The 49,420-nt window shown below is 61.0% G+C and carries 52 protein-coding genes, 1 tRNA gene and 1 pseudogene (1 of these 54 running past the window's edge); 41 read left to right on the top strand and 13 right to left on the bottom strand.

Going from position 1 to position 49,420, the window contains the following annotated elements; genetic code table 11:
- From HMPREF2808_RS13465 to HMPREF2808_RS02640, 4 genes and pseudogenes are all read left to right on the top strand, one after another.
- On the top strand, positions 1-1,289 hold a 1,289-nt coding region (locus HMPREF2808_RS13465; RefSeq protein ID WP_070623560.1), incomplete at its 5' end, for a hypothetical protein.
- A 101-nt stretch (positions 1,290-1,390) separates the two neighbouring features.
- Positions 1,391-1,558, top strand: coding sequence for a type IV pilin protein (locus HMPREF2808_RS12895; RefSeq protein ID WP_083309023.1), 168 nt, complete (start codon positions 1,391-1,393; stop codon positions 1,556-1,558).
- A pseudogene (locus HMPREF2808_RS02645) lies at positions 1,539-1,727 on the top strand (integrase core domain-containing protein); the annotation flags it as partial. The gene HMPREF2808_RS12895 and the pseudogene HMPREF2808_RS02645, both read left to right, overlap by 20 nt.
- A 244-nt stretch (positions 1,728-1,971) precedes the next feature.
- A complete protein-coding gene (locus HMPREF2808_RS02640) occupies positions 1,972-2,535 on the top strand; it encodes an RBBP9/YdeN family alpha/beta hydrolase (RefSeq protein ID WP_070623557.1) in 564 nt (187 codons plus the stop codon).
- On the opposite strand, the gene HMPREF2808_RS02635 is transcribed toward HMPREF2808_RS02640, so the two are convergent.
- From HMPREF2808_RS02635 to HMPREF2808_RS13460, 3 genes are all read right to left on the bottom strand, one after another.
- Positions 2,530-2,859 (bottom strand): transcriptional regulator, encoded by a 330-nt coding sequence (locus tag HMPREF2808_RS02635; protein WP_070623554.1) that lies wholly within the window; start codon positions 2,857-2,859, stop codon positions 2,530-2,532. The two genes, HMPREF2808_RS02640 and HMPREF2808_RS02635, sit on opposite strands and share 6 nt — an antisense overlap.
- Positions 2,852-3,256, bottom strand: a complete 405-nt coding sequence (locus tag HMPREF2808_RS02630; RefSeq protein ID WP_070623551.1) for a hypothetical protein — start codon at positions 3,254-3,256, stop codon at positions 2,852-2,854. Before HMPREF2808_RS02630 ends, HMPREF2808_RS02635 begins: the two co-directional genes overlap by 8 nt.
- Before the next feature lie 405 nt (positions 3,257-3,661).
- On the bottom strand, positions 3,662-3,817 hold the full coding sequence (locus HMPREF2808_RS13460) for a hypothetical protein (RefSeq protein ID WP_154761985.1): 156 nt from the start codon (positions 3,815-3,817) through the stop codon (positions 3,662-3,664).
- Between the two features lie 73 nt (positions 3,818-3,890).
- Between HMPREF2808_RS13460 and HMPREF2808_RS02625 the strand changes: the two genes are divergently transcribed.
- Positions 3,891-3,963 (top strand) — tRNA-Glu (locus HMPREF2808_RS02625).
- 56 nt (positions 3,964-4,019) lie between these two features.
- Here the strand turns inward: HMPREF2808_RS02625 and HMPREF2808_RS02620 are convergent.
- Both HMPREF2808_RS02620 and HMPREF2808_RS12890 read right to left on the bottom strand, forming a co-directional pair.
- Entirely contained in the window at positions 4,020-4,736 is a 717-nt protein-coding gene (locus HMPREF2808_RS02620) for a hypothetical protein (RefSeq protein WP_246818423.1), read from the bottom strand.
- Positions 4,737-4,851: 115 nt separating this feature from the next.
- Positions 4,852-5,142 carry a hypothetical protein gene (locus tag HMPREF2808_RS12890; protein ID WP_070708426.1) on the bottom strand — a complete coding sequence of 97 codons (291 nt, stop codon included), beginning with the start codon at positions 5,140-5,142 and terminating at the stop codon, positions 4,852-4,854.
- Positions 5,143-5,369: 227 nt separating this feature from the next.
- On the opposite strand from HMPREF2808_RS12890, the gene HMPREF2808_RS02610 reads away from it, so the two are divergent.
- Positions 5,370-6,116, top strand: a complete 747-nt coding sequence (locus tag HMPREF2808_RS02610; RefSeq protein WP_246818496.1) for a S1 family peptidase — start codon at positions 5,370-5,372, stop codon at positions 6,114-6,116.
- Positions 6,117-6,192: 76 nt separating this feature from the next.
- Here the strand turns inward: HMPREF2808_RS02610 and HMPREF2808_RS02605 are convergent, their stop codons facing one another.
- The gene (locus tag HMPREF2808_RS02605) at positions 6,193-6,906 is read right to left on the bottom strand and encodes an IclR family transcriptional regulator (RefSeq protein WP_070524385.1); all 714 of its coding nucleotides are present in this window, start codon (positions 6,904-6,906) and stop codon (positions 6,193-6,195) included.
- A 48-nt stretch (positions 6,907-6,954) separates the two neighbouring features.
- Here HMPREF2808_RS02605 and leuC point away from each other — a divergent pair, with 48 nt between their 5' ends.
- From leuC to HMPREF2808_RS02590, 3 genes are all read left to right on the top strand, one after another.
- Positions 6,955-8,397 (top strand): 3-isopropylmalate dehydratase large subunit, encoded by a 1,443-nt coding sequence (gene leuC / locus HMPREF2808_RS02600; protein WP_070533006.1) that lies wholly within the window; start codon positions 6,955-6,957, stop codon positions 8,395-8,397.
- Positions 8,398-8,413: 16 nt separating this feature from the next.
- Positions 8,414-9,004 (top strand): 3-isopropylmalate dehydratase small subunit, encoded by a 591-nt coding sequence (gene leuD, locus HMPREF2808_RS02595; protein WP_070623546.1) that lies wholly within the window; start codon positions 8,414-8,416, stop codon positions 9,002-9,004.
- A 75-nt stretch (positions 9,005-9,079) separates the two neighbouring features.
- Positions 9,080-9,940 (top strand): hypothetical protein, encoded by an 861-nt coding sequence (locus tag HMPREF2808_RS02590; protein ID WP_070623543.1) that lies wholly within the window; start codon positions 9,080-9,082, stop codon positions 9,938-9,940.
- 46 nt (positions 9,941-9,986) lie between these two features.
- Here the strand turns inward: HMPREF2808_RS02590 and HMPREF2808_RS02585 are convergent, their stop codons facing one another.
- Complete coding sequence (locus tag HMPREF2808_RS02585) at positions 9,987-10,985, bottom strand: NUDIX hydrolase (protein ID WP_070623540.1); 999 nt, start codon at positions 10,983-10,985, stop codon at positions 9,987-9,989.
- 147 nt (positions 10,986-11,132) lie between these two features.
- Between HMPREF2808_RS02585 and HMPREF2808_RS02580 the strand changes: the two genes are divergently transcribed.
- A complete protein-coding gene (locus HMPREF2808_RS02580; RefSeq protein ID WP_070623537.1) occupies positions 11,133-12,131 on the top strand; it encodes an NAD(P)H-dependent glycerol-3-phosphate dehydrogenase in 999 nt (332 codons plus the stop codon).
- Positions 12,132-12,152: 21 nt separating this feature from the next.
- Positions 12,153-13,223, top strand: a complete 1,071-nt coding sequence (locus HMPREF2808_RS02575) for a D-alanine--D-alanine ligase family protein (RefSeq protein WP_070524372.1) — start codon at positions 12,153-12,155, stop codon at positions 13,221-13,223.
- Between the two features lie 50 nt (positions 13,224-13,273).
- Here HMPREF2808_RS02575 and HMPREF2808_RS02570 read toward each other — a convergent pair whose 3' ends face one another.
- On the bottom strand, positions 13,274-14,188 hold the full coding sequence (locus HMPREF2808_RS02570) for a DUF3515 domain-containing protein (RefSeq protein ID WP_070623535.1): 915 nt from the start codon (positions 14,186-14,188) through the stop codon (positions 13,274-13,276).
- A 57-nt stretch (positions 14,189-14,245) separates the two neighbouring features.
- Here HMPREF2808_RS02570 and HMPREF2808_RS02565 point away from each other — a divergent pair, with 57 nt between their 5' ends.
- From HMPREF2808_RS02565 to HMPREF2808_RS02530, 8 genes are read left to right on the top strand one after another with little or no spacing between them, the layout of a single operon-like run.
- Positions 14,246-15,244 carry a thiamine-phosphate kinase gene (locus tag HMPREF2808_RS02565; protein WP_070623533.1) on the top strand — a complete coding sequence of 333 codons (999 nt, stop codon included), beginning with the start codon at positions 14,246-14,248 and terminating at the stop codon, positions 15,242-15,244.
- A 35-nt stretch (positions 15,245-15,279) separates the two neighbouring features.
- Positions 15,280-15,888 (top strand): uracil-DNA glycosylase, encoded by a 609-nt coding sequence (locus HMPREF2808_RS02560; RefSeq protein WP_185963192.1) that lies wholly within the window; start codon positions 15,280-15,282, stop codon positions 15,886-15,888.
- 10 nt (positions 15,889-15,898) lie between these two features.
- Positions 15,899-17,284 (top strand): DAK2 domain-containing protein, encoded by a 1,386-nt coding sequence (locus HMPREF2808_RS02555; protein WP_070623527.1) that lies wholly within the window; start codon positions 15,899-15,901, stop codon positions 17,282-17,284.
- Positions 17,285-17,287: 3 nt separating this feature from the next.
- On the top strand, positions 17,288-19,384 hold the full coding sequence (locus HMPREF2808_RS02550) for an ATP-dependent DNA helicase RecG (protein ID WP_070623524.1): 2,097 nt from the start codon (positions 17,288-17,290) through the stop codon (positions 19,382-19,384).
- 42 nt (positions 19,385-19,426) lie between these two features.
- Positions 19,427-20,029 carry a 16S rRNA (guanine(966)-N(2))-methyltransferase RsmD gene (rsmD, locus tag HMPREF2808_RS02545; protein WP_070532990.1) on the top strand — a complete coding sequence of 201 codons (603 nt, stop codon included), beginning with the start codon at positions 19,427-19,429 and terminating at the stop codon, positions 20,027-20,029.
- Positions 20,030-20,031: 2 nt separating this feature from the next.
- Positions 20,032-20,508, top strand: a complete 477-nt coding sequence (gene coaD, locus HMPREF2808_RS02540; RefSeq protein WP_070524357.1) for a pantetheine-phosphate adenylyltransferase — start codon at positions 20,032-20,034, stop codon at positions 20,506-20,508.
- A gap of 6 nt (positions 20,509-20,514) precedes the next feature.
- On the top strand, positions 20,515-21,270 hold the full coding sequence (locus HMPREF2808_RS02535) for a sulfite exporter TauE/SafE family protein (protein ID WP_070623521.1): 756 nt from the start codon (positions 20,515-20,517) through the stop codon (positions 21,268-21,270).
- A 25-nt stretch (positions 21,271-21,295) separates the two neighbouring features.
- Positions 21,296-22,150: a PPK2 family polyphosphate kinase gene (locus tag HMPREF2808_RS02530; protein ID WP_070623518.1), complete on the top strand. Its 855-nt coding sequence runs from the start codon at positions 21,296-21,298 to the stop codon at positions 22,148-22,150.
- A gap of 3 nt (positions 22,151-22,153) precedes the next feature.
- On the opposite strand, the gene HMPREF2808_RS02525 is transcribed toward HMPREF2808_RS02530, so the two are convergent.
- Genes HMPREF2808_RS02525 through HMPREF2808_RS02505 form a run of 5 tightly spaced genes read right to left on the bottom strand, consistent with a single transcriptional unit; the run spans position 22,154 to position 25,658 of the window.
- Positions 22,154-22,684 carry a hypothetical protein gene (locus HMPREF2808_RS02525; protein ID WP_070532986.1) on the bottom strand — a complete coding sequence of 177 codons (531 nt, stop codon included), beginning with the start codon at positions 22,682-22,684 and terminating at the stop codon, positions 22,154-22,156.
- Positions 22,681-23,199: a hypothetical protein gene (locus tag HMPREF2808_RS02520; RefSeq protein ID WP_070532984.1), complete on the bottom strand. Its 519-nt coding sequence runs from the start codon at positions 23,197-23,199 to the stop codon at positions 22,681-22,683. The genes HMPREF2808_RS02525 and HMPREF2808_RS02520 overlap by 4 nt, the downstream gene beginning before the upstream one ends.
- Positions 23,196-23,717, bottom strand: a complete 522-nt coding sequence (locus tag HMPREF2808_RS02515; RefSeq protein WP_070532982.1) for a YbjN domain-containing protein — start codon at positions 23,715-23,717, stop codon at positions 23,196-23,198. Before HMPREF2808_RS02515 ends, HMPREF2808_RS02520 begins: the two co-directional genes overlap by 4 nt.
- Positions 23,710-24,225: a YbjN domain-containing protein gene (locus HMPREF2808_RS02510; RefSeq protein ID WP_070532981.1), complete on the bottom strand. Its 516-nt coding sequence runs from the start codon at positions 24,223-24,225 to the stop codon at positions 23,710-23,712. The genes HMPREF2808_RS02515 and HMPREF2808_RS02510 overlap by 8 nt, the downstream gene beginning before the upstream one ends.
- A gap of 35 nt (positions 24,226-24,260) precedes the next feature.
- Positions 24,261-25,658: a TIGR01777 family oxidoreductase gene (locus HMPREF2808_RS02505; protein WP_070623515.1), complete on the bottom strand. Its 1,398-nt coding sequence runs from the start codon at positions 25,656-25,658 to the stop codon at positions 24,261-24,263.
- Positions 25,659-25,819: 161 nt separating this feature from the next.
- Here HMPREF2808_RS02505 and pyrR point away from each other — a divergent pair, with 161 nt between their 5' ends.
- From pyrR to uvrC, 22 genes are all read left to right on the top strand, one after another.
- Complete coding sequence (gene pyrR / locus HMPREF2808_RS02500; protein ID WP_070532978.1) at positions 25,820-26,410, top strand: bifunctional pyr operon transcriptional regulator/uracil phosphoribosyltransferase PyrR; 591 nt, start codon at positions 25,820-25,822, stop codon at positions 26,408-26,410.
- Positions 26,411-27,382: an aspartate carbamoyltransferase catalytic subunit gene (locus HMPREF2808_RS02495; protein WP_070623512.1), complete on the top strand. Its 972-nt coding sequence runs from the start codon at positions 26,411-26,413 to the stop codon at positions 27,380-27,382.
- 44 nt (positions 27,383-27,426) lie between these two features.
- On the top strand, positions 27,427-28,785 hold the full coding sequence (locus tag HMPREF2808_RS02490) for a dihydroorotase (protein ID WP_070623510.1): 1,359 nt from the start codon (positions 27,427-27,429) through the stop codon (positions 28,783-28,785).
- Positions 28,786-28,888: 103 nt separating this feature from the next.
- Positions 28,889-30,052: a glutamine-hydrolyzing carbamoyl-phosphate synthase small subunit gene (carA, locus tag HMPREF2808_RS02485; protein WP_070623509.1), complete on the top strand. Its 1,164-nt coding sequence runs from the start codon at positions 28,889-28,891 to the stop codon at positions 30,050-30,052.
- 30 nt (positions 30,053-30,082) lie between these two features.
- On the top strand, positions 30,083-33,424 hold the full coding sequence (carB, locus tag HMPREF2808_RS02480) for a carbamoyl-phosphate synthase large subunit (RefSeq protein WP_070623506.1): 3,342 nt from the start codon (positions 30,083-30,085) through the stop codon (positions 33,422-33,424).
- Complete coding sequence (pyrF, locus tag HMPREF2808_RS02475; RefSeq protein WP_070623503.1) at positions 33,408-34,256, top strand: orotidine-5'-phosphate decarboxylase; 849 nt, start codon at positions 33,408-33,410, stop codon at positions 34,254-34,256. The genes carB and pyrF overlap by 17 nt, the downstream gene beginning before the upstream one ends.
- A gap of 270 nt (positions 34,257-34,526) precedes the next feature.
- Positions 34,527-34,847: an integration host factor, actinobacterial type gene (gene mihF, locus HMPREF2808_RS02470; RefSeq protein WP_010186801.1), complete on the top strand. Its 321-nt coding sequence runs from the start codon at positions 34,527-34,529 to the stop codon at positions 34,845-34,847.
- A gap of 8 nt (positions 34,848-34,855) precedes the next feature.
- A complete protein-coding gene (gene gmk / locus HMPREF2808_RS02465; protein ID WP_070623500.1) occupies positions 34,856-35,425 on the top strand; it encodes a guanylate kinase in 570 nt (189 codons plus the stop codon).
- 38 nt (positions 35,426-35,463) lie between these two features.
- Positions 35,464-35,766 (top strand): DNA-directed RNA polymerase subunit omega, encoded by a 303-nt coding sequence (gene rpoZ, locus HMPREF2808_RS02460; protein WP_070524322.1) that lies wholly within the window; start codon positions 35,464-35,466, stop codon positions 35,764-35,766.
- Positions 35,767-35,980: 214 nt separating this feature from the next.
- Positions 35,981-37,201 carry a bifunctional phosphopantothenoylcysteine decarboxylase/phosphopantothenate--cysteine ligase CoaBC gene (gene coaBC / locus HMPREF2808_RS02455; RefSeq protein ID WP_070623569.1) on the top strand — a complete coding sequence of 407 codons (1,221 nt, stop codon included), beginning with the start codon at positions 35,981-35,983 and terminating at the stop codon, positions 37,199-37,201.
- A gap of 115 nt (positions 37,202-37,316) precedes the next feature.
- Positions 37,317-38,540 carry a methionine adenosyltransferase gene (gene metK, locus HMPREF2808_RS02450; protein WP_070564415.1) on the top strand — a complete coding sequence of 408 codons (1,224 nt, stop codon included), beginning with the start codon at positions 37,317-37,319 and terminating at the stop codon, positions 38,538-38,540.
- Positions 38,541-38,551: 11 nt separating this feature from the next.
- Positions 38,552-40,594 (top strand): primosomal protein N', encoded by a 2,043-nt coding sequence (locus HMPREF2808_RS02445; RefSeq protein ID WP_070623497.1) that lies wholly within the window; start codon positions 38,552-38,554, stop codon positions 40,592-40,594.
- Positions 40,595-40,746: 152 nt separating this feature from the next.
- Positions 40,747-41,256, top strand: coding sequence for a peptide deformylase (gene def, locus HMPREF2808_RS02440; protein WP_070623494.1), 510 nt, complete (start codon positions 40,747-40,749; stop codon positions 41,254-41,256).
- An 88-nt stretch (positions 41,257-41,344) separates the two neighbouring features.
- Complete coding sequence (fmt, locus tag HMPREF2808_RS02435; RefSeq protein ID WP_070623491.1) at positions 41,345-42,343, top strand: methionyl-tRNA formyltransferase; 999 nt, start codon at positions 41,345-41,347, stop codon at positions 42,341-42,343.
- Positions 42,340-43,914, top strand: coding sequence for an RsmB/NOP family class I SAM-dependent RNA methyltransferase (locus HMPREF2808_RS02430; protein WP_070623488.1), 1,575 nt, complete (start codon positions 42,340-42,342; stop codon positions 43,912-43,914). Before fmt ends, HMPREF2808_RS02430 begins: the two co-directional genes overlap by 4 nt.
- A gap of 28 nt (positions 43,915-43,942) precedes the next feature.
- Positions 43,943-44,620 (top strand): ribulose-phosphate 3-epimerase, encoded by a 678-nt coding sequence (gene rpe / locus HMPREF2808_RS02425; RefSeq protein WP_070564430.1) that lies wholly within the window; start codon positions 43,943-43,945, stop codon positions 44,618-44,620.
- Entirely contained in the window at positions 44,617-45,642 is a 1,026-nt protein-coding gene (gene ribD / locus HMPREF2808_RS02420; protein WP_083303831.1) for a bifunctional diaminohydroxyphosphoribosylaminopyrimidine deaminase/5-amino-6-(5-phosphoribosylamino)uracil reductase RibD, read from the top strand. The genes rpe and ribD overlap by 4 nt, the downstream gene beginning before the upstream one ends.
- A gap of 18 nt (positions 45,643-45,660) precedes the next feature.
- Positions 45,661-46,299 carry a riboflavin synthase gene (locus HMPREF2808_RS02415; RefSeq protein ID WP_070564433.1) on the top strand — a complete coding sequence of 213 codons (639 nt, stop codon included), beginning with the start codon at positions 45,661-45,663 and terminating at the stop codon, positions 46,297-46,299.
- Positions 46,300-46,310: 11 nt separating this feature from the next.
- Positions 46,311-47,573 (top strand): bifunctional 3,4-dihydroxy-2-butanone-4-phosphate synthase/GTP cyclohydrolase II, encoded by a 1,263-nt coding sequence (locus tag HMPREF2808_RS02410; protein WP_070524307.1) that lies wholly within the window; start codon positions 46,311-46,313, stop codon positions 47,571-47,573.
- Positions 47,574-47,615: 42 nt separating this feature from the next.
- On the top strand, positions 47,616-48,098 hold the full coding sequence (gene ribH, locus HMPREF2808_RS02405) for a 6,7-dimethyl-8-ribityllumazine synthase (protein WP_070524305.1): 483 nt from the start codon (positions 47,616-47,618) through the stop codon (positions 48,096-48,098).
- 83 nt (positions 48,099-48,181) lie between these two features.
- Entirely contained in the window at positions 48,182-48,805 is a 624-nt protein-coding gene (locus HMPREF2808_RS02400) for a PH domain-containing protein (protein ID WP_070564436.1), read from the top strand.
- On the top strand, positions 48,805-49,420 hold the start of the coding sequence (uvrC, locus tag HMPREF2808_RS02395; protein ID WP_070564439.1) for an excinuclease ABC subunit UvrC. 1,439 nt of this gene lie beyond the right edge of the window; 616 of the gene's 2,055 nt are visible here — the first part of the coding sequence; its start codon is at positions 48,805-48,807; its stop codon lies beyond the right edge, outside the window. The genes HMPREF2808_RS02400 and uvrC overlap by 1 nt, the downstream gene beginning before the upstream one ends.

Below are 49,420 nucleotides of genomic sequence, written 5' to 3'. Positions count from 1 at the left end.
CACACCGCTACCATTTCAGTCTTCTGAACAATCTCGGCTCTAGTGACGAGGGTGATGAGGCTTCCGGAGGGGCCCTGGAGTCTCTGGAAGTAGAGGTGGTTGTGCGCGGCAGCGAGGTGATGGTCTTTGGTGATGAGGTGGCTATCCAGGTGTTCATAGACTCGCTTGCTATCCCAGAGTTGAAGACAGCGGCGATCGGCGGGAACCTTGCTCGTATCCTCGACCAACAGCTGAAGAACAGTGGGGCTCTGGTTCAGGGGATGGCTGAGATCTCTGAAAATTCAGGTCGCTTCGTGAGGCTCACGAAAGAGACGCTCGAGGGCATTAAGGAGTTCGGACTGGTTGACACTGACGTACCTGGGATCAAGCACGTGATGCTGGGCACACGCGGGAACATCAAGAAATGGGCGCAAATGGAGGTAGGCATTCGGTCTAAGCTCCTTAACCCAGCGATGCTCTCTGGCGTCGGCGGCATAATGATGCAGCTTGCGACTCAGCAGTCCATGGCTGAGATCACTGCTTATGTCAAGAAGATTGATCAGAAGTTAGATGTCGTCATCAGGAAGATTGATCAGACTAAGAAGTCCGATCTTGAGGGTTTACTGAAGACTCTCCGAGAAGCCACGCTCCGGTATGAGCGCGAAGGGGTCGTCGACCCTCGGTTTATGAACGAGATTATCTCCTTCCAAAACACCGTGAATGTGGTTGAGAGCTATGCATGGGATCAGATTTTCGGGATTGTTAACGACCTTCCAAAACAAGGCGGCATCAAAAAGGTACAGGCCGCTACTGATTCGGCCCACCATGAGATTTCGCAGTGGCTTGGTGTTCTTGCCAAAGTCTATCTAGCCGAATGCCGACTGGACGATTTCAAGCTTAAGGAAAAGCTGGAGGAGTCCATCGAGGCCTACAGTGAGGAGCTAGAGACGCTGTGTGCGCTGAGGGCTGATCGAGTTCGGAAGCGGGTGAAGAGGATTGCGAACCTCGGAAAAGTTGCGTTCGATGTGGCTCGGTACGCAGAGCGTAAGCGTGTAACCAACCAGGCTCGGGCACTGGAGTTGCATCAGCAGGCTAATGACATATTGGAGCTCACCTACGATTTCGGTGAGGCAACGCAGCTATCGGTCAATCGGAAAGCTATTCCGCTAGCCGAGCAGAGTAAACTTCAGGAGTCTACCTCCAACTTTATTCAGACGCAGCGTGATGAGCTGCCTGAGAAGGCTTTAAGGTTTGTCATCGTCAAGGGGATTAGGTATATGATATCAGCCCGCAGACGAGGTCGACTGTAAATACATTTAGATAATTAGCTCCGCATGCTGCGCTTTAAGTTTCCTGCCGCTTATGTTTAAATTGATGCAGATAACTAAATAGAGGAACGATAAATAGACATATGAAGAAGCAATCTCTGCACATCGGAAGCTACTTTACTGGAAGAGCCCAATCCAAGAGCCGTAGGCTACCAGGCTTTACGATTGTGGAGTTGCTGATTGTAATTGTAGTGATAGGTATTTTAGCTGCTATCTCCATTGTGGCGTATAACGGGATACTGCTTCGATAACGCGATGGCCGAGTCGTTCTGGTCGACGCTTAAAATCGAGTTCTACGACCGTAAGCGCTGGCCTACCCGTGATGCCGCACGCAAGGCTGTTGCCTACTGGATTGAAGTCGTCTACAACCGTCGGCGCCGGCACTCCGCACTGGGGATGGTCAGCCCCGTCGACTTCGAGAACCACACCGGTTCAACCATCAGCAGAAAAGAAATAGCTGCCTAACCACTAGGTAGCTCCACTACGTGTCCACGATTTGCGGGCAACCCCAGATATTTATCTCATTAACCCTGGTAGATTGACCTCTTTGAAGGGCTCAGTGGCGCTTGACAAAACCTCGTATGTGTTGCGGGATGATTGGCGTACCACCACAGAGTGGCGAGTACGATGAGCTTGCCACTCTTTTTTCGTATGATCGGCGACCATGCGCTTCTACATTATTCATGGATACCAAGCCAGCCCTGACAGTCACTGGTTCCCGTGGCTAGAGCGCCTGTTGACCGCCGATGGCCACACCGTTCACACCATCGCGCTGCCGGAACCGAACGCTCCGAAGCTCGATGAGTGGGTAGAGTCGATACGCAACGATATTGAGCGTCCAAACGCTAATACCTGCATCATCACGCATAGCCTGGGCGGCACCGCGTTGCTGCACTATCTCACTGCATTGGAGGGTGAGTGGGAGCTTCCTGGGCTCTTCATTGTCTCTGGGTTTGTGGAGAAGCTTCGTGTGATCCCAGAGCTTGACGAGTTTATTGGCCAGGCTCGCGTCGACGTGCCGGCTGTCAAGCACCACATCGCGCACACAGAGGTCTTCGTGTCTACTGACGATGTCCTGGTGGACCCTTCCCTCACGCAGCAGCTTGCCGACGCCCTCTCGGCCACGCCCATCACCATCCACGACGCGGGACACTTTCTTGAAGACGACGGCTATACCGAGCTTCCACAGCTGGGGGATCGCATCACGCAGTGGCTGCGCAGCCTATAGGCCCTCAGTCATCGCTTTGAGCGCCTCCACGTGCTGCGCGTAAGCCTGTGCACCCGCCTCGGTGAGCGCGACCCACACGGCGTCCTTGGCGCGGGTAGAACCATACTCCCGGGTGCGGCTAATGTAGCCGTGATCCTCGAGGTGCTTTAACTGCTTGGACAGCGTATCGGCGGGGAGCTCGGTCAACTCGGCGAGTTTGCTGTACTTCATTTGCCGTCCGTCGGTGGCACCGGCGGAGTAGAGCGTGGCACAGATTCTGAGGCGGTTAATCGGGTGGATAACTGGATCTAGCTCAGGGGATTGGTTGGGTGCGTCCTTAGGCATTGGAGCCCTTTATGGCCGCGTTGCGGTTCTCGTAGAGCATCCAAGCCATCGCCGCGGAAACGACGACCCCGCTGGTGATCATCCATGGCCATGCATCAGGTGTCGGCGTGGTGGAGAAAATCATTGCGCCGGGAAGTAGTACGCGTGACCACGTGGCGCGATCGTTCCTCGGCCCCTTGTTGGGGTTGGGGCGAACAAAAGGGTTCGCGATCTTGTCCTTGAGGAGGAAACCGAGAATGAACGTCGGTATCAGGATTGCGAGTGTGTACCACCAGGACACCTTGGATAGCGCAAGACTGCTACCGATACCGAGCGCTACAAGTGCTACCGCCCACCAGCTTTGTGTCCAGGCGGTCCGCTGTTGGGCGTCTTGAATGATCTTGAGTTCATCGTTCATGGCCTGACTCCTTTGTTTGCATCTAATGCAAGTGTATCACTTGCATTAAGTGCAAGTAAGGGGTGCGGGCTGTTGTAATCAAGGAGTGGTGTGGTTGTGCCCCTTACCGGAGGGTTAAAAGTCCAAGTGTAAGCGGACTTGGGAAAGTTACCAGGGGGTATACCAGTGGCCAATTGGTCTAATCCCTTCCGCTATGCCTTTGGCGGTCATACACTGCAGGTATAAGGCATTCCCGACAGAAAGGAGAGCGGATGGCGGAAGCTGATAATCATCACTATCGCCGACGCGACTCTAGCAGATAATACGAGGCGGCATCGCCATAATCCACAACTTCTTAAAGCCAACATTCGAGCGAAGTAGGAGCCTTGCACCACATGCTGTTAGCGCACGTGTCCTCCCGAACCTCTAGCGATGACTAACGAGTGCTCCGGCCCCAGCTGCCAACGGCACGCCAGCGGAATAACCACTGATTCGATCCGCACCCGGGCCCTGAGAGTCAATGATTTCATCGCAGTCGAAAGCGGCAACGAGGTTCGGGATTTTCTTTGTGTAAAAGGCCATGCTAGCTGACGATTTGTGCATTCTTTCGCCGATCCTATAGTGTTTAGCAAGTCCGCAACGGACAGCTAAACGAGCCCCGTTCGTCTAGCGGCCTAGGACGCCGGCCTCTCACGCCGGTAACACGGGTTCAAATCCCGTACGGGGTACAAAAATAAAAGGCGGCGAGCATCATGCTCGCCGCCTTTTCGGTTTAGGCTAAAGACTAGACAATGAGGACCTCAGCGTTATTGCCGCCGGTGCAGCGAATGACCTCGTGCTCATCGGTTTGGCATGTCAGTGAATAGTTCTGTTGGGTAATGGGGCTGTTGACGGTGACCTGTCCGGGGATGAAGGACCGGAGGTCGTCTTTAGAGCCTGGCGCCAAGGTCATCAAGCGGCCTGCTGTGGAACGGGCGAAATCGCAACTGGTGTTCGCACCGGCCATGACGAAAGCGATGTTATAGCCATCGCCCATCTGGCACACAGTGGCGGGCGTGCCGTAAACGTTGACTGACGCGCCGTTGGCGTCGCCCTCGGGGAGTTGTTCAGAAAGGCTGTTATACGTGGCTGTTTGTGCCGTTTGAGAGGTTTGGCGTTGGCCTGCGGCTGGTTGGGCGGCTTGGGCTCCTTGTGCACTCTGGACCTGTGTGTCAGATTGTTGAGCCTGGTCCGCAGGCTGATCGCTAGCGTTGTCCGGCAAGGTTGGTTCAGGGCCGTCGGGGGCTGCCTCGTCGGCAGTGTTCGGAACGTGAAGCTCAGCGTCATCGTTAAGCGGCTGAAATGCCGGGTAAGTGTTTTCAAACGTTGGCTCACCCGATGCCGTTTCCGTCCTCGACGGCGCTGCCATCTCGGATGACGTGGAGCATCCGACTGTTAGAACACCGGCGGTGATTATGGCTGCAAAAGCTGCGATGGGACGGTGGGCGCGCGTGGAAGTCATAAAGCCCACCCTAACGAGATGTGTGGCGATGCGCTGGGGAAAACGGGGAAAGCTGCCCAATCACAGTGACGTGCACTCAGATTGGGCAGCTCAATAAACAGAATCGGGGTAGCTCTTAGTGGCAATCCCAGTGGCCGTCATGTGCCGCGTGGCGGTGACCATCATGCAGGTAGTCCACGTGGTCGCCATGGGGAATAGCGACGTGCCCGCAACCCTCGCCGTGCTCGTGTTCGTGGGCATCGTGAACGGTGTGCTCGGATGCCTCGCACTCGTCCCAGTGGCCTTCATGTTCGCGATGAATGTGGCCGTCGTGTACGTAGTCGGTGTGATCGCCGTGCGGGAAGGCGACGTGGCCGCAGCCTTCGCCGTGGACGTGGGTGTGCTCGTCGTGGATGGTGTGGGTCATGGCTCCTCCTGGAGGTCGGGGATTTTCACTACATTTTCAGTAGCTATCAATGTTAGTAAAGCGTGTTTCCAATCCACTTTCAATAGTGGGGGTGGGTGGGTGGGGGTATCGCCGGAGCTGAACGCGGGGCGTGAAGGGAGGATTGGCCTAGCGCGGGCTAGAGTGGGGTGATGATGAAAAGGTCTCCGCAACTTCGCTTTTCCCGTGTCTTACCAGGCTTTGCGTTCATGGCTGGCGCATGCTCGCTGGCCTTTGCTCTCGCCGCCCCCGCGACCGCTGCTGAGGGGGTGCCGGTTCGGCAGGGGCAAAAGATCGCGGCTTCTGATGGCGCGTTGTGCACTGTTGGTTACGTCGAGGCTAATCGGGCGTGGACCTCGGCGCACTGTGGCTTAAATGGCGAACAAGTGTATAACGAAGCAGGCCAGCACCTAGGAACGTTGCGTTGGTTCACGCCCTCGGGGGCTGCGGGGCATGACTTGGCCTATATTCAATTCGCCGGCGGAACCTATTCGGCAGGCAACCCGCTCACCGGGGATGGCATGGCACCGGTGCCTGGTGAAGGCTCAACGGTGTGCTTCGATGGGCAGGCCGCGTCGCGTCAGTGTGGCACCGCGGTGAAGGGGCCGGGTGTCTTTCCGGGCATGAACTATGCGGCCGACGTGTCGCTGGCGCCTGGGGATAGCGGTGGAGCAGTGTCCGTCCCAGGGCAGCCGGGCGTTGTGGGCATTTACCAGGGGGTTACCCAGGCTAACCGGGGTGGCCGGACAGTTACATTCTCAAATTATGCGCGCATGCCACATGCGGATGAACTAGCGCGCCTGCCGCACCAGGGTTGGGTGCCGCGCCGCCCCAACCGGGAGCCAGGAAATCCAGTCCGGGTGGCCCAAGAAACAGGTGAGGCATTGTCCTCGACGAGTAGCGCGGGACCGGAAGGGCTGCGCGGCCTTGCGATGTATTTCGGTCTCGGTATTTAGGAACGCAGCCTCGAGGCTTTAGACTCCTCTGCGCTGCATTGCGCTGCGCTAAGTGGCCAGTTCTTAGCGGGTTGTCTTAGCGGTGGCCGTCGCGTGGCGTGCCATTGGAGAGTGCGGCACTTAAGCGGTTGGATGCGCTAACCAGGACATCTGCGAACTTTTCTGCCGGGGAAGGGCGGAAGCGTTCGGCGGAACCGGAGACGGAAAGGACGGCGATGAAGTTCCCTGCGCCGTCGAAGACGGGGGCGGAAACGGAAGCGAGGTCTGACTCGCGCTCTTCGATGGATTCGGAGTAGCCGTTGGTGCGCGCGAGCTCGACATCGTGCTCACTAAAGATGGCATCGGGAACATGGACATCAGCAAAGGCGGCGAAGACGCGGGCGGCGGAACCGGAGGTGAGTGGAAGCTGGCGGCCTACGGGCACCACGTTGTGGAGTCCGATCTCCGGCTCGCGCGTGGCGATACACGTGCGCGTGGTGCCGGAGAGTTCGTAAAGCTGGACGGACTCACCGGTGGCGTCGAGAAGCTCCTCCATAATGGGGCCTGCGGTTTCGATTATGCGATCACGGTTGCCGGGTAGGGCCGGCCCAGCGCCCCACTTTCCATCGGGGGTGCGGGTAAGGATTCGGTGCGCCTCGAGCGCTGTGGCGAGACGATGTGCCGTTGCCCGAGGCAGGCCGGTGGTCTCGCAAAGCTCGTTGAGCGTAGAAGGTTGGTTGGTCGCGGCCATCATGATGGCTACCGCGCGATCCAATACCTTAATTCCTGATACTGCACTATACTCTCCCATATAATGAAATCTACGTCCCATTAATTGAGATTTCAAGTGGAGAGGCACATGACTGAGAAACTGACACTCGCAGAGAAGGTATGGCGCGACCATGTCGTGCGTAAAGGGGAGAACGGCGAGCCCGATCTTCTCTATATTGACTTCCAACTCTTGCATGAAGTTACCAGCCCGCAGGCTTTCGATGGTCTTCGCCTGGCCGGTCGCAGGATGCGTCACCCAGAGCTGCACCTGGCCACTGAGGACCATAACGTTCCAACCGTGGGCATTAAGTCCGGTAACCTTTTAGAAATCAAGGATGAGGTCTCCCGCACGCAGGTGTCCACGCTGCGCAAGAACTGTGAAGAGTTCGGCGTGCGCCTGCATTCGATGGGTGATGCTCAACAGGGCATCGTTCACACAGTGGGTCCTCAGCTGGGCATTACGCAGCCCGGCATGACCATCGTGTGCGGTGACTCGCACACGTCGACGCACGGCGCCTTCGGTTCTATTGCCATGGGCATCGGTACCTCTGAGGTGGAGCACGTCATGGCCACCCAGACACTTTCGCTTAAGCCCTTTAAGACAATGGCCATCGAGGTCAGCGGTGAGCTGGCGGAGGGCGTTTCCGCCAAGGATTTGATTTTGGCGATCATCGCCAAGATTGGCACCGGCGGCGGCCAAGGCCACATCATCGAGTACCGCGGTGAGGCCATTCGCAAGATGTCGATGGAAGCCCGCATGACCATCTGCAATATGTCCATCGAGGCCGGTGCCCGCGCCGGCATGGTGGCTCCGGATGAGACCACTTTTGAGTACGTCAAGGGCCGTGAGTTCGCACCCCAAGGAGAAGATTGGGACGCGGCCGTCGAGTACTGGAAGACGCTGCCGACTGACGACGGCGCCGAATTCGACACCGTCGTGGAGATCGACGGCTCCGCGTTGACGCCTTTCGTGACTTGGGGTACTAACCCGGGACAGGGCTTGCCATTGAGCGCTACCGTGCCCGACCCAGAGGAGTGCGGCGACGACGGCGAAAAAGCCGCCGTCGAGAAGGCCTTGGCCTACATGGACCTGAAACCCGGCACGCCGCTGCGCGATATCCAGATCGACACGGTCTTCCTTGGATCGTGCACGAACGCGCGCATCGAGGATCTGCGCGCGGCCGCCGAAGTGGTCAAGGGGCGCAGCATCGCGGCTGATACCCGCATGATGGTGGTTCCGTCTTCGGCCGTGGTCAAGGCCCAGGCTGAGGAGGAAGGGCTGGACAAGATCTTCACCGACTTCGGCGCCGAGTGGCGCACCGCTGGCTGCTCGATGTGCTTGGGCATGAACCCGGACCAGCTGAAGCCGGGGGAGAGGTCGGCGTCGACAAGCAACCGCAACTTTGAGGGCCGTCAGGGCCCTGGTGGCCGCACCCACCTGGTGTCCCCGGCCGTCGCTGCGGCAACTGCCGTTCTGGGCCACCTGGCCGCACCAGCAGACATCGACGATTCCGCCGTCGCCGGCGCTTAAGGAAAGGAAAAAGACAATGGAGAAGTTTATTACTCACACGGGCGTCGGCGTTCCGCTGCGTGTCTCCAATGTGGACACCGACCAGATTATTCCCGCGCGTTACCTGAAATCCGTGAAGCGCACCGGCTTTGCCGACGGCCTGTTTTCCAATTGGCGCAGCGATAAAAACTTCGTGCTCAACCAGGAACCGTTTAAAGAGGGCTCCGTGCTCTTCGCGGGCCCGGACTTTGGTACCGGTTCTTCCCGTGAGCATGCGGTGTGGGCGCTTGCGGAATACGGCTTCAAGGCGGTGTTCTCCTCGCGCTTCGCAGATATCTTCCGCGGCAACTCCGGTAAAGCGGGCTTGCTGACGGGACTCATGGAACAAGAAGACATTGAGCTTATCTGGAAGCAGCTGGAGGCCGGGGAGACCGAAACCACCGTCGACTTGGAGGCGCGCACGGTTACCGTGGGCGGCAATAGCTATACCTTCGATATCGATGACTACACCCGTTGGCGCCTTATGGAGGGGCTCGACGACATCGGCCTGACCTTGCGTAACGAGGACGATATCGATGCCTTTGAATCCAAGCGCCCGGGATTCAAACCGCGCGTCGTTGCGTCTTAGCGGAGGCGGCACCGGTGGGGTAGTATTCCCCGCCTCCTGTGGCGCAGTGCACATAGCGCCGTTAACATCCTCAGCATGACTAATTCTTTTGACGGCTTTAGCAGAGAGAACGGCAATCAATTCGGCGGCAGCACCGGGTACGGTGGCTACGGCTACCAGCAACCCAACGGCTACGGCTACCAGCAGACTGGAAGGTACGGGTACCACCAGCCCGGCGCAGTACCTGGCAACCCACCCGGCGGGGCAGGAGCGCCGCCCATTGACGCCATGGATATTCTGGGCCAGTCATTCAAGGGTTACTTAAAGCAACCGGTGCCAGGAATGCTGGCCATGCTGGTGCATCTCATTATCACGTTTGCTCTTCTTCTTGTGCCGGGAACCGTTGTAGGCGGTGTATTCGCAGTAATGGAAGGAAATGGCACGGACATCGAGCCTTTAGCGACTACCGTGGGGATCCCTCTCATGGTTGTCATGGGGCTAGCCGCCTTCGCTTATCTTTTCTGGCTGATGGCGAACCTCTTTAATGGCTCCCGGAAGATCGCTGATGGGGAGAAGGTCACCTTCCGCGACTACTTTAGGTTTGCCCAGCTGAATGGTTGCGCCGGCGTCTATGCTTGCTTCTTTATTTTGGCAATGCTCGGAACAATTGCGGGCGGCTTCCCCGGACTGATTCTCTTTGCGCTTCTGTGGCCAGCGCCTGTCATCAAGGCTGATGCCCCGGATAAGCCTCTCATGGAGTGCTTCCGGGAGGCTTTGAACTTGGTCATTGAGAACCTTGGGCAATCGCTGCTCTTTATTCTGGTCTGTTCCATCATCACGAGCTTTGTCATATTTATCCCCATCGTCGGCTTCCTTGCCGCCTACCCGATCTGGGCTTTGGGGATGGTCCTTTTCACCCGCGCTATGCAGCGCCGCCCTGCTGTGCGTTGGGAATAGAACAGCAGGGCGGCGAAAGGTACCTAGTGAAGTGGCGATGTAGTGCTTATCGCACGGGCAGCGGGCTAGCTAGGTAGTCTGCGCCGGTAAGCTCACCGTCGTTGAAGGAGAGCACCCACACCGAAGCTTTCTTGAACTTGAGCTCGTCGATGGGAGTCGTGATGAACTTCGGCGCGTAGGATTCGATAATTCCCGGAATGGTTAGTCCCTGGCTCACAATGACGGGGACTCCGCCGCCGTCAACAACGCGCTGGAAGGCCGCGCGGGCGTCTTCAGGGGATTCAGCAAACACATCGTCACCAAATGCTTTGTTAACAGCGATGTCCATGCCGAGCTCATCCGCCAACGGTGCGGCGGTGTGCTGGCAGCGCTGCGGCGGGGCGCTGTAAATCGCGGTCGGGTGAAAAGGCGTGAGCATCGGCACGAGCATCTCTGCTTGGCGGCGGCCTTTCTTATCCAGCGGGCGAAGGTCATCATCGCCCTCCCAGGAGCGGCGCTGGTGAGCACGTGCATGGCGTACATAGAGCACACGCGTCGTCGGAGCCAGGCGGAGGCGCTTCTTGGCCTTCGCCAGCACCTGCGTATCAACGTCATAGGAGAGCAGCGTGCAGGCCTCGTCGATTGTCATCCAACGCAGCTCATCGGTCTCCGAATTCGTGGTGTATTCGCCGTCGAGTACACGTGCCAGCCAGTAGTAGACAACCTTCGTGCGTCCTTGAACGGGATAAGCCACCTTGCCAATGAGCTTGCCCAGGCGCACGGTGTAGCCGGTTTCCTCGAAGATCTCGCGCGCGGCGGTGACGGGAAGAGATTCGCCCGGATCGACCTTGCCCTTAGGCAGCGACCAATCGTCGTAGTGCGGGCGGTGGATGATAGCAACCTCCGGATCGTGTGGATCCCCACGCCAGAGAACCGCACCAGCGGCAAGCGTCGTCCGCTTGAACTCATCCGCCGGATCGACAGGGATCTCCTGGTGGCGACCAGAGATGAAGACCTCCGATCGGATGTCTTTATCCGTCTCATGCATGTTCTTTGCCTTGGGCATGCTGCTCCTTTGTGCCTGTAGCTTGTGACCTTCTCCATCTTCCTCCACTCGCCGTCACGATGCAGCTTTACGCGCCGAACGTATTTCAATGCCGGGCGTGCTTTAATGGAAAAGGTCGATGCAGTGAAATTGATCGTGAGGTGGCACATGGCAAACGTGGCAGTAATGGGCGCGGGTTCGTGGGGAACCACGCTGGCGAAAGTCTTTGCTGACGCCGGCAATGACGTCCGCTTGTGGGCGCGCCGCGAGGAACTGGCAAACACCATCAACACGCGCCACGAAAACCCGGACTATCTCCCGGAGCTCTTACTGCCTGAGTCGATCCGGGCAACCACCGAACCCGCCGCTGCTCTGAAAACTGCAGACATCGTCATCTTCGGCGTTCCTTCCCAAACCCTTCGCGGAAACCTGGAGAAATGGGCGCCGCTCTTGCCGGAGGACGCTACCTTGGTCTCAATCTCGAAGGGCGTGGAGAAAGCTACGCTTAACTTGATGAGCGAGGTCATCGCGGACGCCGCCGGCGTATCCGTTGACCGCATTGCCGTGCTCTCAGGGCCCAACTTGGCCAAGGAGGTGGCTCAGGAGCAGCCGGCCGCTACGGTTATTGCCTGCAGCGATGCTGCCCGCGCGGAGGCCGTCCAGCACGCAGCTGCCGCTCCATATTTCCGCCCCTATACCAACACCGATGTTATCGGCGCAGAAATTGGTGGCGCCTGCAAGAACGTTATTGCTCTTGCGTGTGGTATGGCCGCTGGCAAGGGGTTGGGCAATAACACGATGGCGACCATTATCACGCGCGGGCTTGCTGAGATTACCCGCCTTGGTGTGAAACTGGGCGCGGATCCATTTACCTTCTCTGGTCTAGCTGGAATGGGTGACCTTGTGGCGACGTGCAGCTCGACGCTCTCGCGCAACCGTACCTTTGGCTACCGCCTTGGCCAGGGCGGGACTCTGGAGGAAGCTACCGCGGCTACCAACGGGCAGGTCGCGGAAGGCGTTATCTCTTCCGATTCCATTTTTAGGTTGGCGCAGCGCGCGGGCGTGGAGATGCCCATTACCCAGGCGGTCTATGGAGTGTGTCACCGTGGCGTGACTGTCGACGACATGATCGTCGCTCTGATGGGTCGTACCAAGAAAGCTGAGTAAAGCCGAGTAAAGTTGCTCGGTATGACTGAAGCGAAACCTGTGCGCGTAGCCGTTGTGTACGGCGGCCGCAGCTCCGAGCACTCGGTGTCATGCATTTCCGCCGGCGCGATCATGGAGCACCTAGATCCAGAAAAGTATGAGGTCGTGCCGATCGGTATCACGCGGGAAGGCACCTGGACCCAGGGCAACCGCGCGGGCCTTGCCATCGTCGATGGGCGCCTGCCTGAGGTGGAACTCCACGATGAGTTGGCGCTATCCCTCAACCCCGCAACACGCGGGCGCATCCACAATGTCACCCGCCACGAGCACTACACAGAGGTGGATGTCATCGTTCCAGTTCTCCATGGACCCTATGGGGAAGATGGCACGGTGCAGGGCCTTTTTGAGCTTTCCGGAATCCCCTACGTCGGCGCGGGCGTACTGGCCTCTGCGGTGGGTATGGACAAGGAGTTCACCAAGAAGCTCCTGGTGGCCGAAGGTCTTCCCGTCGCACCCCAAGAAGTGCTTAGCGGTGGAGATACGCTGAATGATGCTCAGAAAGAGCGCCTTGGTTTGCCTGTCTTCGTGAAGCCGGCGCGGGGCGGTTCCTCCATCGGTGTCTCCAAGGTTTCCGCGTGGGAAGATTTTGACGCGGCGCTGGCCCTGGCTTATGAGTCCGATGACAAGGTCCTAGTCGAGCCAGAGATCCGCGGAGACGAGGTTGAGGTGGGCGTCCTCGAGCACCCGGACGGAAGCCTGCAAGCCTCTGTTCCGGCCAAGCTTTTGGGGACCACCGAGTCGGAGGAAGGCTTTTATGACTTCGACGCCAAGTACATCGATGAGGGAGTGTCGGCGGCGATTCCTGCGCCGCTGAGCGCGGAGCTCATCGACGAGCTGCGTCAGCGCGCCATCGAGGCCTTCCGGGCGCTGGGCGCAACGGGGCTGTCGCGCGTGGATTTCTTCGTTAGCGAAGACTCTTATTGCATCAACGAGATCAATACCTTCCCTGGATTCACGCCGATTTCGATGTACCCGCAGGTCTTCGCCGCCGTGGGAGTGGGTTACGCCGAGCTGCTCGATACTCTCATCCAGACCGCCCTCGCGCGTTCCTAGTCCCTGAGCAGTGCGCGAAAGGAAGGTGGTGAAGAAAGAGGCCGCGACACCTACTGAGCGGGGGTGGCTTCAACGAGGGCGTCGCTAAGCCGCACCAGTGCCGAGTTCGCCGCTTCTTGCGGGGCAGACAGCGCGAGGTCCTCCGCGCGGCCGAGCGCGAACCACGTGCCGGCCGTGGTGCCTTCCGCCAGCGTGGTGTCCTCGAACCAAGGGACGTCATTAACCTGCTGGAGCTGAACGCCCGCGCGGTAGTTCTCCGGAGCGGCGACACCGCAGCGCACAACTATTTCCTCATAGCCCGGCGCGCTGTAGACCCAGGTGTTCTTATCGCCAGCATCCGTGCGGCGCGTATAGCCCTCTGCGAGTGAGTCTGGCAGAGCCTTGTCCAGTGCGGGGCACATGGAATCCGGACCTGCCTTGAGTTTGGATAGCGGTGCCGGATTGGGGTCTTGAGGCTTCTTATCTAGTTTGTTGAGGGCTTCTGTTAGCCCTTGCGGGGCGTCGGACTGTGCGTCGCCTGTAGGCGTAGTCACGGCGACCGCAGGAGTGCGCTGGGTGCTGTACCACGTCGTGAGGTTCGAGCCGGGGGTGGCGTCAATGACCTGCAACCAGGATTCGCCGTCGGCCTCGATGGTCTGGGAATAATCCGTAAACTGCTGCGGCAGGTCAACGCCACAGCGCAGAGTTACTTTGTCCTCCGAGCTCTTCGTCCAGGCTGCGGCACCCGCCGGGGCTGGGTCGACGAGTTTGACCCGTGAGTATCCCATGAGCTTTTCCGGCAGAGCGTCGACGACAGCGGCGCATTCGGGGGAGTCCGCTGCTTCAGACGGAGTGGGAGGCAGCGCCACCGGCTGTTGCGCGGCGCTGGTGATGACGTACTTTGCCCCAAAAATCACCGCGAAGACCATCGCGATGGCAATCCCGAGTGAGATGTATATAGCGGTGCGGTTAAATTGGGTATCCATAGGGGCTTATCCTATCGCTGATAGCCCAAGAAGAACGAACGTTGAAGGCATACCAGAATGGTGCGCCATCTGCGCAAGGAAAAGGAGTCCGTGACGGTGGGTTTATCCCATACCCTCGACCAAGCCGGCGAACGGCACGTTATCCATGAAATCGTCACCGCAGCGCCGAGCGCGCTCAACGGCGATGATGCCGCGGTGCTTTATCCGGCGGCGCCTAATTCACGCACTGTGGCCTCGACGGACATGATGGTGGAAGGCCGGCATTTTCGGCGGGACTGGTCCACCGCCGCGGAAGTAGGTCACAAGGCCATCGTGCGCAACTTTGCCGATATTGAGGCAATGGGGGCTCGGCCCACTGCAGCGCTTCTGGCGATCGCCGCCCCGGGCGATACCCCGGTGGATTTCGTGCGTGGAATAGCGCAAGGCATTGCTGAGCGCTGCGCGGTGTACAACGCCGAGCTGGTCGGCGGTGATTTGACCCGCAGCGACAGCCTGGTCATCAACGTCACAGCGATGGGCTCTTTGGGCGGAAGCGGCGCACCGTTAACTCTGGATGGTGCGCGTGCGGGCCAGAAGCTAGTGGCGCACGGCAAGATTGGGTATTCCGGAGCGGGCTTGGCCCTCTTACAACGTTTTGGCCGCGCGCTGCCCCCGGAGCTGGACGAGCTCTGGCCGCTGATCGACGCCCACTGCGCGCCCACCCTCGCACCCGGGCGCGGCGTCATCGCTCGGGCAACCGGCTCGACCGCGATGACGGATAACTCGGATGGACTCGTGCGCGATGTGGGGCACTTGGCCGAGCGCTCCGGGGTGCGCATCGATTTTGACCGCGGCGCCATTGCCCCCGATCCGCTTGTGGCCGCCGCCGGTGCGGTGCTCGGCATCGACCCTTGGGAGTGGGTCTTGGCGGGTGGGGAGGACCACACGCTGTTGGCTACGACGTTTAAGGCTGCCCCCTCTGGGTTCCGGGAAATTGGCCGGGTGATGCGCGGCACCGGAGTAACTATCAATGGAGAGGAACCTCGCTATAGCGAGGGCTGGGAGGGATTTGCGTGAGCCACATCGATACTTCTCACATCCACTATTCTTGGATGCCGCACATCAGGCAGGCCTTGGAGGACAACCTCCCACGCATCGAGCGCTCGATTGGGGCAGAGTTCTTGCCACCGGCCGAGGACGTCTTCGCCGCCCTGTCGATGCCCCTCGAGGACGTGCGGGTGCTCATCGTGGGCCAGGATCCCTATCCCACACCGGGGCATGCCATGGGCTTGTCCTTTTCCACGCGGCCGGGTGTTCCGGCCCCGCGTTCGCTGAAGAATATCTACGCCGAGCTTGGCGCCGACCTCGGCATCCCCGGCCGCGCCGATGGTGACCTGCGGGCCTGGTTTGACCAGGGCGTGCTACTGCTCAACCGGGTACTCACCGTGGCCCCGGGCCAGGCGGGCTCGCACCGCCGCCTCGGGTGGGAGGCGATTACCGAGGCCGCCATTAGGGCGCTGGCGGGGCGCGATATCGTGGCCATCCTGTGGGGCCGCGACGCCCAGTCCTGCCAGGCCTTCCTACCGGGCACGGACTGTATTACTTCCCCGCATCCCTCGCCGTTGTCAGCGCGGCGTGGCTTCTTCGGCTCGCGCCCTTTCTCCCGCGCAAACGCGGCCTTAGAAGCCCGTGGCGTCCCCGCGGTGGACTGGCGCTTGTAAACTAGCCACCATGTCATATCCCGCCGAGTTGGATGCTCGTGGTTTGCACGAGTGGGCCGCACGAACCGTGGAGGAGCTGCAGCGCCGCCGCGCTGAAATCAATGCCCTCAACGTTTTCCCGGTGCCCGATTCGGATACGGGATCCAACATGGCGCACACCATGGAGTCCGCCTTGGCGGAGGCCGATAAGGGTGAGGCGGACGTCGCCGAAGCATTGGCCATCGGCTCGGTGCGCGGTGCCCGCGGCAACTCGGGGATGGTGCTCTCGCAGGTGCTGCGTGGCGTTGCCGATGCCACAACGGACTCGCGCGTAGATGGTGCGGTCCTCGCTGATGCTTTGACGCTGGCTGTCACGTTGGTCGATCGCGCGCTTGCCGCCCCAGTAGAAGGCACCATCATTACCGTTTTGCGCGCTGCGGCGGCCGCTGCCAGTGAGGCCGCCGGGCAGCCCGGTGCCCAGCTACACGGCATCCTGGTCGCGGCACTCGACGCCGCACGGCAGGCCTTGGCGCAGACTCCGTCGCAACTGCCCGCGCTGCGCGAGGCAGGTGTCGTGGATGCCGGCGGTACCGGCTTCGTGATTCTGCTGGAGTGCCTCCTTGCACAGGTCACCGGTGAAGAACCCACCAACCAGCCGTTGAGCGTTTCGGCGCCAGAGAAACCTGAGAAGCTCGCAGAGATCGAAGCCGTCTTCTTCTTTGAGGGAAACCTCGCTGAGGTTGAACAAACCTTGGCCCCGCTGGGCAATAGCCTCGTCATCGCGCGGGCGACGGACACCTCTGGCAGCGTTCACATCCATAGTTCTGAGGCCGGCACGGTGATCGAAAAGGCCTACGGCCTGGGAAAGGTCAGCAACCTGCGGCTCGAAGCGCTGCCGCCCGCAGAGGCGGGGGCGTGCGCCACGAAGCACAGCGAGGGCGAGAGCCCGCAGCGGCGCATTTTTGCCGCGGTGCCCGAAGGTGCCGCGCGGGAGCTATTTGAGAAGGCTGGGGCGCGAGCAATTGGGCCCGGCGAGGATCTAGAGAACGCTGCGGTAGGCGATCTTTTCCTGCCCAACGGGTGCGGTGGGGATCCAGGCAGGGCGACAGTCATACCGACTGGCTCCATCGTGGCCGGGCTCGCCGCGCTATCGGTGTATTCGCCCAACCCCTCTCGTTCGGCCGAAGTAGTGGCCGCTATGTCCGATGCCGCGCGTTCCATGCGGGTGGCTCATCCGGAAACAGAAAGCCTCGACGGCATCATCGCGGCATGCCGCACCCAGTTGGCCTATGGGGGCGAACAAATCACTGTGTTGTCCGGCTGTGACATCGATGCTGAAGAGTTGACGCAGATTCTTGGTGTCGACGTCGTTGTGCTTCGAGTTCCCGGATTGCGCACGGAGATCGGGGTGGAGTAGACCATGCTGGGATGGCAAGACGATCGGGCGCTGACGGAAGTACTGGCGAAGAAGGATGCCGCGGCGTTCAAGCGCGCCTTCGGCTACACCACGTGCGGGGAGCTGCTTAGCCATTATCCGCGTGACTATATCCGCCACAACAAGGACGTGGGCCTCGGCGGTGCCGAGGACGGAGATCACGTCACCATCACCGGCGTCATTGAGGAGGCCCGCGTCAAGCACACCTCTAAAGCCATGGTGTTTATCCTCTACATGGATAACGGAGTCCAAGCCTCCTTCTTTAACGCGCACTACGTCCAGCGCGTGCTGGGCCGAGGTATGCGCGTCATGCTCTCCGGCAAGCTGAAATACTTTCGCGGATATCCCAGCCTGCAGCACCCCGACTTTCTCATCCTTGATCCCGGCCGCTATCAGGAGTCCCTACTGGATAGCGCAACCGGGCAGGGGACAGGCTCGCTCAAAAAGCTCTCCCAGTTCGGTTCACTAGACACCTTCTTGCAACGTGAATGGATCCCCGTCTACCCGGCCAGCGGGAAGGTGACGTCGTGGTACATCATGGGTGCCATCCACAAGGTGCTCGAACACACCTCGCCTATTCCGGAGCCGCTGGACTATCGGATGATGGTCACCCTGGATCAAGCCGTGCGCGAAATCCACGAACCGGGAGACAGCGGGCCGGAACGCGCCATCCAGCGCCTGAAATACAACGAGGCCTTGTCGATCGGATTGGTCATGGCCCTCCGTCAGCGCGACGTCAAGGCGCGCACGGCAACCCCGATGCCGGCCATTCTGGAGGGCTACCGCGATGAGCTGCTTTCTGAGCTGCCCTTTGCGCTGACCGACGGCCAACGCCGCGTCATTGCCGAAATCGATGCTGATCTCTGCGGCACCGCGCCCATGATGCGACTGCTGCAAGGTGAGGTGGGCTCAGGAAAAACGCTCGTTGCCACGTGTGCCATGCTGCAAGCGGTAGACGCCGGCAAGCAGGCCGCGCTCTTGGCGCCGACGGAGGTGCTGGCGGCGCAGCATGGGGCGTCGATAAGCGCCAGCGTTCCGGATGGTGTCACCGTTACGGTCTTGACCGGGTCGATGAAGACGGCGGAGAAGCGCAAGGCGCTGCTGGAGATTGTTTCTGGTGAGGCCGATATCGTCATCGGCACCCACGCCATCATCCAAGACAGCGTAGAGTTTTTCGATCTTGGCCTGGTCATCGTGGATGAGCAACACCGCTTCGGCGTGGAGCAGCGCGATAGTCTGCGCACCAAGACGCGTGAGGGCATCAGCCCGCACGTGTTGGTGATGACAGCAACCCCCATTCCGCGCACCATTGCCATGACCGTCTTCGGTGACCTGGCAGTCTCGACGCTCAAGGAGCTGCCCGGTGGGCGCAAACCCATCCTCTCGGCGGTGGTGCCTGAATGGAAACCGGAATGGGTGCGACGCGCCATCGAGCGCATTCGCGAAGAGGTGAGCAAAGGCCACCAGGCCTATATCGTCTGCCCGCGAATTGAAGGCGAGGGCGGGGTGGAAACCATGTCTGTGCAATTGCGCAACCTGCCTTTTCGCGGGCTTCGAGTGGAGATGCTCCACGGCAAGATGCCTGATAAGGATGAGGTGATGGAGCGATTCGCCCGCGGGGAGATTGACGTCCTCGTGGCCACCACGGTCATTGAGGTCGGCGTCGATGTGCCCAATGCCACCGTCATGCTCATCCGTGAATCAGAGAATTTTGGAGTCTCGCAGTTGCATCAGCTGCGCGGGCGCGTGGGCCGCGGCGGAAACGAATCCGTGTGTTTGCTGCATACGCTGGCTGAGCCTGACAGCAAGTCCTTTCGACGTATCAAAGCCATTGCGGATACGCCGTCCGGCTTTGACCTTGCCGAATTGGATCTCACGCAACGCCACGAAGGCGACATCTTGGGAACACTCCAATCCGGCACGAAGCGCACGCTCAAATTGCTCGACCTTGTTTATGACAGGGACATCATCGAGCGCACGCATGCCGATGCCGCCGCATTGGTTGAGCGCAATCCTGACCTGGCGGAGCAGTTGACGCACAACCTGAGCGCCGATGAGCAGGGCTTTTTAGAGAAGAACTAGGGGAGTCTCCGCGGCAGGGACAGGGGAGATAGGGTAGAAGCCATGACCAGAATCATCGCCGGGGAGGCCCGCGGGCGCACCATTAAGGTGCCCGAAGCCGGGACTAGGCCCACGTCCGACCGTGCCCGTGAGGGCCTTTTCTCATCTCTGAACGTGCGTTGGGGTTTCATTGATTCCCGCGTGCTGGATCTGTTTGCGGGCTCAGGTGCGCTGGGTCTGGAGGCGGCCAGCCGCGGTGCCGAAGAAGTCGTCCTCGTCGAGAACAACGCCGCGGCCGTAAAGGTCATCCGCCATAACATTGGGGTGGTCAAGCACCCGCGCGTAGAGGTACGAGAAATGAATGCCTCCTCCTACCTGGCCACCGCACCGCGCGGCTATTTCGACATGGTGCTCGCGGATCCGCCGTATAGCTTCGATGACGTCGACGGGCTTCTCGCTGCGATCGAGCCGGTGCTGGATGATGCCGCGATTGTTGTCATCGAGCGCCATGTAAATTCGCCCCAGACACAATGGCCGGAAGGTTTCGAGCCCACCGGTCAGAAGCTCAAGAAGCGGACCTTCGGTATCGCGCGTTTTGATATGGCGATTTATCACCGCGACGCGGAGACCTCGGACACCAATCACACCGACAACCAGGAGGACTAGCCATGCCGACCCACGCCGTATGCCCCGGCTCTTTCGATCCCATCACGCTAGGGCACGTTGACGTGTTTAACCGTGCGAGCGAGCTCTTTGACAAGGTCACGGTGCTGGTGACGGGCAACCCAGACAAGCCTTCCGGGTTGTTCAGCGTGGAGGAGCGCGTGGATTTGATTCGCCGTACCGTCGCCCCGGAAATCGAGGTGGACTGGTGGGGCGGTCTGCTCGTGGACTACACCAGCGCGCATGGCATAGACACGATTGTGAAGGGCCTTCGCTCCTCCTTGGACTATGAATACGAGCTGCCCATGGCGCAGATGAACCGGCGCCTTTCCGGAATCGATACGGTCTTCTTGCTAACAGATGAGAAGTATGGCTACATTTCCTCCTCGCTGTGCAAGCAGGTGGCACACTACGGAGGCGACGTCAAGGGTATGTTCCCGGAGCATGTGGCTGCTGCTGTCATGGAACGCTACCGAGGCTAAGGGGACATGTCTGTACTGGCAATACCGCTCGTTGTTCTCTTCACAGTTCTAGCTGGCTCCTGCCTGCAACGAGTGTCCGGCATGGGCCTTGGCCTCATTGGTGGACCAATCCTGACCCTCTTCCTCGGCCCGGTGGAAGGCATCATGGTCATCAATGTTTTGGCCTGCCTTAACGCTGTTCTCACGACCTATTCGATGCGTGAGAACGTGGATTGGGGAAAGTGGCTGCGCATCGGCCCCTTCATGATCCTCGGCTCAATCCCGGCAGCCCTGCTCATCGCGCGTATTGATACCGCAGCATTGTTGGTACTCGTTGGCGCGGCCTTGTTGATCGCGTTGGGTGTGGTGGTCTTCGGGCGAAAGTTCGTCCCGGAGATGCGCGGTACGGGCCCGGCCATTTCCGCGGGCATTTTGGGCGGGTTCACCAACACGCTCGCGGGCGTGGCCGGCCCTGTCATCACGGTGTATGCGCAGGCAGCACGGTGGCCGAAGGAAGTCCTCGCGCCAACCTTGCAGCCCTGTTTCTTTATCGGCGGATTGTCCTCGGTGCTAACGAAATCCTTCTTGGGTTCTGGCGGCTTCGAGGGACTGCACTGGCTGGTGTGGCCCTGTGGGGTAATTGGCATGTGCGTTGGCATCTTTTTAGGAAAGAAGATTGCCGGACGGGTCTCGCGCGATAAGGCGCACAAGCTCTCGCTTTCGCTCGCCGGCTTGGGTGCGTTGATCGCACTACTGCGAGGCTTGTTCACTCTGGGTGCTTAGACAGCGCCTGGGTAGGGTGGAACCCATGGCGAAATTCAAGATTGAGGACGCACTGTCCCTGCGCGCTGGCAAGAATTTTCAGATTGATTCGGTCGATGCTTCGGCAACGCCCGGTTTTGACGGCGATAAGGAGGAGCTCGCCGCTCGCTTCTCCAAGTACGATGATGAGCTGTATGAACTCCAAGAACGGCTTTTTGCCAATGGCCGCAGCTATGGTGAGGACGCCCCGGCGGTACTCATTGTCTTGCAGGGCATGGATACCTCAGGCAAGGGCGGGGCTATCCGCCACGTGTTGAGCACCTTTGACCCTCAGGGAACCACGACCGTGAGCTTTGGCAAGCCCACCGAGGAGGAACTAGAACACGACTTCTTGTGGCGCATCCGTAAACACGACCCACAGCCGGGACAAATCGTGGCCTTTGACCGCTCACACTACGAGGATGTCCTCATCCAACGCGTACACGAGTGGATCGATGAAGAAGAAGTGGACCGACGCATCGACGCCATCCGCGACTATGAGCTGGATCTGACGGCGAAGGGCGTCAAGGTCATCAAGGTTTTCTTGCACCTGTCCAAGGACGCGCAGAAGAAGAACCTACTGGAGCGCACGGAACGGGAGGACAAGTTCTGGAAATATGACCCTTCCGATGTGGAAGAGCGCGCCTATTGGGATGAGTACATGGCGGCCTATCAGGATGCCATTCGGCGCACAGATGAAAACTACGCACCCTGGTACGTCATCCCCACCGATAATAAGAAGTATGCCCGGATGGCGCTGAAGTTCCTCATCGTGGATCTCCTACGCCACCTGGACCTGGAATGGCCAGCGCCCGACTTTGATCCGGAAGTAGAGCGCCAGCGCATTAAGGACGCCGACTAAGAGCTAGTCGCTTTCTGCGTCATCGACGTCGCGGGCAAGTTCACGGGCCGCGGCGTTGAAGGTATCGAGAACAGAGAGCAGCGCTTCTTGGGCATTAATCACGCCCACGTTAAGCGCGTGGAAGAGCTGGTCCTCGTTCAGGCCCGCCGTGGTGACGAAGCAAGAGTCACCGCGCAGCTCCACCTCATCCTCGACCAGCCCGACGAGCGCGCGCCCATCGAATGCGCCTGCATTGAACTCATTGCACAGGACGTGGAAGATGGGGAGCATGTCGGCGTTGAGCTGCGTGGAGAGCACGCACTCGATGCGCACAAGGCCCTCTTCCGCAGTGATGACCCAATCAAGATCGTTGAGGCGGGCAACTGCGGTAGTCGCATCCTCCGGGTGCGCGGTGGCCGCCATGTCCAGTTCGGTGCTGTTCAGCGCGGTGAGCACGCGATCCCGGCTCACGGTGGGCAGCGGCGAGCCGGACAGGATATCGAAAGGATCAGAACCTACGGATGCATTCTGGTTCGTTGTCGAGTTTTGGCTCATGCTTGCTCCTTCTTATCCCAGGTGACTGCCTGCGGGAAGCGCTGCGCCACGATATCGAAGATTTCCGCGAAGCTGGACAGGGAACTCAACAAGAAGTGGCCCAGCTGGGCCAAGGAGAGGCCTTCGCCCACAGCCATGGCGCGGTTAGCACCTAGGTGGATTTCCTCGTTTCCCTTTGCATCCTCTTCCACGAGATAACTCAACGTCGGTGCAACGCTAGCCCAGTTCAGCTCCGCCACGGCGGCGGCCACGTCGTGCTCCAAGTGTGCGGGAAGCGTGCCTTCCCAGGAAGCGAAGGCGCTCAACACGTCACCCTCGGCGTCAAGGTCACAGTGCACCGCGATATGGGGCACACCGGTTTGCAGCACGCGCCGCGCGGCCGGGGAGTTGTCGGCGGCCGCGTCCTCGTCGGCTTCAGGTGCTGCCTCGATGAGGGCATAGTCGGCGTCGATAAGCTCGCACAACTGCGCCAGCCGGTCGATGGTGACCGGCTCAACCACGTGGAGATCGGTCACTGCTGTTCACCCTGGGCGGCCTCGGATCCTTCTCCCGCCTGCGCGGCGGATTCCGAACCGAGCTTGGCCATTTCCTCGGCGGCGGCGACCATAGCGTTCTGCGCGTTGATGACACCATCCACGGAGGCGCGCAGTGCGGCTGCCAACTGTTCGTCATTCATACCGGCCGCACACGGAAGGTCGGCCTCAGTGCGCACGAGGAGCATGCCGTCGAAGTCCGCGATCACCGCGCGGGCTCCCATGGCCACGGAGTTGATCTGGTTGGCCGCCAGGAAAAGGCCTGCATCAGCCTTGGCGTAGTTGACGTCCGTCGGCACATCACAGCGCACGATGGCAACGCTCTCCAACACGGCGAACATGCAGGGCAGACCGTTGAGGTTTGCAGTGGCGGCATCGTCGCGGCCGGTGACTGGCTCGAGTTCGATGTCGAAGGTCTTCATCGCCTCGATGATGCGGTCGAGGGTGACCTCCGGCAGTGCGTGCGGGTCTTCGGCGGCGGTGGTTGTCGGATTAGTCATGGTTGTGCTCCTTCCAGGTAACGAGCTGCGGGTACTGCTGTTCAATCCACTCGAAGGACTGCAACACGGCATCCAAGGTAGACATGACGAACGCGCCAAGCTGGTTGCGGGAGGCACCATGTGTCACGTCGAGATCACGCGCACCAGAGACCGCCAAGGCGTTATCGGGTGCCTCGAAGAAGCGGAAAGTCGGGGTGAAATGGTCCTGGTTCCACGCGTTGATGTGCATGAGGAGCGCAGGCCCCTCGGAGGCGGGGACCGAGCCGCGCCACACGGAATCGACGATGAGGGAGGAGCCAACGAGCTGGAAGGCAATGGCGGCGTTTGAGAAACCGGTGCGCAGAAGGTTGACCGTCTGGCCGTCCTGGGTCTTTTGCTCTTCGATGCGGTACTCCAAGTTCTCTGACTCAAAGATCTCCGCGATGCGCTCGAGGGTGACTTCCTCGATGGGGGTGTCGGGCTGCAGCTGGCGCTGCTGCGCGTCGTCGTGATTAGTGGTGTCCGTCAATTCTTCTACTCACTTTGCTACTTGCTACATATTTCTTAATCTTTTCCGGCCCCGACACTACCGGAGCCGTCCGCCTCGGGTGCGCAGGTGGGGGCATCGACGAGCTGTTCGCCGCCGAGTTCGTGGGCAAGTGCTGGTTTTAACTCTGGGTAGCGGAAGACGTGGCCCAGATTCTCCAGCCGGCTGGGCACCACCTTCTGGTTAGCCAGTGCGAGCTCGCGTGCGCCTTCCTTACCCAGCAGCAGGGCGGGCCCGACGCTGGGAATGGGGATGAAGGTGGGACGGTGGAGCAGGGCTCCGAGGGCGTCGACGTAGTCTCGGTTGAGCACCGGCTGCGGGGAGACCCCGTTGATCGCGCCCTGCCACTCTGAGTCGAGCGCGGCGCGGACAAACATGTCTGAAAGATCGTCCTGTGCAACCCAGCTATTCCACATGGTGCCCTTGCCGAACGCGCCGCCGAGTCCAGTAGAAAACAATGCACGCAGCAGCGGGAGGATACCCGCGTTGGCTGATTGCACTATGCCGGTGCGCAGGTTCACCACGCGCTTTCCCGCCTCGCGCGCCGGCGCGCAGGCCTCCTCCCACGCCCCCACGACGTCGGCGAGGAAACCATCCCCACGCTCCGATTCTTCGGTGAGATCCTCGTCGCCCCGGTCCGGACCGTAGATGCCGATGGCGGAGGCGCAGATCATCGCTGACACGGACGGTGTCTGGGCTACAAGCTGGGCCAACAGGTGAGTGGGGCCCACGCGCGAATCCCGGATCGCCTCCTTGTGAGCGGAATTAAAACGACCGAAGATTGGCTCCCCGGCTAGGTGGATGAGAACATCGACTCCCTCTAACAAATCCTTGGCGGGAATGTTTGGGCGCCACAAGCGCTCGCCGGCGCCCGGGGAGGAGCGCACTAGAGGCACGACGGTATGGCCCAAGGTGCCAAGCTGCGCGGCCACAGCAGCGCCAACCGTCCCGTGCGTTCCCGTAATCGCTATTGTGTGGGGCTCGGCGTTGAGCTCACCGAGCCGTTGGGCAAAGCGAAAGTCTTCGATGAGCTGTTGCTGACGGTAGGCAAAGACCGACTCCACCGCACCCGTGGGAATGCGTGTGTCCACCTTGTCGGTGATGAGTGTGCCTTCCGGGTGATCCTCAAAGAAGTGCTCATGGCGCCAGTTCGCCAGCGAACGGAAGGGGGCGTTGATGCACACATCCGCAAAGGAACGCCGCGGCTGGTACCTACTCAAATCATGCCGGGCAACCCATTTCAGGCCGCCAGGCAAGCTCAAGACCGATGTTCCGTCTGCCAGTGACTCGGCCTGCTGCAGGGGAGACATGAATCCAAATGGCGCGGTGAGGCGGGCGAGCGCCCCGGGGCGGGTGTGCCATTGCCATACCTCTCCGCGCGGGGCTGGAACAACGTGCTGGGTAGTAAAACTCACTGTCTATGGACCTGCCTCAGAAAATTCGGGGGTGCGAGGGCGTATACAGCACGGATGAAGAGTGCTATGGTTGGTGCTGGCTTTCAAGCATAGACAAGTCCTATTAACCATTGTCCGACATCCTTTAAAGACCGCACCGTGAGGCGGGGAAGGAGGTCACGATGAGTGAAACCGGCACCCACGCGGAGTCCAACGAGCTGCTGAGCTCGAAAGACGTCGCGCGTACTGTCGCACGCATCGCGCACCAGATCATTGAGAAAACGGCGCTTGATTCGAGTGAATCTCCTCGGGTCCTGCTCTTAGGCATTCCCTCTGGTGGCGTGCCTTTAGCGCAGCGCCTTGCCGAAAAGATTGAGGAATTCTCCGGGGTGGAGGTTCCCTGGGGCTCCCTTGACATCACGTTGTACCGCGACGATCTCTATGCTCGCCCGCACCGGGCATTGCAGCCCACCACAGTCCCAGCCGGTGGTATCAACGGCGCCACGGTCATCCTTGTTGATGATGTGCTGTACTCCGGCCGCACCATCCGCGCCGCGTTGGACGCCCTGGCAGATATCGGGCGCCCCGACATTATTCAACTTGCCGTCCTCGTGGACCGCGGACACCGCCAGGTTCCCATCCGTGCTGATTACGTGGGCAAGAACATCCCCACCGCACGCGACGAGGACGTCACCGTCTACAACGCCGACATCGATGGCCGTGACGCCGTCGTTCTTACCCGCTTCACTGCACAGCCCGGCAAGGAGGCATAAATGAAGCACCTCATTAATATCGCCGACCACAGCGCCGAGGAAATCCTTGGGCTCATGGATGAGGCCGACCGTTTCCGGGAAGCCTTGGACGGCCGCGAAGTCAAGAAGTTGCCGACTCTGCGCGGGCGAACCGTGTTTACGTTGTTCTATGAGAACTCCACCCGTACTCGTTCCTCCTTTGAAACGGCGGGAAAGTGGATGTCGGCGGATGTCATCAACCTCTCTGCGTCGACGTCCTCGGTGAAGAAGGGCGAGTCCCTCAAGGACACTGGGCTGACGCTGACCTCCATCGGCGCCGATGCCATCATCATCCGCCATCCTTCCTCCGGCGCGGCGCAGCAGCTGGCCGGTTGGGTAGCACCGGGAGGACAGGGACCGAGCGTGATTAACGCCGGCGATGGTGCCCACCAGCACCCCACGCAGGCGCTTCTCGACGCCGTCACGATGCGCCAGCGCCTACACCTTGGTACGGATCGCTCCGCCTCTGGCACCGGCTTCGAGGGCCTGAACGTCACCATCGTCGGTGACTGCCTGCACTCCCGCGTCGTGCGCTCCAACGTGGACCTGCTGTCGACGTTGGGCGCTGAGGTTACGCTTGTCGCTCCGCCGACGCTGCTGCCCTTTGGCGTCGACACCTGGCCGGTGCGCGTCTCCCATGACTTCGACTCCAAGGTGGCCAAGGCTGATGTCGTCATGATGCTGCGCGTCCAAGCAGAGCGTATGAACGGCGGCTTCTTCCCCTCGCACCGCGAGTATGCAGCTCTTTACGGGATGTCCAAGGACCGCGCTGCTGCCATGAAGAAGGACGCCATCATCATGCACCCGGGCCCCATGGTCCGCGGCATGGAAATCAACTACGCGGTGGCTGACTATGACAACACCGCGGTGCTCCAGCAGGTCCACAACGGTGTCCACGTGCGCATGGCCACCCTCTTTACGCTGCTCACCAACGGCGAGAACGCCGGTATCTAAAACGAGTTATCTCATAAATCAACGAGGAGAGCTTTTCAGAAACCATGACTACTTATCCAGACACCGGCGTGCTCTCTGCTCCCGCGGCGGGCACCTTGCTCATCACCAATGTTCGCCCCTATGGGGAAGGGGAACCCACTAACATCCTGATCAAGGATGGCGTCATCGAGGCGATCGGCGCCGCCGATATCACCCCAGCGGAAGGTGTCGACCGCACTATCGACGGGGGCGGCAACGTGCTGCTTCCGGGATTGGTGGACATGCACGTCCACCTGCGTGAGCCAGGCCGCGAGGACACCGAGACCATCGAGACCGGCTCGCGGGCGGCCGCCAAGGGCGGGTTTACTGCCGTGTTCACCATGGCGAATACCTCCCCGGTCACGGACCAGCCGATCATTGCGGAGTCCGTTTGGGCCAAGGGCCAGGCGCGCGGTTTGTGCGACGTCCATCCGGTTGGCTCCATCACGAAGGGCTTGGAGGGCAAAACGCTGACCGAGTTCGGCATGATGGCCCGCTCGGATGCCAAGGTGCGCATGTTCTCGGACGACGGCAAGTGTGTCCAGGACCCGCAGCTCATGCGCCGTGCCTTGGAATACGCCAAGGGGCTCGACGTCCTGCTGGCCCAGCACGCGGAGGATCACCGTATGACCGAAGGCGCGAGTGCCCATGAGGGCGAGGTTGCCGCCCGCCTGGGTCTGCGCGGCTGGCCGCGCGTGGCTGAGGAATCGATCGTGGCGCGCGACGCACTGCTCGCGCGTGACTACGGCAACCGCATGCACATCTGCCACGCTTCGACGAAGGGCACAGTCGAGCTGCTCAAGTGGGCTAAGGAGCAGGGGATTCCGCTGACCGCTGAGGTGACACCGCACCACCTGCTGCTGACCGATGACAAGCTGGTGACCTATGACGGCGTCTTCCGCGTCAACCCGCCGCTGCGCGAGGAATCCGACACCCTGGTCCTGCGCCAGGCATTGCTCGACGGGCTTATCGACGTCGTGGCAACGGACCACGCCCCGCACGGCAGCGAAGACAAGTGTGTCGAGTTCGAGCACGCCAAGCCGGGCATGTTGGGACTTGAATCCTCCCTGGCGGTCATCGCCAAGCTCTTTGTCGCCACTGGCCTGGCGGATTGGCGCTTCGTTGCTCGCGTCATGTCGGAGCGTCCGGCGGAGATTACCCGCCTGCCCGGCCATGGTCGCCCGATTGCAGTCGGCGAGCCGGCCAACCTCACCATCGTTGATCCGGAACATGAGTGGGTATCAGATTCCACCCGCCTGGCCTCGAAGTCGGAGAACAACCCCTATGAGGGGGAGGAGTTTGGCGCGCGCGTTACCTACACCATCCTGCGCGGCGCGGTGACCTATGACCTCTCAGCTGAAAGTGGTGACGAGGCAGACGAATAATCGGGATAATCGAGAGTCAGAGTTGCTCAACCCGAGTACCCAACGCTCATAGCCAACACAACCAACCCTTCACCGACAAAATCACTGAAAGGTTTAACGCACAGTGACTTCCACTAGCACCACTCCCGCCATCCTGGTCCTCGCCGATGGCCGTACTTTCCGTGGCTTCGGCTTCGGCGCCACGGGCACAACCCTGGGCGAGGCCGTCTTTACTACCGCCATGACTGGCTACCAAGAGACCATGACTGACCCGTCTTATCACCGTCAGATCGTGGTTGCCTCCGCGCCCCAGATTGGTAATACGGGCTGGAACGATGAGGACAGCGAGTCCCACGGCGACCAGATTTGGGTTGCCGGCCTTGTTATCCGTGACCTTGCCCGCCGTGTTTCCAACTGGCGCGCCGCCCGTTCCCTGCCGGAGGAGATGGAGAAGCAGGGAATCATCGGCATCGGCGGAATTGATACCCGTACCCTGGTGCGTCACCTGCGTAACCACGGTTCCATCAAGGCCGGTATCTTCTCCGGCGAGGCAGCTGAGCGGGACGTCGAGGAGCTCATCGCTGAGGTCAAGAATCAGCCATCCATGGCAGGTCTCGACTTGTCCGAAGAAGTCTCGACCGATGAGGTCTACACCTTCCCAGCTGTAGGGGAGAAGCGCTTCACCGTCGTGGCCTATGACATGGGTGTGAAGACCGCAACCCCGAAGAATTTCGCCGAGCGCGGCATCGAGACCATCGTGGTTCCAGCCAACACTCCTTTTGAGGAGATCAAGCAGTACAACCCGGATGGCGTGTTTGTCTCCAACGGTCCGGGCGACCCGGCTACCGCTGACACCATGGTGGGCATTGTGCGCGATATCCTTGCTGCCAAGTACCCCTTTTTTGGCATCTGCTTTGGCAACCAAATCCTCGGCCGCGCGCTGGGTATGGACACCTACAAGCTGAAGTTCGGTCACCGCGGTATCAACGTCCCGGTGCGCAACCAGCTCACCGGCAAGATCGATATCACCTCCCAGAACCACGGCTTCGCCCTGGCCAGCCCCTCGGGCAAGGAAGACCCGGCGGGCGAGGAGTTCGATACTGACTTCGGCCCGGCAGTTGTGTCCCACACCTGCCTCAACGACAACACCATCGAGGGCGTAGCGCTCAAGAACGGTATGGCCTACTCCGTGCAGTACCACCCCGAGTCCGCCGCCGGCCCGCACGATGCTAACCCGCTCTTTGACCAGTTCATCGAGCTCATGACTGAGAAGTCCCCGAACAAGTAGAACGCAACCAGGAAGAGGAAGAAGAAACTAATGCCAAAGCGCAACGACATCAATCACGTCCTGGTTATCGGCTCCGGCCCGATTGTTATTGGCCAGGCCTGCGAGTTCGACTACTCCGGCACCCAGGCCTGCCGCGTGCTCAAGGAGGAAGGCCTGCGCGTCACGCTGGTCAACTCCAACCCGGCAACGATTATGACCGACCCGGAGTTCGCCGACCACACCTATGTGGAACCCATCGAGCCCGAGTTCATCGAGAAGATTTTCCAGAAGGAAAAAGAAGAGGGCAATCCTATCGACGCCGTCCTGGCAACCCTCGGTGGCCAGACCGCCCTCAACGCCGCCGTACAGCTGGACCGCCTGGGCATCCTGAAGAAGTACGATATCGAGCTCATCGGTGCCGATATCGACGCCATCGAGCGCGGCGAGGATCGCCAGAAGTTCAAGGACATCGTGGCCTCCATCGGCGGCGAATCCGCACGCTCCCGCGTGTGCCACACCATGGATGAGGTTCACGAGACCGTCGCCGAGCTCGGCCTCCCGGTTGTCGTGCGCCCGTCCTTCACTATGGGCGGTCTGGGCTCTGGTCTGGCCTTCAACGAGGAGGACCTCGACCGTATCGCCGGCGGCGGCCTGGCTGCTTCCCCGGAGGCGAACGTCCTGATCGAGGAGTCCATCCTGGGCTGGAAGGAGTTCGAGCTTGAGCTCATGCGCGATGGCGACGATAACGTCGTGGTCATCGCTTCCATCGAGAACGTCGACGCCCTTGGCGTCCACACCGGCGACTCCGTCACCGTGGCCCCAGCCTTGACCTTGACTGACCGCGAGTACCAGAAGATGCGCGACCAAGGCATCGCCATCATCCGCGAGGTCGGCGTCGACACCGGCGGCTGCAATATCCAGTTCGCTGTGAACCCGGATGACGGCCGGATCATCACCATCGAGATGAACCCGCGCGTGTCCCGCTCTTCGGCACTGGCTTCCAAGGCCACCGGCTTCCCGATTGCCAAGCTGGCTGCCAAGCTGGCTATCGGCTACACCCTGGATGAGGTGCGCAACGACATCACCGGCGTGACCCCGGCCGCCTTCGAGCCGACGCTGGACTACGTCATTGTCAAGGCTCCGCGCTTTGCCTTCGAGAAGTTCCCGGGCGCTGATGACACCCTGACCACCACGATGAAGTCTGTGGGCGAGGCCATGGGCATTGGCCGCAACTACATCTCCGGCCTCAATAAGGTCATGCGCTCGCTGGAGGGCAAGCCTTCTGGTTTCTGGACCAAGCCGGATGAGTATTTCGCCGGTGAGCGCGCCACCGACCTCGACGCCGAGCTCAAGGATCTAGAGCGCCCGACCGAGGGCCGTATGTACGACATCGAGCTGGCGCTGCGTTTGGGTGCTACCGTTGAGCAGCTCCACGAGCACTCCCACCTGGACCCGTGGTTCTTGGCGGAGCTCGAAGCACTCGTGCAGTTCCGCGAGGAGCTCGAGAACGCCCCAGTGCTCGACGCGCAGTTGTTGCGCCGCGCCAAGGTCTTTGGCCTCTCTGATGCCCAGATTGCCGCGCTTCGCCCGGAGTTCGCTGGTGAGGATGGCGTGCGTTCCCTGCGCTGGTCCCTGGGTATTCGCCCGGTCTACAAGACCGTTGATACCTGTGCGGGCGAGTTCGAGGCTCAAACTCCGTACCACTACAGCACCTACGAGATGGATCCGAACGCGGAATCCGAGGTTCGAGCCAGCTCCGAAAAGACCAAGGGCAAGGTCATCATCTTGGGCTCCGGCCCGAACCGCATCGGTCAAGGCATTGAGTTTGACTACTCCTGCGTGCATGCAGCGCTGGAACTCTCCCGCGAGGGCTATGAGACGGTTATGGTCAACTGCAACCCGGAGACAGTATCGACGGACTACGACACTGCAGACCGCCTCTACTTCGAGCCCTTGACCTTCGAGGATGTCATGGAGGTCTACCACGCAGAGGCCGCCTGTGGTGAGGTAGCCGGTGTCATCGTCCAGCTGGGCGGGCAGACTCCGTTGGGCTTGGCCGAGCGCCTGACCGCCGCGGGCGTTCCGGTCGTCGGTACTTCTGCCGCCGCCATCGACCTGGCGGAAGACCGCGGCGAGTTCGGTAAGGTGCTTGCCGCTGCCGAGCTTCCAGCACCGGACTTCGGCACCGCCACCTCCTTCGATGAGGCCCGCGAGGTCGCCGCGAGCATCGGCTACCCAGTGCTGGTCCGCCCGTCCTACGTGCTGGGCGGCCGCGGCATGGAGATTGTCTATGACGAAGACTCCCTGCGTGACTACATCGAGCGCGCCACCGAGATCACCTCGGATCACCCGGTGTTGGTGGACCGCTTCCTCGACAACGCCATCGAGATCGACGTCGACGCGCTGTGCGACGGCGAGGAGGTCTACCTCGGCGGAGTCATGGAGCACATCGAGGAGGCGGGTATCCACTCCGGCGACTCCTCCTGCGCCTTGCCGCCGATGACGCTCGGCCCGGAGGATATTGAAAAGGTGCGGGAGTCGACGCGTCGTCTAGCGCACGGTATCGGCGTCAAGGGCCTGATGAACGTCCAGTACGCGCTTAAGGACGACACCCTCTACGTCATCGAGGCCAACCCGCGCGCGTCCCGCACGGTGCCGTTCGTGTCCAAGGCCACCGGTGTGCCGATGGCTAAGGCCGCAGCTCGCGTCATGCTCGGCGCGTCCATCGCGCAGCTCAAGGATGAGGGAATCATCCCGTCCACCTATGACGGCGGCTCCCTGCCCATTGAGCACCCGATTGCGGTTAAGGAAGCCGTGCTGCCGTTTAACCGCTTCCGCCGCCCGGACGGTCAGCTGCTCGACACGCTGCTCTCCCCGGAGATGAAGTCCACCGGTGAGGTCATGGGCTTGGCCGACAACTTCGGCGCAGCTTATGCCAAGGGTGAGATGGCCGCCTTCGGCGAGCTGCCGACGGAGGGCACGGTCTTCGTGTCTGTGGCCAACCGCGACAAGCGCACGCTGATCTTCCCGATTCAGCGCCTGGCCTACATGGGCTACACCATCGTCGCCACGGCAGGCACCGCGCAGATGCTGCGCCGCAATGGCGTGGAGTGCGAGGTGGCAGTCAAGGTCTCCGAGGCTGAGGAGGGACAAGAGTCCATCGTCGACGCCATCCTGGCCGGCAAGGTCGACCTCATCCTCAACACCCCGGCCGGTTCCGCCGGTGCACGCCACGACGGCTATGACATTCGCGCCGCGGCAGTATCCGTCGGGGTTCCGCTGGTGACGACCGTTCAGGGCGTTACCGCGGCGGTGCAGGGCATCGAGGCGCTGCGTCAGGGAGATCTTAAGGTACGCGCGCTGCAGGAGCTCAAGCATGACCCAGCCAACTAATGCTGCACCTACCTTTGGCGATCGCCTTGTCGCCGCCGGTAGGCAACGAGGGCGTCTGTGCGTAGGTATTGACCCACACCCACACCTCCTGGAGGCGTGGGGCCTGTCAGTCGACGTCGACGGCCTGCGCACCTTCAGTATGCGTTGCGTAGAGGCATTCGCCGACACGGCAGCTGTAGTCAAGCCGCAAGTGGCGTTCTTTGAGCGCTGTGGTTCGCGCGGATTCGCCGTCCTCGAAGAGGTTCTGGCAGCACTGCGCGAGCAAGGCTGCCTGAGTCTGGCCGATGCTAAACGCGGCGATATCGGCTCCACCATGGCTGGTTATGCCGAGGCCTGGCTGGGGGAGGACTCGCCGTTGCGCGCGGACGCGGTGACGGTATCGCCTTACCTCGGCGTGGGAGCGTTGAGTCCTGTCTTCGACATTGCGGAAAAGACCGGTGCTGGTGTCTTCGTCCTTGCGGCGACCTCCAATCCGGAGGCCGTAGCGTTGCAATCGCTGAGCGTCGATGGCCGCAGCGTAGCGCAGCGCGTCGTTGATGAACTCGGACAGCGCAATGCCGCGGCAATGGCCACGGATGACGCTGTAGGAGCGCTCGGAGTGGTTGTCGGTGCGACACTCGACGCGCCGCCGGTATTAGACCATTTACATGGTCCGGTTCTTCTTCCGGGCGTGGGCGCGCAGGGCGCGACTCCAGCTGATGTTAGGCAACTCACCTCCGCGGCGCCCGAGCTGGGCTTTGCCAACGTCTCTCGAGCCATCCTTTCGGCAGGTCCAGACGTTGCTGACCTGCGCAAAGCCGTAATAGATACGGCTGCCGAGTTCCGAGACTAAAGAGCTCGGTCTCAAACGGCGCGCTGGATTAACAGGCGCGCCGTTTACCTGGTATTTTGTTTAAGGCATGTGCGTTGACGTGCAGGAACCTTTAATAGAAAGGGGCCGGGTTACGTCATCGCGTACAGACCAGTGCTAGGATTGCCAGAAGTCGGTTCGCGGCGGTAGCAAAAGCTACCCCGCGCTGGGGAAATCTTCCCACCGTGAGCCGAGATTCTGGTGTTAGCCATCAGATGACAATGTTCGTACTAATGAAATCGGAGGAAACCCGTGGCCCTTCCCAAGTTGACAGATGAGCAGCGCAAAGAAGCTCTCGCAAAGGCCGCTGAGGCTCGCAAGGCTCGCGCTGAGCTCAAGGCTGCGCTGAAGCGCGGCGAAACCAACCTACAGGAAGTACTGGAGAAGGCCGAGACCGATGAGATCATCGGTAAGACCAAGGTCTCCGCGCTTCTCGAGGCTCTGCCGAAGGTTGGCAAGGTCAAGGCTAAGGAAATCATGGAGGACCTGGAGATTGCTCAGACCCGCCGCCTGCGTGGCCTGGGTGACCGTCAGCGCCGCGCCCTGCTCGAGCGTTTCGGCTACGGCGAGTAATTAGCGCAATGGCTGACGAAACTGCACGCGGGCGCCTGGTCGTTCTGGCCGGGCCGTCCGCTGTGGGTAAGTCCACTGTGGTTTCGCGCCTGCGCGATGATGTAGACAACCTTTACTTCAGCGTCTCGATGACGACGCGCCAACCCCGCCCCGGCGAGTCTGATGGGGTGGACTACTTCTTTGTCTCCCCGGAGGCTTTCCAGGAACACATAGACGCCGGAGACATGCTCGAATGGGCAGAGATCCACGGTGGTTTGCAGCGTTCTGGTACGCCGGCTCAACCCGTTAGGGAAGCGATGTTGGCTGGTCGCCCAGTGTTGGTGGAGGTTGATCTTGCAGGCGCCCGCAACGTGAAGGCGGCGATGCCGGAGGCGGAAACCGTGTTTCTGGCCCCACCGTCCTGGGAGGTTTTGGTGGAGCGCCTGACTGGGCGCGGTACCGAGCCACAGGATGTGATTGACCGCCGTTTGCACACCGCAGAAACGGAACTTTCCGCGCAAAAAGAGTTCGACCACATCGTTGTCAATGACAATCTCGATGAGGCCGTTGCTGCAATTAGTGCTATCCTGCGTGGATAGACCACGATTTTGACCATCTACCAACAGTAAAGGTGCATGTGACCAACGTGACCACACCTGCCAATTCTGAGGCCGCAAAGCCGGAGCCAGTATTCGATCCGCCGACGGGTATCACTGACCCGCCTATCGATGAGCTGCTGGGCAAGGTCTCGTCTAAGTACGCCCTGGTGATCTTCGCCGCTAAGCGCGCACGTCAGATCAACAGCTACTACAAGGAACAGGACGAAGGCGTCTTCGAGTTCGTCGGACCGCTGGTGACCCCGGAGCCGGGCGAGAAGCCGCTGTCCATCGCACTGCGCGAGATCGACGCCGGCCTGCTGGACCACGAGGAAGGCAACTAGCCTTCGCCCCGTGAAGGCAGCAGCCTAGCGCGTATTCCGAAATAGACCCACCCTAGTGTCGCTTGAGGCGCTTGGGTGGGTTTGTTGTGTCTTGGGTACTATCGTCCGAGTGAAGGATGTACAGCAAACCCCAGATAGTCCAGAGAGCAGCACTGCCTCGGCTCCCGCAGAGGCGGCTTCATCGGGTGCAGGCGGAACCGCGCAGCCGCGTCGCATCCTTGTTGGCGTGGCCGGCGGTATCGCAGCCTATAAAGCGTGTCATCTGATTCGGGACTTCACTGAGCACGGCGATGATGTCCGCGTGATTCCTACAGAAGCCGCGTTAAATTTCGTCGGTGCAGCCACCTTCGAGGCCCTGTCAGGGCATCCGGTCTCGACTACCGTTTTCGATGCAGTCGATGAGGTGCAGCATGTCGCGCTGGGGCAGCAGGCCGATGCCGTCGTCATCGCCCCAGCCACCGCTGACTTGATCGCTCGGTTGGCCTGTGGCCGCGCCGATGATCTGCTGAGCGCCTCTGTGTTGGTTGCTACGTGTCCTGTCATCATTGCCCCAGCTATGCACACGGAGATGTGGCTCAATCCAGCGACGCAAGACAACGTGGCGACATTGCGTCGTCGCGGCGTTATCGTGATGGAACCGGCCCATGGGCGGCTCACCGGCGTTGATACCGGCGCAGGCCGCTTGCCGGAACCGGGGCAGATAGCGGAGTTTGCCCGCACGATTATGGCTGGCCACCGCGTGGCGCATGATTGGCAGGGGCTCAAGGTCGTGATTTCTGCTGGGGGAACGCAGGAGAACCTAGATCCGGTGCGGTACCTGGGCAATCGTTCCTCTGGTCGCCAGGGCTTTGCCTTGGGAGAAGTAGCCGCGCAGCGCGGTGCAGAAGTTACTATCGTTGCCGGGAATACTGACGCGCTTCCTATTCCATCAGGCGCCTCCGTTGTGCGGGTGACTTCCACTCGCGATATGCACAAGGCAATGAACGCCGAAGCAGCGGATGCGGATATCGTCATCATGGCTGCAGCTGTTTCAGACTATCGGCCGGCTTCCGTCGCGGACTCCAAGATGAAGAAGGGGACCGCTGACGAGGACTTAGATCATCTCGAGCTGGTGGAAAACCCGGATATCCTCAAGGGGTTGGTCGAACGCCGCGAGAATGGGGACTTGAAGCGCGATGCCATCATCGTCGGTTTTGCAGCGGAGACCGGGGATGCACACACGAGCGTGCTCGAGTACGCCCAGCAAAAATTCGTGAAGAAGGGGTGCGATGTACTCATGGCCAACGAGGTTGGGGAGGGCAAGGTCTTCGGACAGCCAACGAGTGCAGGGTGGATCCTTCGGAAGGGTGCTGATCCGGTGGAGGTTGAACCGGGATCGAAGCAGGTTGTAGCTGCCCAGATACTTAACGTGGTGAATGAAATTCTGGAAAGGTAGCGCTCGTTCTTGCAGCTGTAGACCGCTTGGTCTACGATGGGGCCGTGTTATTAGCCGGGGCGTGGGATAGGCGCTGCCTTGCCCACGGCGCGCAGAACTAGTTTAAGGAAGATTTGTGACTGAAACAGCTGTTCAGGCGGTACGTCTTTTTACCAGCGAATCCGTGACAGAAGGTCACCCGGATAAGATTTGTGACGCTATCTCGGACGCCATTCTTGACGCCCTTCTTAAGGAAGACCCAAACGCACACGTCGCCGTGGAGACTCTTGTCACCACGGGCCAAGTTCACGTTGTGGGTGAGGTGCGCACCTCCGGGTATGTGGAGATCCCGCAGATTGTACGCAAGACCCTCGTTGAGATCGGGTTTACTTCCTCTGACGTGGGATTTGACGGCCACACCTGCGGAGTCAACGTAGCGATTGGTGAGCAATCCCAAGAGATTGGCGCCGGAGTGGACGCCTCAACCGAGGTTCGCTCGGGCCAGTTTGAGGACGACGATCAATATGGCGCTGGCGACCAAGGCCTCATGTTCGGCTACGCAACGAATGAGACTCCAGAATTCATGCCGCTGCCGATCTCTACGGCACACCACCTTTCGCGTCGCCTCACCCAGGTCCGCAAGGAAGGCATCGTTCCTTCCCTGCGCCCAGATGGCAAGACCCAGGTCACCTTTGCATATGACGAGAACGATGTGCCGACTCGCTTAGAGACAATTGTCATCTCCACCCAGCATGATCCGGAGGTGACCCAGGAATGGCTCGCGGAGCAGCTTCGTACCCATGTAGTCGAGTGGGTCGTCAACGATGCGAACCTGAGCAAGTACTACACCGAAGACACCGAGCTCCTCATCAACCCCTCTGGTTCCTTCATTCTTGGCGGGCCAATGGGCGATGCAGGCCTGACTGGACGCAAGATCATCGTCGACACCTACGGCGGCATGGCCCGCCACGGTGGCGGTGCCTTCTCCGGCAAGGATCCGAGCAAGGTGGACCGCTCAGCCGCCTACGCTATGCGTTGGGTAGCTAAGAACATCGTGGCCGCCGGTCTGGCCGACCGCGCCGAAGTGCAGGTTGCATACGCTATTGGCCGCGCGAAGCCCGTTGGTCTCTATGTCGAGACCTTCGGCACTGCTCAAGCCGGTTTGAGCGATGCCGACATTCAGGCTGCGGTGGACAAGGTTTTTGATCTGCGCCCCGCCGCCATTATCCGCGAGCTCAACCTGCAGCGCCCGATCTACCGTCAAACCGCGGCCTACGGCCACTTTGGCCGCACCGATGTTGACCTTCCATGGGAGGACACCTCGCGGGCCGTCGACTTGCGCCGCGCCGCCGGCCTGTAGAATCGGGCGCTATGCCCAAGAAGACACCCGCCGCCCAGCAACCGGTCGCGCGGGTGTTGCCTTTGTTGGGGGTAGCGCACCTGGACCGCGAATTCGACTACCTCATCGATGAATCGGATTCGCAGGCCGCCCAGCCAGGCGTACGCGTGCGCATTCGCTTCAATGGTCGACTGGTCGACGCCATCCTGCTCTCCCGCGCCAGCGATTCCGACTTCGCTGGATCGCTTCGCTATATCGATCGCGTCATTTCCCCCTTTGCGGTGTACTCGCCGGAAATGTCGGCGCTCATCGAATCCCTTGCAGCCCGTTATGGCGGCGTGCGCTCCGATATCATCCGCGCCGCCATCCCGGCGCGTCATGCCAAGGCTGAGGAAGCGGATGTCGATACACCGTGGGAAGAATTAGGTACAGCGGAGCACCCGGATCTCTCTGCGTGGTCCGGGTACCAGCATGGTGAGTCCTTCGTGGACTCGGTGCTGTCGGGCCATATTGCGCGAGCAGCATGGCAGATAGCGCCGGGGGAGGATTGGGCAAGCGCGCTGGCAGCGCTGGGCACCAGTGTGGCGCTCCAAGGCGGCGGCGTGCTCATGGTCGTACCGGACCAGAAGGACCTGGATCAGCTCGAGGAGGCCTTTCGCCGCCACGTCTCTGCCAAACAAATCACGGTGCTCGCGCACAGCACCGGCCCCCAGGCGCGCTATCGCCGCTATCTATCGGCGTTGACGGGTCAAGCTCGAATCGTCATCGGAACTCGCTCCGCCGCCTTCGCCCCAGTCAAGGGCCTCCAATTGGCCGTCCTGCTCAACGATGGCGACGATAGCCTGGTTGACAACCTCAAGCCCTATGTCCACTCCAGGGAAGTGCTGAGCACACGCTCCGCGCAGGAAGGTTGCAGCCTCATCCTCGCCGGCCACGCCCGCACCGCGGAAGCCCAACTGCTCGTTGAATCGGGGTGGGCCCACGATCTTCTACCCGCCGCGAACACACTGGAAGATAGGCGCCCCGAAATCGTTGCGGTGGGTGCGTATGGGGTCAACGTGGCCCGCCATATGCGGGGAGGCACGACGTCGGTAAGCGGCCCCGCCTTCCAAGCCACGCGCGCAGCCCTCGACCGCGGCGAGCCCGTCCTTGTTCAAGTCCCGCGCAAGGGCTACGCCCCAATCCTCGCCTGTGGGCAGTGTGCATCTCCTGCACGGTGTCGTCATTGCAACGGTCCCTTAGGTCTGCCTTCCGCTCGCGGCTCGAAGCACGAGTCGACCGATTCTGCGGCGCTGCCCACGTGCCGGTGGTGCGGGCGCGTTGACGCGCATTACCGCTGTTCGGAGTGCGGCTCACCGCGATTACGCGCCATCGTGTTGGGCTCCGAGCGCACTGCGGAAGAGATGGGCCGGGCCTTTCCCAATACACGCGTGATTCAATCCGGTGGATCCACCGTCGTAAATGAAATCCCAGACGCGCCGGCGCTCGTCATCGCGACACCCGGCGCGGAGCCGCGCGTAGCGAAGAACGGGATGTACGGGGCTGCGCTCCTTGTGGAAACCGGAGCGTTGCTTGGCCGCCAGGATCTGCGCGCCACGGAGGACACGTTGGCCACATGGGCCGCGGCGGCCACCCTCGTTGCGCCAGCCAAGGAGGGTGGTGTCGTTATCGTCGCCGCTGATGAACAGCTGCCGCTTGTGGATTTCTTTAGCCGGTGGGACATGGTAGGTGCCGCGGCGGCCGAGTTGCAGGCGCGCCGCGAGGTTCGCTTTCCGCCCGCGGTGCATATGGCGGCGATCGACGGGGCGGACGCCTCCCTCGATGCCTTCCTGGAGCTAGCGGAACTGCCGGAGCATGCGGAGCTTCTCGGGCCCGTACCGTTGCCGCCTGGCGTGAGCTTGCCGGGTGAATACGATCATGAGCGCGGCGGCGAACCACAGCGTCTGCTAATTCGAACCCCGCTGGGCCCGAGGTCCCTGCTGGGCCAGGCCTTGCGCACAGCCAATTCCTTGCGCAGCGCTCGCAAGGATGTCTTGCCTCTGCGTATCGCCGTGGATCCGATAAACATCGGTTAACGCTGCGCTCCTTTCCACCCCTGTCGAGCGCCTCCCGCGGAAGGTGAACTATTCTCGGTGCAGGAGCGCGGAGGGTCCTGGGCAGGCGAGGAATGCCTAGGCCGACAACCCCCGCACGACGTGCCACACCGTCAACCACGAGGAGTACCACTATGACCGTGCGAGAGGTTCGTCTCTACGGCGACCCGGTCCTCACCACCAGAGCTGAGGAAATCACCGAGTTCGGGCCATCACTGGAACGCTTGGCTCAGGACATGCTGGAGACAATGGAAGCCGCAGGGGGAGTAGGTCTAGCGGCCAACCAGATCGGTGTGACCAAACGCATCTTTGTCTTCGATTGCTCGCATTATCAGCATGGTTTGCGCGGTGCCGTCATTAACCCGGTATGGGAAGCGGTGGGCCAGGACATGCAGTTGGGGACCGAAGGTTGCTTGTCCATCCCCGGCATTTCTCAGCCCACTGAACGCTTTTCTACCGTACGTCTGCGCGGATTCGACCCACACGGCCGCCCGATATCCATGCTTGCCTCTGGGCTGATGGCGCGTTGTATCCAACACGAGACGGACCACTTGGATGGGATCTTGTTCTTGCAGCGTTTGAGCGATGAACTGCGGAAGGACTCTATGAAAACCATCCGCCAATCGGAGTGGTTCAACACATAGCCGTAGCCCTTCTTAATCAGCAGTACAGCAGACTTACTTTTGAACATTAGATTTAGAAACTCTCACACGAGAAAGGCATGCTCTAGCAGTGCGTATTGTTTTTGCCGGAACCCCGGAGCCCGCAGTTGTGGCTTTGGAGAAGCTCATCGACTCACCCCATGAGGTGGCCGCCGTCATTACTCGGCCTGACGCCCGCCGGGGCCGTGGCCGCACCGTTCATCCAAGTCCGGTGAAGGCACTGGCGGAAAAGCACGGTATCGAGGTGCTCACGCCGACCACACTTAAGCCTGGCACCGAGGACGGTGATGCCCTGCGTGCACGACTAGCAGACATTGCTCCCGAGGCTATCCCCGTGGTTGCCTACGGAAACCTGATCACCGAGGACTTGCTGAGCCTTCCGACGCACGGTTGGGTGAACCTTCACTTCTCCCTGCTCCCGGCGTGGCGAGGCGCGGCACCGGTGCAAGCAGCCATTGCGGCTGGGGATACTCGCACGGGTGCTACGACCTTCCGCATCGACCAAGGCCTGGATACTGGGGACATCCTCGCTACGATCGACGAGGACATCCAAGACACCGATACCGCGGATGACTTATTGACGCGGTTGGCCTATGCCGGTGGCGACCTCCTCGTGCGGACCATGGATGGGTTGGAAGACGGCAGCATCGCGCCGCAGCCGCAAGTAGGTGAAGCCTCCTACGCGCACAAGATCTCTACCGACGATGCCCGCATTGACTGGACTGCGCCCGCCGAGGCCGTTGATCGCCACATTCGCGCGCATACCCCGGGGCCGGGTGCTTGGACCCTGTTGGGGCAGTCACGCTTAAAGCTTGGTCCAGTAGAACCTGTGCCACCCACAGAACTTGAGGACCGTACTGAACACTCCGCGCTTTCCGCATTGCAGCCGGGTGAAGTCCACGTGGCCAAGAAGGAAGTGATGGTCGGTACTGGCAGCTCCCCGGTTCGTTTGGGAAAGATTCAACCGCCAGGCAAGAAGATGATGAATGCCGCCGACTGGGGCCGCGGGCTTGCACACCAGGCTTCGCAGTCAGTAGAAGGCGGCGAGGATGAGGTGAAGTTCTCATGAGCGGAGGTTTTAGATCCCGCAGCAAGTCAGGCGATCCTGCAGACCGCGCGCAGCGTGGGAAGCAGCAACGCGGCGGTGCGAAACGCACTGCCAAGGGCAACAGGGAGCGTCGCGGCGGTCAGCGTCACGATACACGTCGCCCAGCGCCGTCGACCTCGGTGGTTTCTGCCGCGCAGCGCTGCGGGGTGGATCGTCCACGCGCGGTGGCTTTCGAAGTATTGCAACGCGTGGATGCAGACGATGCCTTTGCCAACCTCACGCTGCCGAAAGCCGTACGTGCCAATAGCCTCAGTGGCCGCGATGCTGCCTTCGCCACCGAGTTAACCTACGGCACGCTGCGGACCGAGGGCGTGCTCGATGCCGTCATCGCCGAGTGCGCCTCTCGTGGCCTCGACGCTATCGCCCCCGACGTGCTCACCGCCCTGCGAATGGGAACCTACCAGGTGCTCTATACCCGCGTTGAGGCACACGCGGCTGTCGATACTACCGTGCGCCTCGTGGAGGCAGCTGGCCAGGACAAGGCTAAAGGTTTTGCCAACGGCATCATGCGCACCATCACCCGTACGCCGGCGCAAGCGTGGTTGGATCAGCTTGCTCCCCAAGGCCAGGTGGCTGCTTTGGCCTTCCGCCATGCCCATCCGGAGTGGATTGCCCGCTCCTTCGGCCGTGCCTTGGGCGTATTGGGCCCCGATAGCACTGGTGCGCTCAGCGCCGACCAGTCGCGTGAGCTGGAGTGCGCGCTCGAGGCGGACTCCCAACGCCCTGTTGTGCACTTGGTAGCGCGCCCCGGTGAGATCTCCGCCGAAGAACTCGCCCTGATCACCGGTTGCGAGGAAGGTCGCTATTCTCCCTATGCGGTCTACCTTGAGCACGGGGATCCTGGTTCGCTAGAGCCGGTTCGCCAGCGGCTAGCGGCGGTCCAGGACGAAGGTTCGCAGCTCATTGCCCGCGCGGTAACGGAAGCCGAGCTCAGTGGTGAAGACACCGGACGCTGGCTGGATCTGTGCGCCGGACCTGGTGGCAAGGCCGCCCTCATGGGTGCAATTGCACGCATAGAGGGCGCGACAGTCGATGCCGTCGAAGTCTCCCCGCATCGCGCCACGTTGGTGGAAAAGACGGTGGGGGACCTGCCAGTGCGCGTGCACCAAGCGGACGGCCGAGCACCAGGACTGAAACCAGGCTTCGACCGCGTGCTGGTCGACGCCCCCTGCTCCGGCCTAGGCGCGCTCCGCCGGCGCCCGGAAGCTCGCTGGCGCAAGGCCGAATCAGACATTGCGGAGCTTAACCAGCTGCAAACCGAGCTGCTCGAGTCCGCGTTGGAGCTGGTGCGCCCAGGTGGCGTCGTGGTGTACTCGACTTGCTCGCCGGACCTGCGTGAGACCAGGGGCATCGTGGATGCCGCCGTGCAACGGCACGCAGAGGGATCAGCGATTCACATCGAAGAACTGGATGCGCGCGACGTGCTGCCGGAGATGGGGGACCTTGGCGCCGAGCTGTCCGCGCAGATGTGGCCGCACCGCCATGGCACCGATGCGATGTTTTTCGCGGTCTTGCGCCGAGTAGCGGACTGAGGCTGCGAGAGGGACTAGGCTGAAGGTCATGTCTGCACTCTCGTCTGGTCCCATTATTTCCCCGTCCATCTTGGCCGCCGACTTCACCCGTTTGGGCGACGAGGTCCGCGCCGTGGCCAACGCGGATTGGATCCACGTTGACATTATGGATGGACACTTCGTCCCGAACCTGTCTTTTGGCCCGGATATCACTGCGACGGTGGACGGGATTACACCGCAGACGCTGGACGTTCACCTCATGATTGAGGAACCCGAGAAGTGGGTAGAAACCTACGCAAAGGCCGGCGCCGATTGCATCATCTTCCACGTCGAGGCCGTCGCCGACAAGGACGCGGCCATCGCCCTGGCGCGCACAATCCGGGATTTAGGTGTGCGCGCGGGCTTTTCCATTAAGCCGGGCACGCCGATCGAGCCTTGGCTGGACGCCCTCGAGCACTTCGACGAAGTGCTCGTTATGTCAGTTGAGCCGGGCTTTGGCGGTCAGAGCTTTATGCCGGATCAGCTGGACAAGGTGCGCGCCTTGCGCGCGGCCATCGACGAGCGCGGTCTGGACGTCCTCATCGAGATTGACGGTGGCATTTCCGCTGAAACGATTCGCTCCGCCGCCGAGGCGGGCTGCGATGCTTTCGTCGCAGGTTCCGCCATCTACAAACAAGCAGATAAGGCAGCGGCCGTCGACGAGCTGCGTAGCTTGGCCACGCTGTGATCCCACACCTAGACTCAGCGGTTCTCACGCGGGCGCTGCGTGTGGCCATGGAGGCCGGCGATAAGGTGCGCGGCACGACGAGCCCAAACCCGCCTGTAGGAGCGGTCATACTTGATGCCGCCGGCCGCGTCGCCGGTGTCGGCGCAACCCAGCCCCCGGGCGGTCCGCATGCCGAAGTCATGGCGTTGCGCGATGCGGGCGACAAGGCGCGCGGCGGCACGGCGGTCGTTACCTTGGAACCCTGTAACCACACCGGCCGTACTGGGCCCTGTGCGCAGGCGCTTATCGATGCCTCTGTGGCCGCCGTTTACTTCCTCCACCCAGACCCCACCCCGGAGGCCGGCGGCGGCGCGGCCACATTGCGCGGCGCCGGCATTACCGTGGGGCATATTGAGGCGCCGGAAGGCGTGAGCGATGCACTCGCCGGGTGGTTGGGTTCGGTGCGCTTGGGCAGGCCGCACGTGACGCTCAAGTTTGCCCAAAGCCTCGACGGGTTCACCGCCGCAGTGGATGGCAGCAGCCAATGGATTACCGGAGAGCAGGCTCGCGAGCATGTGCACCGCGACCGGGCACAAAGGGATGCCATCCTCATCGGCACGGGCACCGCGCTGGCAGATAACCCGTCGTTGACGGCACGCTACCCGGACGGCTCATTGCGTGAAACGCAGCCGCGGCGCGTCGTCATCGGCTCCCGGGACGTGGACCGAGGCGGAAGCAGTAATCTGGCAAAGCTAGGTTTCGAGCACTATGCCACCCCGCAGGAGGCGCTAGCCGAGCTATACGCCAGCGGCGCGCGCGACATTCTCGTCGAAGGCGGCGCTGGACTCGCGACGAGCTTTATGGAACTGGGCAGCGTGGATTTCATTCAGGCATACATCGGCAACGTCATCCTTGGCCAGGGCAGGGGAGTTCTCACTCGGGCTGTGGCCTCGAGCTTGGCGCTGGCTCCGAGGTGGGAGCGCGCGGCGGTTACCGAGCTTGGCGCCGACCTGCTCGTGGAATACCGGAAGAACGAGAAGTAGGAAAGGGGAGTACGGACTATGTTTACCGGACTCGTAGAAGAAGTCGGGCGCGTCGATAGCGTGGAACCGCAGGGCGATGCAGTCCGTTTGGGCATCGCGGCATCCACCGTGCTGAGTGATGCGCAGTTGGGTGATTCCATCGCTGTCAACGGCGTCTGCCTGACAGTAGCCGAGCTGGGAGAAGGAACCTTCATCGCAGACGTTATGAAGGAATCCTTGAACCGTAGTTCATTGGGAGAACTCGAAGTGGGTTCGGCGGTTAACCTCGAGCGGGCGGTGCTCCCAACGACTCGTTTGGGCGGCCACATCGTGCAAGGCCATGTCGATGGCACCGGCACGCTGCTTTCCCGCACCCCCTCGGAGCACTGGGAGGTGTTGCGTTTTAGCCTGCCGCGGGAGCTCGCCCGATACGTCGTGGAGAAGGGATCCATCGCCGTCCAAGGAACGTCCCTGACGGTGTCCGCGGTGTCGGCGGATGAAGATAAACCTGGCGCGGATGGCTTTTTTGAGGTCTCTCTCATTCCCACCACATTGCGCGATACCGTGTTTGGTGCGATGGCGCCCGGCGACCGCGTAAACCTCGAGGTAGACGTGGTTGCAAAGTATGTTGAGAAAATGGTTCACCCTAACGCCCACGCCGCGGGCACAGAGGGATAGAGTTAGTCCTTATGAGCGCTGCAGATTCAGCTTTTAGTTTAGATAGCGTCGAGCAAGCCATCGCCGACATCGCGGCCGGCAAGGCCGTCGTCGTCGTGGACAATGAAGATCGGGAAAACGAAGGTGATCTCATCTTCGCCGCCGAGCTCGCCACCCCGGAACTCGTGGCTTTCATGGTGCGTTATAGCTCCGGATATATTTGTGCACCTTTGCTCCCAGAGGACTGCAAGCGCCTGAACTTGCCCCCGATGATGGCGGTTAACCAGGACGTGCGGCAGACCGCCTACACCGTCACCGTGGACCTGGCTAATGGCTCCACTGGCATCTCCGCTACCTCGCGCTGTGAGACCATCCGCAAGTTGGCTGATCCCTCCTCCGAGCCGTCGCAGTTTACGCGCCCGGGCCATGTCGTCCCGCTGGCTGCCCGCCCGAATGGTGTGCTCGAGCGTGATGGCCACACGGAAGCCGCGATCGATCTGGCACGGTTGGCGGGGCTCCGCCCGGCCGGCGTGCTCTGTGAGATCGTTTCCGAAGAAGACCCCACGGATATGGCTCGCTCGCCGGAGCTGCGCCGCTTTGCCGACGCCCATGGGCTCACGATGATCTCCATCGAGCAGCTCATCGAATGGCGCCGCCACAATGAGCAACAGGTTCACCGCGAGGTAGAAACCCGCCTGCCCACCGAGTACGGCGAGTTTCGCGCGGTGGGCTATGTGAATGGCGTCGACAAGCGCGAGCACATTGCCCTCTTCGTCGGTGACGTGGAGAGCTATTCCGGTGCGGAAGACGTACCTGTCCGCGTGCACTCTGAGTGCCTGACCGGTGATGTCTTTGCATCTGAGCGCTGTGACTGCGGCCCGCAGCTGCAGGAATCCCTCCGCGCGGTCCAAGCGGCCGGGCGTGGCATTGTCATCTACCTTCGCGGACAGGAAGGGCGTGGCATTGGCTTGGTGAACAAGCTCAAGGCCTATCGCTTGCAAGATGACGGGATGGACACCGTCGACGCCAACGTGGAACAGGGGCTGCCTGAAGACGCCCGCGAGTACTCCGTTGCCGGACAAATCCTGCGCGATGTGGGCGTGAAATCCGTCAACCTCTTGACCAACAACCCACACAAGGGTGAAGGGCTACAGGGCTTCGGCATTGACGCCACCGCCCGCACCGGGCTGGCTACACCCGCCACGGCCGAAAACATTAGCTATCTGCGCACGAAGCGCGACAGGATGGGCCACGACCTGCCACAGGTGGCCGAATGGGATCTCAAACACTCTTAGAGCATTAAGACCGAACACTAGAACAAAACAAAGGAGCACACCGTGAGCAAGGAAGGCCTGCCAACCCCGAACAATGTTTCGGGAGAGGGACTGCGCGTCGCCGTAGTCACCGCCACGTGGAACGCCGAGATCTGCGATCAGCTGCACCGCCGCGCGCTTGAGACCGCCGAAGCCGCTGGCGCTGAGGTCACTCCGTTGCGCGTCGTCGGCGCCCTTGAGCTGCCCGTCGTGGTCCAAGCTGCGGCGCGCACCCACGATGCTGTCGTGGCGCTGGGCTGTGTCGTCCGCGGCGGCACTCCGCACTTTGACTACGTGTGTGATTCGGTCACGCAGGGACTGACGCGCATTGCTCTCGACGAGTCGACGCCTGTGGGAAATGGTGTCCTGACGGTGAACGACTATGAGCAAGCCGTCGATCGCGCCGGATTTGAGAACTCTTCAGAAGATAAAGGCGCGGAGGCTATGCATGCAGCTTTAGAAACCGTGCATACGTTGCGTACACTGAACGAGTCGACCCTAAAGTAGGCTGCCAAGCGCAACCACGGCGATCTGCATACCGCGCAGGTCCGTGGCCTTTCTTAGCGGAGTGATGAGGAGATGGAAACTCGATGACGGATCCACAGGTGCCTTCGGCGCACGAAGAGCGCGCGCGATCAGCCCGCGCTGGCAAGGCCTCCCAATCCTCGCAGCCGGTGGCGGCCGCTGCGTCTGGGGGTTCCTCGAGCGTGAGCGATGAGCAGGTGCGGGCTTATACCAGCGCCGATCCCTTCGCCCAGACTTCATCCAAGCCCTGGGAGTATGAGGCCACCTCGCCCTATCTGCGCAAGGTGGCAATCATCTGGATCATCCTTGTGATGGCAGCGCACCTGTTTATGGGCTTCACGGTTGGCTTGTCCTTTACCGGCGCGACTGTGACGACGATTGATAAGTTTGCCTTCCCCGGCGTCGGCGTGATTATCTCCATCCTGTCTTGGTTGGCACTGACGCGTCCGCGGCTGCGCGCGAACTCCGATGGCGTAGAGATCCGCAACATTGTGGGAACCCGCTTCTACCCGTGGCAGGTCATCTATGGCCTGTCCTTTCCCGAAGGCTCGCGCATGGCACGCATCGAACTTCCTGACTTTGAATATGTTCCGGTGTGGGCCCTGCAATCGGGCGATAAGCAGGACATTATCACCAAGGTCCGCTCTTTCCGTGACTTGGAAGCCCGCTACATGCCGCAGGATGACTAGTGGCCGATCCCTCTGAGTACCGCCCTGCGCCCGGAAGCATCCCCACGGATCCGGGCGTTTATAAGTTCCGCGATGACAATCGCCGCGTCATCTATGTGGGCAAGGCAAAGAATTTGCGGGCGCGGCTATCGAACTACTTTCAAGACATCACGCAACTGCACCCGCGGACCCGCCAAATGGTCCTCACTGCGGCTTCGGTGGAATGGACCGTGGTGGCCAGCGAAGTGGAAGCGCTGCAGTTGGAGTACACGTGGATTAAGCGCTTCGATCCACGCTTCAACGTCATGTACCGCGATGACAAAACGTATCCGATGCTCGCGGTATCTGTGGGGGAAACCATCCCGCGAGCGTTTTTCTACCGCGGCCCACGCCGTAAAGGTGTGCGCTACTTTGGCCCCTATTCCCACGCCTGGGCAGTGCGTGAATCCCTCGACCTGCTGACGCGAATTTTCCCCATGCGCACGTGCGCCAAAGGGGTATTCAACCGCCATGAGCGCTTGGGCCGGCCTTGTTTGTTGGGTTATATCGGAAAATGCGATGCCCCTTGCATTGGCAGGGTGAGCGCCGAGGAACACCGTGAGACGGTGAACCAGCTGCTGAGCTTCATGAACGGCA

Source organism: Corynebacterium sp. HMSC078A10, assembly GCF_001811565.1.
GTDB classification, from domain to species: Bacteria; Actinomycetota; Actinomycetes; order Mycobacteriales; family Mycobacteriaceae; genus Corynebacterium; species Corynebacterium hesseae.
This window is presented reverse-complemented; position numbering and strand designations above follow the sequence as displayed.

What these genes read in the sequence shown, in the direction of transcription:
- HMPREF2808_RS02445 (WP_070623497.1), top strand. Translation starts at nt 38,552, where the DNA reads ATGCCCAAGAAGACACCCGCCGCCCAGCAACCGGTCGCGCGGGTGTTG.
- rpe (WP_070564430.1), top strand. Translation starts at nt 43,943, where the DNA reads ATGTCTGCACTCTCGTCTGGTCCCATTATTTCCCCGTCCATCTTGGCC.
- pyrF (WP_070623503.1), top strand. Translation starts at nt 33,408, where the DNA reads ATGACCCAGCCAACTAATGCTGCACCTACCTTTGGCGATCGCCTTGTC.
- HMPREF2808_RS02635 (WP_070623554.1), bottom strand. Translation starts at nt 2,859, where the DNA reads ATGCCTAAGGACGCACCCAACCAATCCCCTGAGCTAGATCCAGTTATC.
- HMPREF2808_RS02565 (WP_070623533.1), top strand. Translation starts at nt 14,246, where the DNA reads ATGGTGCGCCATCTGCGCAAGGAAAAGGAGTCCGTGACGGTGGGTTTA.
- HMPREF2808_RS02590 (WP_070623543.1), top strand. Translation starts at nt 9,080, where the DNA reads ATGACTAATTCTTTTGACGGCTTTAGCAGAGAGAACGGCAATCAATTC.
- HMPREF2808_RS12890 (WP_070708426.1), bottom strand. Translation starts at nt 5,142, where the DNA reads ATGACCCACACCATCCACGACGAGCACACCCACGTCCACGGCGAAGGC.
- coaD (WP_070524357.1), top strand. Translation starts at nt 20,032, where the DNA reads ATGCCGACCCACGCCGTATGCCCCGGCTCTTTCGATCCCATCACGCTA.
- HMPREF2808_RS02610 (WP_246818496.1), top strand. Translation starts at nt 5,370, where the DNA reads ATGGCTGGCGCATGCTCGCTGGCCTTTGCTCTCGCCGCCCCCGCGACC.
- rsmD (WP_070532990.1), top strand. Translation starts at nt 19,427, where the DNA reads ATGACCAGAATCATCGCCGGGGAGGCCCGCGGGCGCACCATTAAGGTG.
- HMPREF2808_RS02410 (WP_070524307.1), top strand. Translation starts at nt 46,311, where the DNA reads ATGAGCGCTGCAGATTCAGCTTTTAGTTTAGATAGCGTCGAGCAAGCC.
- HMPREF2808_RS02585 (WP_070623540.1), bottom strand. Translation starts at nt 10,985, where the DNA reads ATGCCCAAGGCAAAGAACATGCATGAGACGGATAAAGACATCCGATCG.
- def (WP_070623494.1), top strand. Translation starts at nt 40,747, where the DNA reads ATGACCGTGCGAGAGGTTCGTCTCTACGGCGACCCGGTCCTCACCACC.
- HMPREF2808_RS02490 (WP_070623510.1), top strand. Translation starts at nt 27,427, where the DNA reads ATGACTACTTATCCAGACACCGGCGTGCTCTCTGCTCCCGCGGCGGGC.
- HMPREF2808_RS02640 (WP_070623557.1), top strand. Translation starts at nt 1,972, where the DNA reads ATGCGCTTCTACATTATTCATGGATACCAAGCCAGCCCTGACAGTCAC.
- HMPREF2808_RS02415 (WP_070564433.1), top strand. Translation starts at nt 45,661, where the DNA reads ATGTTTACCGGACTCGTAGAAGAAGTCGGGCGCGTCGATAGCGTGGAA.
- pyrR (WP_070532978.1), top strand. Translation starts at nt 25,820, where the DNA reads ATGAGTGAAACCGGCACCCACGCGGAGTCCAACGAGCTGCTGAGCTCG.
- HMPREF2808_RS02580 (WP_070623537.1), top strand. Translation starts at nt 11,133, where the DNA reads ATGGCAAACGTGGCAGTAATGGGCGCGGGTTCGTGGGGAACCACGCTG.
- HMPREF2808_RS02570 (WP_070623535.1), bottom strand. Translation starts at nt 14,188, where the DNA reads ATGGATACCCAATTTAACCGCACCGCTATATACATCTCACTCGGGATT.
- HMPREF2808_RS12895 (WP_083309023.1), top strand. Translation starts at nt 1,391, where the DNA reads ATGAAGAAGCAATCTCTGCACATCGGAAGCTACTTTACTGGAAGAGCC.
- HMPREF2808_RS02555 (WP_070623527.1), top strand. Translation starts at nt 15,899, where the DNA reads ATGTCATATCCCGCCGAGTTGGATGCTCGTGGTTTGCACGAGTGGGCC.
- leuC (WP_070533006.1), top strand. Translation starts at nt 6,955, where the DNA reads ATGACTGAGAAACTGACACTCGCAGAGAAGGTATGGCGCGACCATGTC.
- HMPREF2808_RS02560 (WP_185963192.1), top strand. Translation starts at nt 15,280, where the DNA reads ATGCCGCACATCAGGCAGGCCTTGGAGGACAACCTCCCACGCATCGAG.
- HMPREF2808_RS02495 (WP_070623512.1), top strand. Translation starts at nt 26,411, where the DNA reads ATGAAGCACCTCATTAATATCGCCGACCACAGCGCCGAGGAAATCCTT.
- gmk (WP_070623500.1), top strand. Translation starts at nt 34,856, where the DNA reads ATGGCTGACGAAACTGCACGCGGGCGCCTGGTCGTTCTGGCCGGGCCG.
- HMPREF2808_RS02515 (WP_070532982.1), bottom strand. Translation starts at nt 23,717, where the DNA reads ATGACTAATCCGACAACCACCGCCGCCGAAGACCCGCACGCACTGCCG.
- HMPREF2808_RS02525 (WP_070532986.1), bottom strand. Translation starts at nt 22,684, where the DNA reads ATGAGCCAAAACTCGACAACGAACCAGAATGCATCCGTAGGTTCTGAT.
- HMPREF2808_RS02430 (WP_070623488.1), top strand. Translation starts at nt 42,340, where the DNA reads ATGAGCGGAGGTTTTAGATCCCGCAGCAAGTCAGGCGATCCTGCAGAC.
- HMPREF2808_RS02605 (WP_070524385.1), bottom strand. Translation starts at nt 6,906, where the DNA reads ATGGGAGAGTATAGTGCAGTATCAGGAATTAAGGTATTGGATCGCGCG.
- leuD (WP_070623546.1), top strand. Translation starts at nt 8,414, where the DNA reads ATGGAGAAGTTTATTACTCACACGGGCGTCGGCGTTCCGCTGCGTGTC.
- carB (WP_070623506.1), top strand. Translation starts at nt 30,083, where the DNA reads ATGCCAAAGCGCAACGACATCAATCACGTCCTGGTTATCGGCTCCGGC.
- HMPREF2808_RS02535 (WP_070623521.1), top strand. Translation starts at nt 20,515, where the DNA reads ATGTCTGTACTGGCAATACCGCTCGTTGTTCTCTTCACAGTTCTAGCT.
- HMPREF2808_RS02620 (WP_246818423.1), bottom strand. Translation starts at nt 4,736, where the DNA reads ATGACTTCCACGCGCGCCCACCGTCCCATCGCAGCTTTTGCAGCCATA.
- HMPREF2808_RS02575 (WP_070524372.1), top strand. Translation starts at nt 12,153, where the DNA reads ATGACTGAAGCGAAACCTGTGCGCGTAGCCGTTGTGTACGGCGGCCGC.
- HMPREF2808_RS13460 (WP_154761985.1), bottom strand. Translation starts at nt 3,817, where the DNA reads ATGGCCTTTTACACAAAGAAAATCCCGAACCTCGTTGCCGCTTTCGAC.
- HMPREF2808_RS02530 (WP_070623518.1), top strand. Translation starts at nt 21,296, where the DNA reads ATGGCGAAATTCAAGATTGAGGACGCACTGTCCCTGCGCGCTGGCAAG.
- HMPREF2808_RS02400 (WP_070564436.1), top strand. Translation starts at nt 48,182, where the DNA reads ATGACGGATCCACAGGTGCCTTCGGCGCACGAAGAGCGCGCGCGATCA.
- HMPREF2808_RS02630 (WP_070623551.1), bottom strand. Translation starts at nt 3,256, where the DNA reads ATGAACGATGAACTCAAGATCATTCAAGACGCCCAACAGCGGACCGCC.
- HMPREF2808_RS02550 (WP_070623524.1), top strand. Translation starts at nt 17,288, where the DNA reads ATGCTGGGATGGCAAGACGATCGGGCGCTGACGGAAGTACTGGCGAAG.